General features: G+C 64.1%; 48 protein-coding genes and 1 tRNA gene (1 of these 49 running past the window's edge). 11 read left to right on the plus strand and 38 right to left on the minus strand.

What is annotated here, in order from left to right; all coding sequences use genetic code 11:
* The 32 genes from CF70_RS20435 to CF70_RS20590 form a co-directional block, all read right to left on the minus strand.
* Positions 1 to 212: the 5' end (the start) of an acyl-CoA dehydrogenase family protein gene (locus tag CF70_RS20435; protein WP_035868668.1), read on the minus strand. It extends 991 nt beyond the left edge of the window; 212 of the gene's 1203 nt are visible here — the first part of the coding sequence; it begins with the start codon at positions 210 to 212; the stop codon falls past the left edge of the window.
* Between the two features lie 95 nt (positions 213 to 307).
* Entirely contained in the window at positions 308 to 757 is a 450-nt protein-coding gene (locus tag CF70_RS20440; protein WP_035868671.1) for a DUF1178 family protein, read from the minus strand.
* A gap of 1164 nt (positions 758 to 1921) precedes the next feature.
* Positions 1922 to 2545 (minus strand): NUDIX domain-containing protein, encoded by a 624-nt coding sequence (locus CF70_RS20445; RefSeq protein WP_035868674.1) that lies wholly within the window; start codon positions 2543 to 2545, stop codon positions 1922 to 1924.
* Between the two features lie 51 nt (positions 2546 to 2596).
* A complete protein-coding gene (locus CF70_RS20450; protein ID WP_035868678.1) occupies positions 2597 to 2905 on the minus strand; it encodes a DUF2818 family protein in 309 nt (102 codons plus the stop codon).
* A gap of 22 nt (positions 2906 to 2927) precedes the next feature.
* A complete protein-coding gene (gene nuoN / locus CF70_RS20455; protein WP_035868681.1) occupies positions 2928 to 4403 on the minus strand; it encodes an NADH-quinone oxidoreductase subunit NuoN in 1476 nt (491 codons plus the stop codon).
* An 18-nt stretch (positions 4404 to 4421) separates the two neighbouring features.
* Positions 4422 to 5888, minus strand: a complete 1467-nt coding sequence (locus CF70_RS20460; protein WP_035868683.1) for an NADH-quinone oxidoreductase subunit M — start codon at positions 5886 to 5888, stop codon at positions 4422 to 4424.
* Between the two features lie 13 nt (positions 5889 to 5901).
* Entirely contained in the window at positions 5902 to 8001 is a 2100-nt protein-coding gene (gene nuoL, locus CF70_RS20465) for an NADH-quinone oxidoreductase subunit L (RefSeq protein WP_035868687.1), read from the minus strand.
* Positions 8002 to 8060: 59 nt separating this feature from the next.
* Positions 8061 to 8366, minus strand: a complete 306-nt coding sequence (gene nuoK, locus CF70_RS20470) for an NADH-quinone oxidoreductase subunit NuoK (protein ID WP_006156828.1) — start codon at positions 8364 to 8366, stop codon at positions 8061 to 8063.
* 16 nt (positions 8367 to 8382) lie between these two features.
* A complete protein-coding gene (locus CF70_RS20475; protein WP_035868690.1) occupies positions 8383 to 9033 on the minus strand; it encodes an NADH-quinone oxidoreductase subunit J in 651 nt (216 codons plus the stop codon).
* Between the two features lie 144 nt (positions 9034 to 9177).
* Positions 9178 to 9669, minus strand: a complete 492-nt coding sequence (gene nuoI, locus CF70_RS20480) for an NADH-quinone oxidoreductase subunit NuoI (RefSeq protein WP_017224316.1) — start codon at positions 9667 to 9669, stop codon at positions 9178 to 9180.
* Between the two features lie 65 nt (positions 9670 to 9734).
* A complete protein-coding gene (nuoH, locus tag CF70_RS20485) occupies positions 9735 to 10799 on the minus strand; it encodes an NADH-quinone oxidoreductase subunit NuoH (RefSeq protein WP_006156831.1) in 1065 nt (354 codons plus the stop codon).
* 18 nt (positions 10800 to 10817) lie between these two features.
* Positions 10818 to 13193 (minus strand): NADH-quinone oxidoreductase subunit NuoG, encoded by a 2376-nt coding sequence (gene nuoG / locus CF70_RS20490; RefSeq protein WP_035868696.1) that lies wholly within the window; start codon positions 13191 to 13193, stop codon positions 10818 to 10820.
* Between the two features lie 12 nt (positions 13194 to 13205).
* Positions 13206 to 14501, minus strand: a complete 1296-nt coding sequence (nuoF, locus tag CF70_RS20495) for an NADH-quinone oxidoreductase subunit NuoF (RefSeq protein ID WP_035868698.1) — start codon at positions 14499 to 14501, stop codon at positions 13206 to 13208.
* 1 nt (position 14502) lies between these two features.
* Entirely contained in the window at positions 14503 to 14997 is a 495-nt protein-coding gene (gene nuoE, locus CF70_RS20500; protein ID WP_035868701.1) for an NADH-quinone oxidoreductase subunit NuoE, read from the minus strand.
* A 200-nt stretch (positions 14998 to 15197) separates the two neighbouring features.
* A complete protein-coding gene (locus CF70_RS20505) occupies positions 15198 to 16451 on the minus strand; it encodes an NADH-quinone oxidoreductase subunit D (protein ID WP_035868704.1) in 1254 nt (417 codons plus the stop codon).
* 9 nt (positions 16452 to 16460) lie between these two features.
* A complete protein-coding gene (locus CF70_RS20510) occupies positions 16461 to 17060 on the minus strand; it encodes an NADH-quinone oxidoreductase subunit C (RefSeq protein WP_035868706.1) in 600 nt (199 codons plus the stop codon).
* A 1-nt stretch (position 17061) separates the two neighbouring features.
* Positions 17062 to 17544 (minus strand): NuoB/complex I 20 kDa subunit family protein, encoded by a 483-nt coding sequence (locus CF70_RS20515; protein WP_006156837.1) that lies wholly within the window; start codon positions 17542 to 17544, stop codon positions 17062 to 17064.
* A 6-nt stretch (positions 17545 to 17550) separates the two neighbouring features.
* The gene (locus CF70_RS20520) at positions 17551 to 17910 is read right to left on the minus strand and encodes an NADH-quinone oxidoreductase subunit A (protein ID WP_006156838.1); all 360 of its coding nucleotides are present in this window, start codon (positions 17908 to 17910) and stop codon (positions 17551 to 17553) included.
* A gap of 164 nt (positions 17911 to 18074) precedes the next feature.
* A tRNA-Leu gene (locus tag CF70_RS20525) sits at positions 18075 to 18159 on the minus strand.
* 206 nt (positions 18160 to 18365) lie between these two features.
* Complete coding sequence (gene secG / locus CF70_RS20530; protein WP_035868709.1) at positions 18366 to 18743, minus strand: preprotein translocase subunit SecG; 378 nt, start codon at positions 18741 to 18743, stop codon at positions 18366 to 18368.
* Positions 18744 to 18789: 46 nt separating this feature from the next.
* Positions 18790 to 19527 carry a triose-phosphate isomerase gene (tpiA, locus tag CF70_RS20535; RefSeq protein ID WP_035868712.1) on the minus strand — a complete coding sequence of 246 codons (738 nt, stop codon included), beginning with the start codon at positions 19525 to 19527 and terminating at the stop codon, positions 18790 to 18792.
* A 160-nt stretch (positions 19528 to 19687) separates the two neighbouring features.
* Positions 19688 to 20692, minus strand: a complete 1005-nt coding sequence (locus CF70_RS20540) for an NAD(P)H-quinone oxidoreductase (protein WP_035868715.1) — start codon at positions 20690 to 20692, stop codon at positions 19688 to 19690.
* A gap of 190 nt (positions 20693 to 20882) precedes the next feature.
* Complete coding sequence (gene pnp / locus CF70_RS20545; RefSeq protein WP_035868717.1) at positions 20883 to 23087, minus strand: polyribonucleotide nucleotidyltransferase; 2205 nt, start codon at positions 23085 to 23087, stop codon at positions 20883 to 20885.
* 474 nt (positions 23088 to 23561) lie between these two features.
* A complete protein-coding gene (gene rpsO, locus CF70_RS20550) occupies positions 23562 to 23834 on the minus strand; it encodes a 30S ribosomal protein S15 (protein WP_035868720.1) in 273 nt (90 codons plus the stop codon).
* A 203-nt stretch (positions 23835 to 24037) separates the two neighbouring features.
* Positions 24038 to 25282: a branched-chain amino acid ABC transporter substrate-binding protein gene (locus CF70_RS20555; protein WP_035868724.1), complete on the minus strand. Its 1245-nt coding sequence runs from the start codon at positions 25280 to 25282 to the stop codon at positions 24038 to 24040.
* Positions 25283 to 25804: 522 nt separating this feature from the next.
* Positions 25805 to 27343, minus strand: coding sequence for a 2-isopropylmalate synthase (locus tag CF70_RS20560; protein ID WP_035868726.1), 1539 nt, complete (start codon positions 27341 to 27343; stop codon positions 25805 to 25807).
* A 371-nt stretch (positions 27344 to 27714) separates the two neighbouring features.
* Complete coding sequence (gene lysM / locus CF70_RS20565; RefSeq protein ID WP_035868729.1) at positions 27715 to 28218, minus strand: peptidoglycan-binding protein LysM; 504 nt, start codon at positions 28216 to 28218, stop codon at positions 27715 to 27717.
* Positions 28219 to 28381: 163 nt separating this feature from the next.
* Positions 28382 to 29284 (minus strand): CDP-diacylglycerol--serine O-phosphatidyltransferase, encoded by a 903-nt coding sequence (pssA, locus tag CF70_RS20570; protein ID WP_035868736.1) that lies wholly within the window; start codon positions 29282 to 29284, stop codon positions 28382 to 28384.
* A 42-nt stretch (positions 29285 to 29326) separates the two neighbouring features.
* The gene (locus tag CF70_RS20575; protein WP_035868739.1) at positions 29327 to 29971 is read right to left on the minus strand and encodes a phosphatidylserine decarboxylase; all 645 of its coding nucleotides are present in this window, start codon (positions 29969 to 29971) and stop codon (positions 29327 to 29329) included.
* Positions 29972 to 30127: 156 nt separating this feature from the next.
* A complete protein-coding gene (gene ilvC, locus CF70_RS20580) occupies positions 30128 to 31144 on the minus strand; it encodes a ketol-acid reductoisomerase (protein ID WP_035868742.1) in 1017 nt (338 codons plus the stop codon).
* Positions 31145 to 31241: 97 nt separating this feature from the next.
* Positions 31242 to 31733, minus strand: coding sequence for an acetolactate synthase small subunit (gene ilvN / locus CF70_RS20585; RefSeq protein ID WP_035868746.1), 492 nt, complete (start codon positions 31731 to 31733; stop codon positions 31242 to 31244).
* Positions 31733 to 33493, minus strand: coding sequence for an acetolactate synthase 3 catalytic subunit (locus CF70_RS20590; protein WP_035868748.1), 1761 nt, complete (start codon positions 33491 to 33493; stop codon positions 31733 to 31735). The genes ilvN and CF70_RS20590 overlap by 1 nt, the downstream gene beginning before the upstream one ends.
* A 376-nt stretch (positions 33494 to 33869) precedes the next feature.
* On the opposite strand from CF70_RS20590, the gene CF70_RS20595 reads away from it, so the two are divergent.
* From CF70_RS20595 to CF70_RS20640, 10 genes are all read left to right on the plus strand, one after another.
* Positions 33870 to 34436 (plus strand): RNA polymerase sigma factor, encoded by a 567-nt coding sequence (locus tag CF70_RS20595; RefSeq protein ID WP_035868751.1) that lies wholly within the window; start codon positions 33870 to 33872, stop codon positions 34434 to 34436.
* A complete protein-coding gene (locus CF70_RS20600; protein WP_035868753.1) occupies positions 34433 to 34867 on the plus strand; it encodes a DUF3619 family protein in 435 nt (144 codons plus the stop codon). Before CF70_RS20595 ends, CF70_RS20600 begins: the two co-directional genes overlap by 4 nt.
* A gap of 1 nt (position 34868) precedes the next feature.
* Positions 34869 to 35630: a DUF3106 domain-containing protein gene (locus CF70_RS20605; RefSeq protein ID WP_035868755.1), complete on the plus strand. Its 762-nt coding sequence runs from the start codon at positions 34869 to 34871 to the stop codon at positions 35628 to 35630.
* A gap of 276 nt (positions 35631 to 35906) precedes the next feature.
* Positions 35907 to 36473: an RDD family protein gene (locus tag CF70_RS20610; protein ID WP_035868758.1), complete on the plus strand. Its 567-nt coding sequence runs from the start codon at positions 35907 to 35909 to the stop codon at positions 36471 to 36473.
* A complete protein-coding gene (locus tag CF70_RS20615; RefSeq protein ID WP_035868759.1) occupies positions 36470 to 37447 on the plus strand; it encodes an esterase/lipase family protein in 978 nt (325 codons plus the stop codon). The genes CF70_RS20610 and CF70_RS20615 overlap by 4 nt, the downstream gene beginning before the upstream one ends.
* Before the next feature lie 259 nt (positions 37448 to 37706).
* Positions 37707 to 38711: a UDP-2,3-diacylglucosamine diphosphatase gene (locus CF70_RS20620; protein ID WP_035868762.1), complete on the plus strand. Its 1005-nt coding sequence runs from the start codon at positions 37707 to 37709 to the stop codon at positions 38709 to 38711.
* An 87-nt stretch (positions 38712 to 38798) separates the two neighbouring features.
* Positions 38799 to 39860, plus strand: coding sequence for a glycosyltransferase family 4 protein (locus CF70_RS20625; RefSeq protein WP_051648693.1), 1062 nt, complete (start codon positions 38799 to 38801; stop codon positions 39858 to 39860).
* A complete protein-coding gene (locus tag CF70_RS20630; RefSeq protein WP_081862258.1) occupies positions 39844 to 40344 on the plus strand; it encodes a diacylglycerol kinase in 501 nt (166 codons plus the stop codon). The genes CF70_RS20625 and CF70_RS20630 overlap by 17 nt, the downstream gene beginning before the upstream one ends.
* A gap of 114 nt (positions 40345 to 40458) precedes the next feature.
* Entirely contained in the window at positions 40459 to 41157 is a 699-nt protein-coding gene (locus CF70_RS20635; protein ID WP_035868765.1) for a TetR/AcrR family transcriptional regulator, read from the plus strand.
* A complete protein-coding gene (locus CF70_RS20640) occupies positions 41154 to 41738 on the plus strand; it encodes a TIGR00730 family Rossman fold protein (protein ID WP_035868767.1) in 585 nt (194 codons plus the stop codon). The genes CF70_RS20635 and CF70_RS20640 overlap by 4 nt, the downstream gene beginning before the upstream one ends.
* 279 nt (positions 41739 to 42017) lie before the next feature.
* On the opposite strand, the gene CF70_RS20645 is transcribed toward CF70_RS20640, so the two are convergent.
* From CF70_RS20645 to CF70_RS20665, 5 genes are all read right to left on the minus strand, one after another.
* Positions 42018 to 42635 carry a DUF924 family protein gene (locus CF70_RS20645; protein WP_035868810.1) on the minus strand — a complete coding sequence of 206 codons (618 nt, stop codon included), beginning with the start codon at positions 42633 to 42635 and terminating at the stop codon, positions 42018 to 42020.
* 37 nt (positions 42636 to 42672) lie between these two features.
* Positions 42673 to 43092 (minus strand): group II truncated hemoglobin, encoded by a 420-nt coding sequence (locus CF70_RS20650; protein WP_035868770.1) that lies wholly within the window; start codon positions 43090 to 43092, stop codon positions 42673 to 42675.
* Positions 43093 to 43145: 53 nt separating this feature from the next.
* The gene (locus CF70_RS20655; protein ID WP_035868772.1) at positions 43146 to 45776 is read right to left on the minus strand and encodes an ABC transporter permease; all 2631 of its coding nucleotides are present in this window, start codon (positions 45774 to 45776) and stop codon (positions 43146 to 43148) included.
* A 201-nt stretch (positions 45777 to 45977) separates the two neighbouring features.
* Positions 45978 to 46595, minus strand: coding sequence for a DUF4126 domain-containing protein (locus CF70_RS20660; protein WP_035868774.1), 618 nt, complete (start codon positions 46593 to 46595; stop codon positions 45978 to 45980).
* A 106-nt stretch (positions 46596 to 46701) separates the two neighbouring features.
* Entirely contained in the window at positions 46702 to 47799 is a 1098-nt protein-coding gene (locus CF70_RS20665) for a substrate-binding domain-containing protein (RefSeq protein ID WP_035868777.1), read from the minus strand.
* Between the two features lie 202 nt (positions 47800 to 48001).
* Between CF70_RS20665 and CF70_RS20670 the strand changes: the two genes are divergently transcribed.
* Positions 48002 to 48796, plus strand: coding sequence for a substrate-binding domain-containing protein (locus CF70_RS20670; RefSeq protein ID WP_235185132.1), 795 nt, complete (start codon positions 48002 to 48004; stop codon positions 48794 to 48796).
* Here the strand turns inward: CF70_RS20670 and CF70_RS38095 are convergent.
* A partial coding sequence (locus CF70_RS38095; RefSeq protein WP_235185131.1) for a hypothetical protein occupies positions 48777 to 48974 on the minus strand: 198 nt, incomplete at its 5' end. The genes CF70_RS20670 and CF70_RS38095 overlap by 20 nt on opposite strands.

Genomic DNA, 48974 nt, shown 5'->3' on the forward strand with positions numbered 1-48974 from the left:
GCGTTCCAGCCCGTGCCGCCGTACTGCACCGGCCAGTGCGGCGCGGACCAGCCGCGGCCGGCCAGCAGCTTGTGCCAGCGCACCAGATCGTCGCGATTGGGGCGGCGGTGGTTCAGAATCTTGCTGCTGATTTCCGCCGGCAGGTTGGCCTCCAGCCAGCCGCGCACTTCGGCGCGGAAAGCATCGTCGGACGCCGAATAGTTGAGATCCATGCCCGTCTCCAGTGATGCCGGTGTGAGACCGGCAAATTGTTCTAGCTAGCGCGTCATGCGCCGGCAAGAACACTGCCTCGGGCACAGGACGCTATTCAGTGAGCCGTCTGCTTGAGCGCATCCGGCACCACGAGCTGGAAAGTATCGATGCCTTCGTCGGCAAGCGCCTGCACCTCGTCCGGCGAAGCCGTCCCGCGGATTCCGCGTTCCGGTGTTTCGTCGTAATGCATGCGCCTGGCCTCTTCGGCAAAGCGTTCGCCCACGTCCTCGGTCTGTGCCAGCACCTGCTTTACCGCCTTCAGGTAAAGCGACTGCAGTGTCGCCGGCGCCGCAGGGGCCTTCGCCCCGACCGGCTTGCCCGCCGGCGCTGCGGCCGCTCCCGAGAGATTCAGGCGCGGCGCGCTGGGCAGCCGGGTGATGGCATGGTCTTCGCAGACCGGACATTGGACGAGATTTTGCGAAATCTGCGATTGCGCGTCGTCCTCCGAAGCAAACCAGCCCTCGAAACGATGGTCTTGCGCGCAGCGCAGGTCGAGCACCTTCATGATGTTTCCAGCCCGTCGAAAGCTATAGTATCCGCGAAACGGAATTTTGTGAACGGTCGTGCTAATTTTTTTGCAGCCATTATGCGTGCCCTTGGCGGGGAGCCTTGTGCAGAGGGCGACGAGGTATGGCTGCGATCACACGGCTAGATGGGATTTTACGCTGTTGGGGCGGTGATGGTTTTTGGACCCAAGGGCCATACGACGTTGTTTTGCGGGGTTGGTCGCTGTTTCTTTGATCGGCGATGGTTTTTGGACCCAAAAGCCATACGACATCCCCCTGCGGGGGCTGCCGGTCACTTTTCTTTGACCGGCAAAGAAAACTAACGAAAAGAAAGCCGCCCTGCCGGGAGCAGAGCAATAAGGCTGTTCAGCCTCGGTGGTTGCGTCGTACGGCCCTGAGTGTTGGCTGGCGTGTCCAAACCGACTCGAAGGGCATCGCTATAGCATGACCCAATGGTCACGTGGTGGTGCCCCTGATCGCTTTGCTCGGTGAGCGTTCGGGCATCTGCCGTTCGCGGTGCACAGCGCCGCGATCCTGCCTGCCTTGGTGGTTTCGTGGTTTTGTCTCTGGCGACGGGGGCCCGGCCATTTGATGCCCTGCCGTACCGGCGCGAGCGGTAGCTTGCTATCAACGCCTCTGGTTTCGTGGTGGGCACCGTGGCCCGTCCGCGAGGGCCGCGCTCGCACCCACGGCGCTCGTCCTCTGAGACAAAACCACGAAACCAGCCACACCAGAAACGGCGCAGCACTTCGCCCCGCGAACGGCAGATGTGGGAACGGGCACCGCACACGAGGTCAGGGGCCGCACCACGTAACCATTGGGTCATGCAGAAATGATGCCCTTTGGGCCGGTAGGATCGGCTAGCCAACACTCCGGGCCGTACGACGCAACCACCGAGGCTGAACAGCCTTATTGCTCTGCTCCCGGCAGGGCGGCTTTCTTTTCGTTAGTTTTCTTTGCCGGTCAAAGAAAAGTGACCGGCAGCCCCCGCAGGGGGATGTCGTATGGCTTTTGGGTCCAAAAACCAACGCCGATAAAAGAAACAGCGACCAACCCCGCAAAACAACGTCGTATGGCCCTTGCGTGCAAAAGCCAACACCGCACAAAGAAAACCCAACCAAGGCAACAAGAGCCAACGGTTCTGCCTTTGCGCATAAACCCCTTTATCCCGGCAACACCTGCTCCCCCACCTCCCACACCCCCGACACCACCTTCTCCAACCAAAACGCCCCAATGATCGTCTTGACATCGGTAATCCGCCCCGAGCGCACCCAATCAATCACCTGCCCTGCCGGCACGATAAACGTCTCGAGGAATTCCCCTTCATCGAGCTGTGCCGGCCCGGCGGCGAGATCCCGCGCCAGGAAGAGATCGATAAACTCGGTGGAATACGAAATAACGGGATGGATGCGTGTGAGGTAATCCCAGCGCCGCGCGCTGTAGCCGGTTTCCTCCCGCAACTCGCGCTCGCCGCAGCGCTGCGCGCCTTCCTGGGGATCGAGCTTGCCGGCAGGAAACTCCAGCATCACTTCGCCAACCGGATAGCGGTACTGCCGCTCCAGCAGCACGGTGCCATCGTCGAACAGCGGGATCATCATCACCGCGCCCGGATGCAGCACGTATTCCCGCCCGGCATGCTTGCCGTCGGGCAGCTTGACGATATCTTGCTTGAGAGTGAGGAATTTGCCTGTGTGCAGCGTGGCGGACGCCACGCACACTTCCTTCAGGCCTTGATCGTCGGCAGCGGCAATCTCGCTAGCGTCCAGCGTGTCAATCTTGTCGCTCATGAAAGCTCCGGGTCCGGACGCGGCCGGCCCGGGCGCCTTCGCTACCCGGCCTCAGGCCGCGCGATGTTTGACTAGATACTGCCAGGTGAAGCCCGGGAAGGCGAACACCAGCATCATGCAACCGGTGATGGCGTAGAACTGCCAGCCTTGCGGGAAGGCGTTGCCCAGCCCAGCCTCCACGGCGAAGCCGGCCAGACCGGCGCCCACATACCAGGCGAACAATTCGCCCACCCTGATCCACAGCGGCTTTTTGACAAAGCGCAGCGGGATCAGCACGAACAGTCGCTGGTTGACGAACGGCAGGTTGGCACAAACCAATGCCAGCAAGATGACAAACCAGCCCGCCGTCGAAGAACTCATATCGCTACGCCGCCGTCGCGCATCAGGACGCCAGCGTGGCGCGGATGGCCTGGTAGCACAGGTTCATCAGCGCTGCCGGGAACAGGCCCAGGGCGATGATGACCGCGCCGTTCAGGGTCAGCATCGAACGCAGGCCAAAGCTCGATTCCAGCTTGCGCTCATCGGCCGGTGCATCGAAATACATCAGCTTGACCACACGCAGATAGTAGAACGCGCCGATCAGCGAGAACAGCACCGCCACCACGGCCAGCCAGGTCATGCCGCTATGGACCACAGCCTCAAGCACGGCCAGCTTGGCGTAGAAGCCCATGGTCGGCGGGATGCCTGCCAGCGAGAACATCATCACCAGCATCAGCAGCGCGTACCAGGGATTCTTGCGCGACAGGCCCTTGAGGTCGTCCAGCGTCTCGGCTTCGAAATCCTTGCCGGCGCGCAGCAGGACGATGCCGAAAGTGCCCAGGGTGGTGATCACGTAGGTCACCGCATAGAACATCGACGAACCGTAGGCGCTGGCTGCGCCATCGGCCTTGCCGTCAGCCACGCCGGACAGCATGCCCAGCAGCAGGAAGCCCATGTGCGAGATAGTGGAATACGCCAGCATCCGCTTCAGGTTGGTCTGCACGATGGCGGTCAGGTTGCCGATGGCCAGCGAGGCCACGGCCAGCACAGTCAGCATCACTTGCCAGTCCACCGCCAGCGGCAACAGGCCTTCCACCAGCAGGCGCAGCGCCATCGCGAAGGCTGCCAGCTTCGGCGCACCGGCGATCAGCAGCGTCACCGCGGTCGGCGAGCCCTGGTAGATGTCCGGGATCCACATATGGAACGGCGCGGCGCCCATCTTGAACGCAATGCCCGCCACCAGGAAGACCACGCCGAATGCCAGCATGGTGGTATTGACCCGGCCCGACTCCACGACACGGAACACTTCGCCAAGGTTCAGCGAACCGGTCGCACCATAGAGCATGGACATGCCGTACAGCAGGAAACCCGACGCCAGCGCGCCCAGCACGAAGTACTTGATGGCCGATTCCGACGTCACACGGTTGTCGCGGCGCAGGGCAACCAGCGCGTAGGACGCGAGCGACAGCAGTTCCAGGCCCAGGTACAGGGTCAGGAAGTTGTTGCCGGTGATCATCACAATCTGGCCACCGAGCGTGAACAGCGCGAGCATGTAGAACTCGCCGCTGTACATGTCGCGGTCAGCCAGGTAGCTACGCGTATAGACCAGCGTGACGAACAGCGCGCCAGAGGCGAAGGCCGACAGCACATTGGCCATCGGGTCCACCACCACCAGGTTGGCGAAGGCGTAATGCGTGTCGCCGGCGGCCGCGTTCAGGCCAAACCAGACGGTCAGCACGAGCGTGGTGAGCAGCGACAGCGGATAGGCCACGCTGGAGCGGCCCTTGCCCCGGGCAAGGTCGATCCAGTTGACCGCGGCGATGGCGATCGCCAGGAAAATGATTGGCGCCACAGGTGCCAATGTCGAGGACGGTTGCATGTTTGTTTCTCTCCCCGATTACAGCTTCGACTGCGCCACGTGCGACAGCAGGTTCACCACGGAAGCGTGCATCACATCGGTGAAGGGTTTCGGATACAGGCCCATATAGAGCGTCATGATCGCCAGCAGGCCAAGCATGAGGAACTCGCGCTTGTTCAGGTCGACCAGTTCGGCCACGTGCTTGTGCACCACGTCGCCAAAGATCACGCGCTTGACCATCCACAGCGAGTAGGCGGCGCCCAGGATCAACGCCGTGGCGGCCAGCAGGCCGATCCAGAAGTTGAACTTGACGGCACCCAGGATCACCATGAACTCGCCGACGAAACCCGAGGTGGCCGGCAGGCCGCAGTTGGCCATGGCGAAGAACACCGACAGCGCCGCGAACTTCGGCATGGTGTTGACCACACCGCCGTAATCGGCGATCTGGCGCGAGTGCACGCGGTCATACAGCACGCCGATGCAAAGGAACATGGCGCCCGAGATGAAGCCGTGGGAAATCATCTGGATGATGCCGCCCTCGATGCCGATCTCGTTGAAGATGAAGAAACCCAGCGTGACGAAACCCATGTGAGCGATCGACGAGTACGCCACCAGCTTCTTCATGTCGGCCTGCACCAGCGCGACCAGGCCGATGTAGATCACCGCGATCAGCGAGATCGTGATGATGAAGGCGGCCATGCTATGGCTGGCATCCGGTGCGATCGGCAGCGAGAAACGCAGGAAACCGTAGGCGCCGAGCTTCAGCATGATGGCGGCCAGCACCACCGAGCCGCCGGTTGGCGCTTCCACGTGGGCATCCGGCAGCCAGGTGTGGACCGGCCACATCGGCACCTTGACCGCAAACGCCAGGAAGAAGGCAATGAACAGCGCGGTCTGCTCGTTCATCGACAGCTTGGCCTGGTGCCATTCGAGGATGTCGAAGGTACCGGTCTTGCTGTACAGGTACAGCAGCGCAACCAGCGTCAGCAGCGAGCCGAGCAGCGTGTAGAGGAAGAACTTGAAGGCCGCATACACACGGTTCGGGCCGCCCCAGACGCCGATGATGATGTACATCGGGATCAGCGTGGCCTCGAAGAACACGTAGAACAGCATGCCGTTGAGCGCGCAGAACACGCCGACCATCAGGCCCGACAGGATCAGGAACGAGGCCATGTACTCGGCGACGCGCTCGGTGATCACTTCCCAGGCGGAGATCACCACGATCACCGTGATGAAGGCGGTCAGCACCACGAACCACATCGAGATGCCGTCGACACCCAGGTGGTAGTTGATGTTGAAGCGCTCGATCCATTCCGACTTCTCGACGAACTGCATGGCAGCCGTGGAACGGTCGAAGTGGAATACCAGCGGCAGCGTAACGATGAAGCTGGCGATGGAGCCGAACAGCGACATCCAGCGGACGTAGCCGGGGCTACGGTCGGAACCCGAGGCAAGGACCAGCAAGCCAAAAAAGATCGGCAGCCAGATAGCGAAAGACAGAACCATTTTCTTGTTTTCCTTACTTGGCGCTCACCGTGGCGAACGAGGTGCCGAACACCGTCATCGTCAGCAGGATCAGCATGCCCAGGATCATGGCGAATGCGTAGTGATAGATGTAGCCGGATTGCAGGTAACGGCTCACCGACGCGAACCACGCCACCACGCGAGCAGAGCCGTTGACCACCAGGCCGTCGATCAGCCCCTGGTCGCCGCCCTTCCACAGACCGGTACCGAGCAGACGGGCACCGCGGGCAAACACGGCCTCGTTGATTGCGTCCATGTAGTACTTGTTGTCGAGCAGCGTGTACAGGCCCGAGCAGCGTTGCTTGATGGCCGCAGGGATGTCCGGGCGCTTCATGTAGAAGAACCAGGACAGCACCACACCCGAGATCGCCAGCCACAGCACCGGCGTGGTCAGCGAATGCAGGCCCATCGCCACCCAGCCGTGGAAGGCTTGCGCCAGTTCTTCCATGGCATGGTGGTTCTCGCCGACGTAGATCACGTCCTTGAAGGCCACGCCATGCTTGAAGAAGTCGCCGAACAGCATCGGCCCGATCGCGATGGCGCCGATCACCACCGACGGGATCGCCAGCAGCACCAGCGGCAGCGTCACGACCCAAGGCGACTCATGCGGCTTCTCGCCAGGAGCCAGGCCATGGTGATGGTCGGCGGTGGTTTCCTCGTCGTCGTGGTTGCCTGCGTGATGCGTATGGTGGTCTTCCTTGCCGAAACGCTCTTCGCCGTGGAACACCAGGAAGTACATGCGGAAGGAGTAGAACGCCGTGACGAACACGCCGGCCAGCACTGCGAAGTATGCAAAGCCCGAGCCTGCGATATGAGATTCGGCCACGGCCTCGATGATCGAGTCCTTGGAGTAGAAGCCCGCGAAGAACGGCGTGCCGATCAGGGCCAGCGAGCCCACCAGCGATGTGATCCAGGTGATCGGCATGTACTTGCGCAGGCCGCCCATGTTGCGGATGTCCTGGTCATGGTGCATGCCGATGATGACCGAGCCGGCCGCGAGGAACAGCAGCGCCTTGAAGAAAGCGTGGGTCATCAGGTGGAACACCGCGACCGAGTATGCCGAAGCGCCCAGGGCAACCGTCATGTAGCCGAGCTGGGACAGCGTGGAGTAAGCCACCACCCGCTTGATGTCATTCTGGATGATGCCCAGGAAGCCCATGAACAGCGCGGTAATGGCGCCGATCACCAGCACGAAGGACAGCGCGGTGTCCGACAGCTCGAACAGCGGCGACATGCGCGCCACCATGAAGATGCCGGCCGTCACCATGGTCGCGGCGTGGATCAGCGCGGAGATCGGGGTCGGGCCTTCCATCGAGTCCGGCAGCCACACGTGCAGCGGGAACTGGGCGGACTTGCCCATGGCACCGATGAACAGGCAGATGCAGGCAACCGTGATCATCATCCAGTCGGTGCCCGGGAAGATCACCGTGGCGAGCTGGTCGCGCGCCGCGAACACTTCGGTGTAGTTCATGCTGCCGCTGTACGCCAGCAGCAGGCCGATGCCGAGGATAAAGCCGAAGTCACCCACGCGGTTGACCAGGAACGCCTTGAGGTTGGCGAAAATGGCGGTCGGGCGGGTGTACCAGAAGCCGATCAGCAGGTACGACACGAGGCCCACAGCTTCCCAGCCGAAGAACAGCTGCAGGAAGTTGTTGCTCATCACCAGCATCAGCATCGAGAAGGTGAACAGCGAGATGTAGGCGAAGAAGCGGTTGTAGCCGGGGTCTTCGCTCATGTAGCCGACGGTGTAGATATGCACCATCAGCGAGACGAAGGTCACCACCACCATCATCATCGCGGTCAGCGAGTCGACCAGGAAGCCCACTTCCATCTTGAGGCTGCCGATCGTCATCCACTCGTACACGGTGGCATTGAAGCTCGCGCCGTCAAGGACGTCCATCAGCACGATGATCGACAGCAGGCAGGAGATCGCCACACCGAGGATCGTCACGGTGTGGGCCAGCGTGCGGCCGGCGCGCGTCTCCGAGGAGAACGTGCTGAAGAACTTGGTGCCGAACAGGCCGGCGATCGCTGCACCGGCGAGCGGTGCGAGCGGAATCGCCAGTAGCAGGTTGGGGTCGAGCGTGGTTGCCATAGGACGCTTAGTGGTGTGCGGTCGGAGAACGGTCTTGGTTCATAACGTAGAGACTCGGATCAGCCCTTGAGGGTGTCCATGTCGTCCACGTTGATCGTGTCCAGGTTGCGGAACAGCACGACCAGAATTGCAAGGCCGATTGCCGATTCGGCCGCAGCCACCGTGAGGATAAAGAAAACGAAAACCTGTCCTGCCAGGTCGCCCAGATAGTGCGAGAAGGCGACGAAGTTCATATTGACCGCAAGCAGCATCAGTTCGATCGCCATCAGCAGCACGATGACGTTCTTGCGGTTCAGGAAAATACCAACGATGCTGATGGCGAACAGGATCGCACCGAGCACGAGGAAATGGGCGAGAGAGAGCACAGCGTTTCTCCGGGCTTTAGTTCTTGTTGGCGGCAGCCGCGGCATCCGGGCTGGCTTGGGAGCCGGCACGGGCTTCGCTGGGCATCGAGACCAGGCGCACGCGGTCCTGGCGGCGGGTACGCAGTTGCTCGCCCACATCTTGCGACTTGTTGTCCTTGCGACGGCGCAGCGTCAGCGCAACGGCGGCGATGATCGCCACCAGCAGGATGATGCCGGCCACTTCGAAGGCGTAGATGTAGTCGGTGTAGATCAGCTTGCCGAGCTCGGCGGTGTTGGAGTAGTCCGGGCCGTGCACGACGTTGTTCAGCGGTGTGGTCGTGCCGATGAAGTTGCGCACCAGCACGGTGGCCATCTCGGCGATGATCAGCGCGCCAACCACCGAAGCCATCGGTACATAGGTCCAAAAGTCCCGTCGCAGGTGCTCGATATCGATATCGATCATCATCACCACGAACAGGAACAGCACCATCACGGCGCCCACGTACACCAGCACCAGCAGGATGGCGAGGAATTCGGCCTTCAGCAGCATCCAGATCGCGGCTGCCGTAAAAAACGACAGCACGAGGAACAGTGCGGAGTGCACCGGGTTCTTCGCGGTGATGACTTTCAGTGCGGAGAGCACCAGCACCAGCGCAAAGACATAGAAGATGGTGGTCGTGAGTTCCATGGTCCTCGTCGAGCCTTCCGGCACAAGCCACCCCTGGTGGCCTGCCCTTGCGGCATCCTTTTCGTTGGCCCCACACGGGGCCCGATTCACTATTCGTTGGCAACGTCCGCCAGAATCGGCGGACGCGCCCTGTATCGCGCCGTATTAACGGTACTTGGCGTCCGCGGCCTTCGCCGCGGCAATCTGCGGCTCGTAGCGGTCGCCCACGGCCAGCAGCATGTCCTTGGTGAAGTACAGGTCACCGCGCTTCTCGCCGTGGTATTCGAGAATATGCGTCTCGACGATGGCGTCGACCGGGCAGGCTTCCTCGCAGAAACCGCAGAAAATGCACTTGGTCAGGTCGATGTCATAGCGCGTGGTGCGGCGGGTACCGTCGACGCGTGCATCGGACTCGATGGTGATGGCCAGTGCCGGGCAAACCGCTTCGCACAGCTTGCAGGCGATGCAGCGCTCTTCGCCGTTCGGATAGCGGCGCAGCGCGTGCAGGCCCCGGAAACGCGGCGACATCGGCGTTTTCTCTTCCGGGAACTGCACTGTGATCTTGCGCGCGAAGAGATAACGCCCAGTCAGGGCCATGCCCTTGAAGAGTTCCTTCAGGAGCAGGCTGTTGAAGAAGTCCTTGATGGCGAGCAGCATGACGATTGCTTCCTAATGATTCCACGGGGCGCCGCCAAATGCGGCTGCGCCCCTGCTTTGGCCGTTCAATGCCAGATATTCCAGGGCGAGCGGATCCAGATCGCCACGATGACCAGCCAGCCCACCGTCAGCGGGATGAAGATCTTCCAGCCCAGGCGCATGATCTGGTCATAGCGGTAGCGCGGGAACGAAGCGCGGATCCAGATAAACACCGACAGCAGCAAAAATACCTTGATCAGCAGCCAGAAGAAACCCGGCACCGCGTTCGTGATGAAGCTCTCGAACGGGGGCGCCCAGCCGCCCAGGAACATCAGCGCGGTCATCGTGGAGATGACGATCATGTTGATGTACTCGGCCAGGAAGAACAGCGCGAAGCCCATGCCCGAGTATTCGATCATGTGGCCGGCCACGATTTCCGATTCGCCTTCGACCACGTCAAACGGGTGGCGGTTGGTTTCGGCCACGCCGGAGATGAAGTACACGCCGAACATGGGCAGCAGCGGCAGCCAGTTCCACGACAGTACGTTGATCCCCATGTTGGCGAAGTAGCCGGTGTTCTGCGAGTTGACGATGGCCGACAGGTTCAGGCTGCCCGACACCATCAGCACAGTCACCAGGGCAAAGCCCATGGCGATTTCATACGACACCATCTGCGCCGCGGCGCGCATGGCGCCGATGAAGGCGTACTTGGAGTTGGAGGCCCAGCCTGCCAGGATCACGCCGTACACGCCAACCGAGCTGATCGCCATCACGTACAGCAGGCCGGCGTTGACGTTGGCCATCACCACCTCGGCCTGGAACGGGATCACCGCCCAGATCGCCACGGCGGGCATCAGCACCATCAGCGGGGCAACCAGGTACATGCCCCGGCTGACCTGCGTGGGCATCATCACTTCCTTGAGCAGCAGCTTGAGCACGTCGGCGATCGGCTGCAGCAGGCCCAGCGGGCCGACCCGGTTCGGGCCGATACGCACGTGCATCCAGCCGATCAGCTTGCGCTCCCAGAGGATCAGGTAGGCCACGCACAACAGCAGCGGCACCACAATGACCACGGCGCGAATCAGGATCCACAGCGGCGTCCAGGCGCCGCCGAAGAGATTCTGTCCTTGCGAGGTAATCCAGTCGATCATGTTTCTTTCTCGCTCTTCTTATGCCGTGGCCGCCGGCTCGGCCGCGCCCTTCGCGGCGGCGGCCAGGTCGATGGCTTTCTCTACGGTGACGGTACCGAACATGGCGCCCAGGCTGGCCGCGGCAACGGTGCCGGCGGACACGCGCACGGTGCCGGCAGGCAACGCGGCTTCCAGGGCGGCCGGCAGCACCACGCTGCCCTGCCCTTGCGTCACGCGCACCGGGTCGCCCGCCTGCACGCCCAGCGAGGCGAACAGGTCGGCCGACAGGCCGGCTTGCATGGCGCGGCGCGCGGCTGCGGTCAGTTGCAGCGAATCGGCACGGCGCACGATCGGGTCCGCGTGGTAGATCGGCACATCGGCGATGCGCTCGATGCCACCCGCGGCGGCGCTCACGCGGATGGCCGCGTCGGTGCCGTTGTTCAGTTGCGCAGCGACCGGCTTGGCCAGCACTTCGTCACGCACGCTTTCGGCGGTCTCGTAGTCGAAACCAGGCACGTCGAGCAGGTTGCCCAGCACGCGCAGCACCTTCCAGGCCGGACGCGAATCGCCCAGCGCACGGACGACGCCGTTGAAGCTTTGCGGCAGGCCTTCGCAGTTCACGAACGTACCCGCGGTCTCGGTGAACGGGGTCACCGGCAGGATCACGTCAGCATATTGCAGCGCGGCTTCCGAGCGGAACGGCGACAGCACCACCACGGTACCGGCCTGGGCCAGCGCGGCCAGGGCCTGACGCGGGTTGGCAGCGTCGAACTCGGGTTCCGTGTTCAGCAGCACGTAGGCGCGGCGCGGCGTGTCGAACATGGCCTGCGCATTGGCGCCGCCCTTCTGCGGCAGCGCGCCTGCGATATGGCCGCCGACCGTGTTCGCGGCTTCGGTCAGGAAGCCCAGCGTGGCGCCGGTTTCCGCTGCGATCCACTGTGCCAGCGCGTGCAGCGCGGCGAATTGCGGGTGACGCACGGCCTCGTTGCCGAGGAACACGGCGCGGCGCTCGCCCGACAGCAGCGCATCGGCTACCAGCCTGGACTTGTCGTCGCCGTCGAAACCATCGGTGCCCGCCGGAGCGGCCACGCCCTTGGCGGCGGCGACAGCACGGGCCACGCCGGCCAGGGCTGCGGTCCAGCCGGACGGTGCAGCGTCGATGCGTGCGGCCAGCGGCATCAGCAGGTCATCGGCGCTGGCGCCGAGCACTGCGACGCGGGCACCCTTCTTGCCGGCCTGGCGCAGACGCGCGGCCAGCAGCGGGTGATCCTTGCGCAGCGACGAACCGATCACCAGCACGCGTTGCAGCGCGGAGACGTCGGCAATCGGCAGGCCCAGCCACGGCGCGCCCTTGATGGCGGCCGAGAAATCGGTCTGGCGCTGGCGGAAGTCAACGTTGTCGCTGCCCAGTCCACGCACCAGCTTACCCAGCAGGTGGAGTTCTTCCAGCGTGCTGTGCGGGCTGGCCAGCGCGGCGATCTGGTCGGCGCCATGGTCGCGCTTGATGCTGGCGAGGCCATTGGCCACGTATTCCAGCGCGGTGTGCCAGTCCGTTTCCATCCACTCGCCGCCTTGCTTGAGCAGGGGCTTGGTGAGACGGTCGGCGCTGTTCAGGCCTTCGTACGAGAAGCGGTCCTTGTCGGACAGCCAGCATTCGTTGACGGCTTCGTTGTCCAGCGGCAGCACGCGCATCACGCGCTGGTTCTTGGTCTGCACCACCAGGTTCGCGCCCAGGCCATCGTGCGGCGACACCGACTTGCGGCGAGCCAGTTCCCAGGTACGGGCCGAGTAGCGGAACGGCTTGCTGGTCAGCGCGCCGACCGGGCACAGGTCGATCATGTTGCCGGACAGCTCCGAATCCACGGTCTGGCCGACGAAGGTCGTGATCTCGGAGTGCTCGCCGCGGCCCAGCATGCCCAGCTCCATCACGCCGGCCACTTCCTGGCCAAAGCGCACGCAGCGGGTGCAGTGGATGCAGCGGCTCATCTCTTCCATGGAGATCAGCGGGCCAACGTTCTTGTGGAATACGACGCGCTTTTCTTCCTTGTAGCGCGATTCCGATGCGCCGTAGCCCACGGCCAGATCCTGCAGCTGGCACTCGCCGCCCTGATCGCAGATCGGGCAATCCAGCGGGTGGTTGATCAGCAGGAATTCCATCACCGACTTCTGCGCCTTGACCGCCTTCTCCGAATTGGTGAAGACCTTCATGCCAGGGGTGACGGGCGTGGCGCAGGCCGGCAGCGCCTTGGGCGCTTTCTCAACCTCAACCAGGCACATGCGGCAGTTAGCCGCGATGGACAATTTACGGTGGTAGCAGAAGTGCGGGATGTAAGTGCCCAGCTGGCGGGCGGCTTCCATCACCAGGCTGCCTTCAGCAACCTCAACCTTCTTGCCGTCGATCTCGAGTTCAACCATGTTCTGCCACGCTTAAGAGTAGGCCGGAACCATGCACTGCTTGTGTTCGACGTGATATTCGAACTCTTTCCAGTAGTGCTTGAGCATGCCGCGGACCGGCATCGCTGCCGCATCACCGAGCGCGCAGATGGTGCGGCCCATGATGTTTTCAGCGACGTTATTGAGCAGGTCCAGGTCTTCCTGGCGCCCTTCTCCGTGTTCGATACGATTCACCATGCGATAGAGCCAGCCGGTGCCTTCACGGCACGGCGTGCACTGGCCGCACGATTCTTCAAAGTAGAAATACGACAGACGCAGCAGCGAGCGAACCATGCAGCGCGTCTCGTCCATCACGATCACCGCGCCCGAGCCCAGCATCGAGCCGGCCTTGGCGATCGAGTCGTAATCCATGTCGGACGCCATCATCATGTCGCCCGGCACCACCGGGGCGGACGAGCCGCCCGGGATCACTGCCTTGATGCGCTTGCCGCCGCGCATGCCGCCGGCGAGTTCCAGCAGGGTCGCGAACGGCGTGCCCAGCGGGATCTCGTAGTTGCCGGGGCGCTCGATGTCGCCGGAAATCGAGAAGATCTTGGAGCCGCCGTTGTTCGGCTTGCCCATCTTCAGGTAGTTTTCCGGCCCGATCGACAGCAGGAACGGCACCGCGGCGAACGTCTCGGTGTTGTTGATGGTGGTCGGCTTGCCGTACAGGCCGAAACTGGCCGGGAAAGGCGGCTTGAAGCGCGGCTGGCCTTTCTTGCCTTCCAGCGATTCGAGCAGCGCGGTTTCCTCGCCACAGATGTAGGCGCCGTAGCCGTGGTGGGCGTGCAACTGGAAGTTGAAGCCCGAATCCAGGATGTTGTCACCCAGGAAGCCAGCCGCGCGCGCCTCTTCGAGCGCCTGCTCGAAGATCTTGTATTCGTTCCAGATTTCGCCGTGGATGTAGTTGTAGCCCACGGTGATGCCCATCGCGTACGCACCGATGGCCATGCCTTCGATCAGCGCATGCGGGTTGTAGCGGATGATGTCGCGGTCCTTGAAGGTACCGGGCTCGCCCTCGTCGGTGTTGCAGACCAGGTATTTCTGGCCGGGGAACTGACGCGGCATGAAGCTCCACTTCAGGCCGGTGGGGAAGCCTGCACCGCCACGGCCGCGCAGGCCCGAGGCCTTGACGTCCGCGATCACCTGCTCAGGCGTGATCTTCTCGGTCAGGATGCGCTTGAGCTGCTGATAGCCGCCGCGCTTGACGTAGTCTTCGAGGTGCCAGTTGCTGCCATCGAGGCCGGCCAGGATCAGCGGCTTGATGTGGCGGTCGTGCAGAGAGGTCATGTTACTTGTCCCCCTTGGCAGTGCCCTTGAGCTCGTCCACCAGCGCGTCCAGCTTGGCGTCGCTCATGTGGCTGCACATGCGGGTATTGTTGACGATCATCACCGGTGCGTCGCCGCAGGCGCCCATGCACTCGCCTTCCTTGAGCGTGAAGGTGCCGCACGGGGTGGTTTCGTTATAGCCGATACCCAGCTTTTGCTTGAGGTAGTCGCCGGCCCGTTCGCCGCCGGAAAGTGCGCACGGCAGGTTGGTGCAGACGGTCAGCTTGTATTTGCCGACCGGCTTGGTGTCGTACATGTTGTAGAAGGTTGCGACCTCCTCGACCCATACCGGCGGCATGTCGAGGTAGCTGGCAACGAACTGCATGACTTCCGGGGAGACCCAGCCCACTTCGCCCTGCGCCACGGCCAACGCCGCCATCACGGCCGACTGCTTCTGGTCAGCCGGATACTTGGCGATCGCGCGATCGATTTCCTTGAGAGCTTCTGCTGATAGCATGGTCGTTGCTGTAATACGCCGAGTCATTTGCGGAACTGCGCCGCCACATGGCGCGCATCCGCAGGTTTGCAGCCGTCGCTGCCGTTGCGGCCCGCATGTCGCAGCATGCTGGGCCCACCGCGGGTTTCCCGTGGCCGGACGCCGTGATTCGGGTCCTTGCCAGGGGCGCCCGGATCGTCGTCCGGGGCCGGCGGTACCAATTAGCGGTCGATCTCGCCGAAGACGATGTCCTGGGTACCGATGATCGTTACCGCGTCCGCAATCATGTGGCCCTTGGCCATTTCATCCAGGGCGGCAAGATGGGCAAAGCCCGGTGCCCTGATCTTCAGGCGGTACGGCTTGTTCGCGCCGTCGGAGATCGCATAGATGCCGAACTCGCCCTTGGGATGCTCCACCGCCGCGTAGGTCTCGCCTTCCGGCACGTGAATGCCTTCGGTAAAGAGCTTGAAGTGGTGGATCAGCTCTTCCATGTTGGACTTCATGTCCACGCGCGAAGGCGGCGCCACCTTGTGGTTGTCGGTCATCACCGGGCCGGGGTTGCGGCGCAGCCAGTCGATGCACTGCTTGATGATGCTGTTGGACTGCCGCATCTCTTCGATACGCACCAGGTAGCGCGAATAGCAATCGCCACCCACGCCCACCGGGACCTGGAAGTCCATGCGGTCATACACTTCGTAGGGCTGCTTCTTGCGCAGGTCCCACTCGATGCCGGAGCCGCGCAGCATCGGGCCGGTAAAGCCCATTTGCAGCGCGCGTTCCGGGCTCACCACGCCGATGCCGACCAGGCGCTGTTTCCAGATCCGGTTGTCCGTCAGCAGCGTCTCGTATTCGTCGACGTATTTCGGGAAACGGTTGGTGAAGTCCTCGATGAAGTCCAGCAGCGAACCCGAACGCGCCTCGTTCATGGCCTTGATGGCGCGCTCGTTGTGGATCTTCGATGCCTTGTATTGCGGCATTGTGTCCGGCAGGTCGCGGTACACGCCGCCCGGACGGTAGTAGGCCGCGTGCATGCGCGCGCCCGATACCGCCTCGTACATGTCGAACATGTCCTCGCGTTCGCGGAAGGCGTACAGGAACACCGCCATCGCGCCCACGTCGAGCGCGTGCGAGCCGATCCACATCAGGTGGTTCAGCAGACGCGTGATCTCGTCGAACATCACGCGGATGTATTGGGCGCGAACCGGCACGTCGAGACCCAGCATCTTCTCGATGGCCATCACGTAGGCATGCTCGTTGACCATCATCGACACGTAGTCGAGGCGGTCCATGTACGGCACGCTCTGGATCCAGGTCTTCTGCTCGGCCAGCTTTTCGGTGGCACGGTGCAGCAGGCCGATATGGGGATCGGCGCGCTGGATCACTTCGCCGTCAAGCTCCAGCACAAGGCGCAGCACGCCGTGTGCCGCAGGATGCTGCGGGCCGAAGTTCAGGGTGTAGTTCTTGATATCTGCCATTGCGCGTTCTCAGTGCTGCAAGCCGCCGTAATTCTCTTCGCGGATGACGCGCGGCGTTACCTCGCGCGGCTCGATCGTGACGGGCTGGTAGATCACCCGCTTCTGTTCGGGGTCGTAGCGCATCTCGACATAGCCCGATACCGGGAAGTCCTTGCGGAACGGATGGCCGACGAAACCGTAGTCGGTCAACAGGCGGCGCAGGTCGTTATGGCCCTCGAACACAATGCCATAGAAGTCGAACGCTTCGCGCTCGAACCAGTTGGCCGAGTTCCAGACGTCGTTCAGCGACGGCACCACGGGCACGTCGTCATCCGGCGCGAACACACGCACGCGCAGGCGCCAGTTGTGCGTCACCGACAGCAGGTGCGTCACGGCGGCGAAACGGGGACCATCCCAGGCGCCGTCGCCATAGGAGGAATAATCGACGCCGCAAACGTCAATCAGCTGCTCGAAGCGCAGCGACGGATCGTCGCGCAGCATCAGCGCGGTTTCGACGGAGTCTTCGGCCTTGACGATAAGGGTAATCTCGCCTACCGCCTCCATCAGTTTCTGGATACGCTTGCCCAGTACCTTTTCGAGCGCGGCCTTCAGAGTATCGAGGTTCGACATGTCAGCCCTTGCGCGCGATGGTGTTGGTGCGACGGATCTTGTTCTGCAGCTGGATGATGCCGTAGATCAGCGCTTCCGCCGTGGGGGGGCAGCCAGGCACATAGATATCCACCGGCACGATCCGGTCGCAACCACGCACCACTGAATACGAGTAGTGATAGTAGCCGCCGCCATTCGCGCACGAACCCATCGAGATCACCCAACGCGGCTCTGCCATCTGGTCGTAGACCTTGCGCAGCGCGGGGGCCATCTTGTTGCACAGCGTGCCGGCCACGATCATCACGTCCGACTGACGCGGCGACGGGCGGAAAATCACGCCGAAGCGGTCCATGTCGTAGCGCGCGGCGCCAGCATGCATCATTTCCACAGCGCAGCACGCCAGGCCAAAGGTCATCGGCCAGAGCGACCCGGTGCGGGTCCAGTTGATCAGCTTGTCAGCGGTAGTCGTGACGAAGCCTTCATTGAGAACGCCTTCGATTGCCATATCACATCACTCCCAATCGAGCGCGCCCTTTTTCCAGATGTAGACGAAGCCCACGATGAATTCCAGCAGAAACACGCCCATGGCGAAGAAACCCGGCCAGCCGATATCCCGCAGGGCTACACCCCAGGGAAACAGGAAGGCGGTTTCGAGATCGAACAGGATAAAAAGAATAGCGATGAGGTAGTAGCGCACGTCGAACTTCATGCGCGCGTCCTCGAACGCTTCGAAGCCGCACTCGTACGGAGAGAGCTTCGCGGGATCAGGTTTGTTGGGACCGAGAATTCGGCCAATCGACATCAGTGCAATGCCGAGCACGACACCGAAGATGATGAAGATGAGGACGGGGAAGTAGGCTTCGAGATTCAAGGTACGGCCAGCCTTATCTGGAATGTTGTCAACAGCACCAGCGGTAAGCGGCGTCCTGTTGCCCACCCCAAGCGCCATTCCGTAGAAATTACGACGCCGCCTTGCGGACTGGCCGGGCTGCCCATCCGGGATACACTCCGGACGGACAACCCGATCAAGTTGTTTGGTGCCGACGGCGAGACTCGAACTCGCACAGCTTTCGCCACTACCCCCTCAAGATAGCGTGTCTACCAATTTCACCACGTCGGCTGGGGGAGAAACAATATTGCCTCGCGCCGGGCTTTTCAGGGCCCAGGGTTTTTACACCCTTCGGAACTCTGGCTGGGACTGCTTTGTCCTGGCTGGAGCCCCGTCGCTGGGGGATCGTTTCAAGCCTTGTATTCTAACCTAGAATTCCTGATTTGTTCAATGCACAACTGCAAAAATCTTCAAGAATCAGACACAAGGCAGGTTGATTATTTCGGTACTGCGGGCGCGGACGAATTCGAAGCCGCGGCACCCGATGCGGCAGCCGCGGCTGCAGGCGCAGAAGCCCCCGCCACTGCCGGTGCCACCTGCGGCGCGGAGCCCATCACACCCAGCGATGCCGCCGGCCGATAGTTACCCAGCAGCGTCAGGCTCAACGTGCAGATGAAGAACAGCGTCGCCAGCACGGCGGTGGTACGCGACAGGAAGTTGGCCGAGCCGGTGGCGCCGAACAGGCTGCCCGAGGCACCCGAACCGAACGCCGCACCGACATCGGCGCCCTTGCCATGCTGCAGCAGCACCAGGCCAATCACGCCAAGCGCGGATAGTATCTGCGCCACTACCAACAAAGTTTTGAAAATTGCCATTTGGTTCGATTCGCTTGCCTGATCAGACCCTATGAGCGGCCGGCATTCAGGCGTTGCCGATCGCGAGGAAATCGTCCGACTTCAGCGAGGCGCCTCCAATCAGCCCCCCGTCGATGTCGGGCATGGAAAATAGTTCTGCCGCGTTGTCCGGCTTGACGCTACCGCCGTACAGCATGGCCATGCGAGCCGCAACCCCTGCATCGCGCGCTGCCACCTGGCCGCGCAGGAAGGCATGCACAGCCTGGGCCTGCTCGCTGCTGGCGGTCTTGCCGGTGCCGATTGCCCACACCGGCTCATAGGCCAGCACGATACGCCCAAGCTGCTCCAGCGACAGCGCTTCGAGCACGGCGCCAAGCTGACGGCCAACTACCGCCTCGGTCTCGCCGGCCTCGCGCTGCGCCAGGGTCTCGCCCACGCACACCACCGGCACGATACCGAATTCGAGCGTGCGCAGCGCCTTGGCTGCCACCGTGGCATCGTTTTCGCCATGGTAGCTGCGGCGCTCCGAATGCCCTACGAGGGCGTACGAAACACCGAACTCGGCCAGCATGGATGCCGCCACTTCGCCCGTGAAGGCACCGCGCGCCTCGGCGGATACGTCTTGAGCGCCCCAGGCCACATTGGAGCCGGCCAGCAACGACTGGCACTGCGCCAGGTAAGGGAACGGCGCGCACACCGCAAGGCGGGCACGTGCCGGTACAGCCTTGATACCTTCCAGCAGGGCCGCATTGGCGGCCAGGCTGCCGTGCATCTTCCAGTTGCCGATGACGAGCTTTTGTCTCACAGGGCGCCCCTCTCAATCAAACCGGCTATTGTAGCGCGGGCCAGGGCCCTACGCCACCGAAGGGGCCCGAAATCGGCCCGGAGGCTCCCGCGCCCAGGCGATCCCGGGGCCCGCCCTGCCCTGCCATCCGGCCGGGGTGCGCAGCCCCGGCTCGGCCCGCTTACCAGGTCAGGACGATCTTGCCGATGTGCTCGCTCGATTCCATCAGGCGATGCGCGTCCGCCGCCTGGGCGGCCGGAAAGGTCTGGTGGATCACCGGCTTGATCTTGCCCGCGGCCAGCAGCGGCCAGACGTGCTGGTGCAGCGCTTGCGCGATCTCGCCCTTGAACGAAACCGGGCGCGGACGCAGCGTCGAACCGGTAATGGTGATGCGTCGGCGCAGGACGTCGCCCAGCGGGATCTCCGCCTTTGCGCCGCCCAGCAGCGCAATGATCACGATGCGGCCGTCGTCGGCCACGCAGGAAAGCTCGCGCGCCAGGTAGGGGCCGGCCACCATGTCGAGGATGACGTCCGCGCCGCGGCCACCGGTCAAGGCCTTGACCTCGGCGACGAAGTCTTCGGTCTTGTAGTTGATGGCGCGGTCGGCGCCCAGTTCCTCGCAGGCACGGCACTTGTCAGCGCTGCCAGCCGTCACGAAGACCTTGTGGCCCAATGCCTTGGCAATCTGGATGGCGGTCGTGCCGATGCCGCTGGAGCCACCCTGGATCAGCAGGGTCTCATCCTTGCCCAGCGGGCCGCGGCCCAGGTAGCCGCGATCGAATACATTGCTCCATACAGTGAAGAAGGTCTCGGGCAATGCCGCCGCCTCGATATCCGACAGGCCGGCCGGCACCGGCAGGCATTGCGCCGCCGGGGCCACGCACAGCTCGGCGTAGCCACCGCCCTGCACCAGCGCGCAGACGCGATCGCCCAGCTTCAGGCCGAAGCGGTTGTCGGCGTGCGACAGGTCGCCGCCGGCAACCACCCCCGCCACTTCCAGGCCCGGCAGGTCGGACGCGCCAGGCGGCACGGGATAGTTGCCGGTGCGCTGGAATACGTCGGGGCGGTTGATGCCGGCCGCGCTCACGCGGATCAGGATCTCTCCCGCCTTGGGCACGGGATCGGGACGTTGCGCCAGTTGCAGGACTTCGGGGGCGCCGTATTCGCGGATTTCGATGGCTTGCATTGCTGCTCCTTGCTTTTCGCATGCGTCGGGCTCTCGCGCGCATGACGGGGGATCGATCTGCTCTGCCGCCGCGCAGCACTACAAGCGGGCCGAACGGGCCGCCGGTGGCGGACGGGACTGGCGGCAGTGTAAACAAAAAAACGGCTGGACATCGCCAGCCGTTTTCTCTGCTACGGATACTACGAAACGCTTACTGCTGTTGCTGGTCCGACGAAGGCGTCGTCGGCGCAGCCGGCGCAGCCGGTGCGGCCGGCGCAGCAGGTGCTTCGCTGGTGTTGGCGATCGGGCTGATGCTGCCACCCTCTTCGGCCAGCGCGGCCTTCAGGGACAGACGCAGGCGGCCCTTCTCGTCGGCCTGGATCAGCTTCACGCGAACGTGCTGGCCTTCCTTGAGCCAATCCTTGATGTCCTTGACGCGCTCGTTGACGATCTCGGAGATGTGCAGCAGGCCGTCCTTGCCCGGCAGGATGTTGACGATGGCGCCAAAGTCCAGCAGCTTCAGCACGGTGCCGGCGTAGATCTTGCCTACTTCGGCTTCCGCGGTGATACCTTCGATGCGGCGCTTGGCTTCGGCCATGCCATCGGTCGAGGTCGAGGCGATGGTGATGGTGCCGTCTTCCTGGATGTCGATGGTGGTGCCGGTTTCCTTGGTCAGCGCCTGGATGGTCGAGCCGCCCTTGCCGATCACTTCGCGGATCTTGTCCGGATGGATCTTCATGGTGATCATGCGCGGTGCGTGCTCCGACAGCTCGGTGCGCGCATGGCCCATCGCATCCTGCATCTTGCCCAGGATATGCAGGCGGCCTTCCTTGGCTTGCGCCAGCGCGACCTGCATGATTTCCTTGGTGATGCCCTGGACCTTGATGTCCATCTGCAGCGCCGTGATGCCGTTGTCGGTACCCGCGACCTTGAAGTCCATGTCGCCGAGGTGGTCCTCGTCACCGAGGATGTCGGTCAGCACGGCGAACTTGTTGCCTTCCAGGATCAGGCCCATGGCCACGCCGGCCACGTGCGCCTTGATCGGAACGCCGGCGTCCATCAGTGCCAGGCAGCCGCCGCACACCGATGCCATCGACGACGAGCCGTTGGATTCGGTGATCTCCGACACCAGGCGAATGGTGTAGGCAAATTCGTCATCCTTCGGCAGGACCGGGATCAGCGCGCGCTTGGCGAGGCGGCCGTGGCCGATTTCGCGGCGCTTGGGGCTGCCCACGCGACCGGTTTCGCCGGTGGCGAACGGAGGCATGTTGTAGTGGAGCATGAAGCGGTCGCGGTATTCGCCGGCGAGCGCGTCGATGATCTGCTCATCGCCCTTGGTGCCCAGCGTGGCAACCACCAGCGCCTGGGTTTCACCACGGGTGAAGATGGCCGAGCCGTGGGCGCGCGGCAGCACCGACGAACGGATCTCGATCGGGCGCACCGTGCGGGTATCGCGGCCATCGATGCGCGGCTCGCCCGACAGCACCTGGCTGCGCACGATCTTGGCTTCGATGTCGAACAGCACGTTGCCCACTTCGACCTTGTCGGCTTCCACGCCGGCTTCGGCCAGCTTGGCCGTCACGGAGGCGTAGACTTCCTTGAGCTTCTGGCTGCGAGCCGACTTCTGGCGCAGCTGGTAGGCGTCCTGCAGCAGCGGCAGGGCGATCTCGCCAACCTTGGCGATCAGCGCTTCGTTCTTCGGTGCGGCGGTCCAGTCCCACTCCGGCTTGCCGCCGTCGCGCACCAGCTCATGGATGGCGTTGATGGCGGTCTGCATTTGCTCGTGGCCATAGACCACGGCGCCCAGCATCACTTCTTCCGACAGCTGGCGGGCTTCCGACTCCACCATCAGCACGGCGCGCTCGGTACCGGCAACCACGAGGTCCAGTTCCGATGCGGCGATCTGCGAGCGGGTCGGGTTCAGCAGGTACTGGCCGTCCTTGTAGCCAACGCGCGCTGCGCCAACCGGGCCGCTGAACGGAATGCCCGACACTGCCAGGGCAGCCGACGCGCCGATCAGGGCGGGGATATCCGCCGGCACTTCCGGGTTCAACGACAGCACGTGGATGACCACTTGCACTTCGTTGTAGAAACCTTCCGGGAACAGCGGGCGCAGCGGACGGTCGATCAGGCGCGAGGTCAGCGTCTCGTTTTCCGACGGACGGCCTTCACGCTTGAAGAAGCCACCGGGGATCTTGCCGGCGGCGTAGGTCTTTTCGATGTAGTCGACGGTCAGCGGGAAGAAGTCCTGGCCGGCCTTGGGCGACTTGGCAGCGACAACGGTGGCGAGCACCACGGTGTCTTCAATGTCGACGATCACGGCACCGCCAGCCTGGCGGGCAATCTCGCCAGTTTCCAGGCGCACCTTGTGCTGGCCCCACTGGAATTCCTTGACGATCTTATTGAACATGGTCATGAGCGTTCCTTTAATTCGCGCTTGCACGCTTGTGCAACGCCCGCGTTAGCAGCCGCGGGCGAACTGCCGGATCATCGTCGGTCGCAGTTGCAGGGAAGTGCTATGCCATTCCAGTGCGGCACCTGCTCAGTTGGTGCTCAGGTGGATACCGCCCTGGAATGACACAAAACCCCGTTTCCTTGCCCGACTCCGGTATTTGAATGACTGCAGACGAATCACTGCAGAAAAAGCTAAAGAACGAAGTAACTTACTCCGTTGCACGTCTTGGCGCAACGGGCGCCCGCCCCGGGGGGGGGGGGGCCCCCNCATGGCGCCATCAAGTGAAAAACAAATCACTTTAAGCGATTCAAGGCATCGACCTTCCGGCCGCAAAAACAAAATGCCTGCATCAGCGGGGCTGACGCAGGCATTCGTGGCTCACGCGAAGGCGTGCAGTGCATCCATTCGTGCTGCCATCCGGACGGTCCTGGCTGCTTACTTACGCAGGCCGAGCTTCTCGATCAGCGAACGATAACGGTCGGCATCGTTGGCCTTGAGGTAGTCCAGCAGGCGGCGACGACGGCTCACCATGCGCAGCAGACCGCGGCGGCTGTGGTGATCCTTCATGTTGGCCTTGAAGTGGGGGGTCAGTTCGTTGATGCGGTTGGTCAGCAGGGCGACCTGGACTTCCGGGCTACCGGTGTCGTTGGCGGCGCGTGCGAACTGCTTGATGACTTCGGTCTTGCTGTTGATTTCGGCTACTGCCATGGTGATTTCCTTTTCACTTGCGAACGCTACAGCGCGGAATGTGCCGTATGCGTCGTGCCTTTGATGTTGCTGTCAGGCAATTTCCGTCCTGGCCGGACCGATTGAGCAACCGGTTGACCTTGACAGCCGGCGATTATAGCGGAAATTGGGATGGAGATGGAATTTGCCCGGTTGCGGACTGGTTGCCCCCCACCGAATCTCCGCTAAAACCTCTCCATCTTGCAACTGGTGGACAGTGTAGTCTGGGCGGACTTCAGCTTCCTGACAGTCCGGAACCCATACCCCGATCCTTCGTTATCAAACCGCACATCCCCGCCCTGCCGCTCCATCACGGAAACATAAAGCGGCTGCAGCACCTGATGGTCATCGGCCCGGATAGTCGCCTCATGAAAATCGTTGACATAGCGCATACCCTCGAGCGCCCGCGCCACCTTGACGGCATCCGTCGACCCTGCCTTCTCGATCGCCCGGGCCAGCATCTCCACCATCATCTGCATGCGCAGGTGCACGTAGTCGTCCTTGGGCTCCGGGTAGCGCGCCCGGAACGCCTGGTAGAACGCATCCGAAGCCGCGCCGCCCACGTTCGGATGCCACTCGGCCACCGCCAGCACCCGCCCGACCCCGGCGTCGCCCATGGCCGCCGGCGCGCCCAGGCCATTGCCATAGAACGTGTAGAACTTGGCCTTCAGTCCGCCTTCGCGCGCTGCCTTGACCATCAGCGTGAGATCGTTGCCCCAGTTGCCCGTAATCACGGCGTCCGCGCCGCTGGCCTTGATCTTGGCGATATACGGGGCGAAATCCTTGATCTTGCCAATTGGATGAAACTCGTCGCCCACGATGCGCAACTCCGGGCGCTTGGCGGCCAGCATCTCGCGTGCCGAACGAGCCACCTGATGGCCAAAACTGTAATCCTGGTCGATCAGGTACACGCGCCGCACGCTGGTATCGGCGCGGATGACCTCGGTTAGCGCCTGCATACGCATGTCGGCACTCGCATCGAAGCGGAAGTGCCAGAAACTGCAGCTTTCGTTGGTCAGCGCGGGATCGACCGCGGAATAGTTGAGAAAGAGCACGCGCGCCTCGGGCTGGCGCGCGTTGTGCCGATTGATGGCGCCAACCAGCGCGCCGGCCACCGCCGAACTGTTGCCTTGCAGGACAAAGGGGATGTTCCTGTCCACCAGGCCGCGCAACTGGATCAGGCTCTCGTCGACATTGCCCTTGCTATCGAAGGTAACGAGTTCAAAGGGACGCGGGCCCTCGGCAGTCTTGACGCCGCCACGCGCGTTGACGCGATCGATGGCAATCCGCAGGTTGCGCACAACGGCATCGCCTGCGTTGGCAAAGGGACCGGACAACCCCTCGATCATGCCGAGACGGATCGGCTCCTGCGCGCCGGCTCCTGCCGCCACCGCGAGCAAGCAAGCTGCCAGCCATCTTTTACACCACATCGAGAGACCTCCCGCTAAAGCGCTGCATGGTAAGCCAGGGACCAGGCGGAGGCAAATGGGCGCGCCTTCGCGGTAAGACGCGGAGTTGAGCGAGAATAGCCCAAGTGGCGGCGAAAATAGAGGAAGTTGAAGGGAAGAACGCAGGACCAGCGGTCGCCGGCTCCTGTATTCGGCCCCAAGCCGGCGCATGCCGGCGCGCGGACGCTAGCACCGGAGCTGGCACCAGCGCTTTTGCCAGCGCTTCTTCCAGTTGAAGGCAAGTCCCGCGAGCCCAAGCAGGCAACTGGCCGTCAATGTTCAATTTCAATTTCTATTTCGATGGCGGCGGCGTGCTGCGCCAGACCCAGATCACGCCCGCCCCCCCTCGCCAACGGGCCTGACCGGCGCCGGTGAGGTGTGACCGGCGCCGTTCGTCGAGCGTGCGCAGAACGCAAAACGCCCGCCGTCGTCCTCGTGGGAACGCGGCGGGCCGATTCAAGCCCCGCTGCCGCTTAGGCCGCGGGCTTACCGGTCAGATCGGGATCAGATCTGCGGGTTGATCTTCTGCACGGCCTTATCGTGCAGCTTGTTCAAGGCAGCCAGGTAGGCCTTGGCCGAAGCGGCCACGATATCGGGATCGGTGCCCACGCCGTTGACGATGCGCCCGCCCTTGGACAAGCGGACCGTTACCTCGCCCTGGGCCTGCGTGCCGGCGGTAATGGCATTGACGGAATACAGCACCAGTTCGGCGCCGCTGTTGACCTTGCCTTCAATCGCGTGCAGCGTGGCATCGACCGGACCGTTGCCCTCGCCTTCCCCGGTCAGCTCGTGGCCGTCCATATTGAACACCACGCGCGCATGCGGGCGCTCGCCGGTTTCGGAGTGCTGCGACAGGGAGATAAAGCGGAAGTGCTCGTTGACGTCGTGTGCCTCGTCGGAAACGATGGCCATGATGTCTTCGTCGAAGATCTCGGACTTCTGGTCGGCCAGTTCCTTGAAGCGGGTGAACGCGGCGTTGACTTCGCTCTCGCTTTCCAGTTCGATGCCGAGTTCCTGCAGGCGCTGCTTGAAGGCATTGCGGCCCGAGAGCTTGCCCAGCACGATCTTGTTGGCGGTCCAGCCCACATCTTCGGCGCGCATGATCTCGTAGGTATCGCGCGCCTTCAGCACGCCATCCTGGTGGATACCCGAAGCATGGGCGAACGCGTTGGCGCCGACCACGGCCTTGTTGGGCTGCACCACGAAGCCGGTGATCTGCGATACCAGCTTGGAGGCCGGCACGATCTGCGTGGTGTCCACACCGACGTCGAGGTCGAAGTAGTCGCGGCGCGTCTTCACCGCCATCACCACTTCTTCCAGGCTGGTATTGCCGGCGCGCTCGCCCAGGCCGTTGATGGTGCACTCGACCTGGCGCGCGCCGCCGAGCTTGACTGCTGCCAGCGAGTTGGCCACCGCCATGCCGAGGTCGTTATGGCAATGCACGGACCAGATGGCCTTGTCGGAATTGGGGATGCGCTCGCGCACCGAGCGGATCAGCCCCGCATAGCCTTCCGGCACGGCATAACCCACGGTATCCGGCAGGTTGATGGTGGTAGCGCCTTCACGAATCACGCCTTCAAGCACGCGGCACAGGAAATCCATGTCCGAACGGCTGCCGTCTTCGGGCGAAAACTCGATATCGTCGGTGAACTGGCGCGCAAAGCGTACCGCCAGGATGGCCTGCTCATAGACCTGGTCCGGCGTCATGCGCAGCTTCTTTTCCATATGCAGCGCCGAAGTGGCGATGAAGGTATGGATGCGGAAGGCGTTGGCCGGTTTCAGCGCCTCCGCCGCGCGCGCGATATCGCGGTCGTTGGCGCGGGCCAGCGAACAGATGGTCGAATCCTTGACGACCTGCGCGATGGAGCGGATCGCTTCAAAGTCGCCGTTGGAGCTGGCCGCAAAGCCGGCTTCGATCACGTCGACCTTCAGGCGCTCCAGCTGCCGCGCGATGCGGATCTTTTCCTCGCGGGTCATGGAGGCGCCTGGCGACTGTTCGCCGTCGCGCAAGGTGGTGTCGAAAATAATGAGTTTGTCGGACATGAGTGGGGCTCCTGGGCTTATCTTTGTATCGGGCGAATCAAGTTGCTGTCTCGGCATTCGCCGTGTTGTTTTGCTGTGCTGCTGTATTGGTGCTGAATGCAAAACGCCCCGGCGTGCAGTGATGCAGGCCGGGGCGTTTTATGAATCCTGTGTGACTTGGCGCGAGGGTCTTGGCTTCCCTCAGCGCAAACGCGTCCCGACCTGATGACCTAGTAGGCCACCTAGAATGGTGCGGGCGAGTAGAGTTTGGCGCGAAATCATGTCAGCGACTATAGCCGAGATGCCGGGCGTGTGCAATATGGTCGCGTGAATCGGGGTGATAGCCGGGAAGAAAGGCCCCAGGGGCGCCCTGCCCCCCGGGATGCCAGGCGTCAGGCCTTGGGCGGGATGCGCAGCTTCTGGCCCGGATAGATCTTGTCCGGATGCGACAACATGGGCTGGTTGGCCTCGAAAATGGTGGTGTATAGCGCACCATTGCCATAGGCCGCCTGGGAAATCGCCCACAAAGTGTCGCCCTTGACCACCGTATGCCATGTCGACTCGATCGAGTCGACATTGACCGACATCTTGTCCTCGACCTTCTCCACGCCCTGGACATTGCCGCAGCACAGGACGATCTTCTCGCGGGTCGCCTGATCCGGCGCCACGCCGAACACCGTCACCAGCGCCTGTGCACCGTCAACCTGCACCATCAACCCGGTGGCATCCAGGTTCATCTGCTTGATGTAGCCCTCGATGGCATCGCCAGCCGCGCGGTTGGCCGCATCGACGTCCGCCGACGGTGCATCGGCCGGAGCCTCGGCCGGCGCGGCCTTGGCTGCGCCGCCGCCGAACAGTTTCTCTCCTGCTTCCTTGATGAAGTCGAGCATGCCCATGAGAACCTCCAGTTGGTCAGTGATAAGTGGACAACAGTGGATACAACAAACCACGGCAAACCGCGCCGCTAGCCTGCGCCCCGGCCTTTGCGGGCCAGACAGCGCAGAGTTCTGGAAAACAAAAAGTAAAAAGGCGCCGTAGCGCCTCTTTACCGACCTGCCGTCAGGAACGTTCGTTCCCGCCGTCCCGCGCCGTCCGGATGCCTGCCGGCTTGCCATGCAACGCATGCCAGCCCCATAGCAGGTAACCGGAAATGGCGTATGCCACGAACAGCCCGAACAACGCCACCGGCGGATCCGTCGAGACCACAACAAACAGCACCAGCACCAGCACCATCATGCCGAAAGGCACGCGGTAGCGAACATCGAGCGCCTTGCCGCTGTAGAACGGCGCGTTGGAGACCATCGAAAGCCCGGCATACAGCGTGATGCCGAATGCCACCCACGGCATCCACAGTTCCTTTACCGGCAACTTGTTGTCGATTACCAGCCAGACAAAGCCGGCCACCAGCGCCGCCGCCGCCGGGCTGGGCAGCCCCTGGAAGAAGCGCTTGTCGACCACGCCGATGTTGGCGTTGAAACGTGCCAGCCGCAGTGCCGCGCACGTGCAGTAGACAAACGCGGCGATCCAGCCCCACTTGCCCAGGTCGTGCAGGATCCACTCGTACATCACCAGCGCCGGTGCAACCCCGAATGAGGTCATGTCCGACAACGAGTCATATTGCTCGCCGAATGCGCTCTGCGTGTTGGTGATGCGCGCCACGCGGCCATCCATGCCATCCAGCACCATGGCGGCGAAGATGGCGATGGCCGCGCTGTCGAAGCGCATGTTCATGGCCTGCACGATAGCGAAAAACCCGGCGAACAGCGCCGCCGTGGTAAATGCGTTGGGCAGCAGGTAGATACCGCGCCGGCGCGGGCGCACGTACTCGATATCGTGATCGTCGCCAGCTTCGTCGTCGAAGTCGCCGGGTTCGTTGCCGCGCAGCTGATTGTGGCGGAAAGGACGCAAGTTCGTCACGTTGCCATTGCTAACGCGCTTGTTGCGTCGATTGAAAGCACCCATGCCTGTTCTCCAGTGGGTCCGGTGTATTCCGGCCTGGCCGGATTAATCCAGTTCGGCCAGGATGGTCGACGAGGCCGACACTTTTTCGCCAATGGTGACGCGCGGGCGCGCGTCCACCGGCAGGTAGACGTCGACGCGCGAGCCAAAGCGGATGAATCCATAGCGCTGGCCCCGCGACAGCGTTTCGCCAACCCGGGTATAGCAGAGGATGCGGCGGGCCACCAGGCCGGCCACCTGTACCAGCGTCACCACCTTGCCGTCAGCGGCACGGCGGATGACCACGGCGTTGCGTTCGTTCTCCAGCGAGGCCTTGTCGAGGTCGGCGTTGACGAACTTGCCGGGGAAATACTCGACCTTCTCTACCTTGCCATCCACGGAGACGCGGTTGGAGTGTACGTTGAACACGTTCATGAAGACACTGATCTTCAGCGCCTCGCGTCCCGCGTAGGGGTCCATGGTCTTCTCGACCACCACGATGCGGCCGTCGGCGGGGGCCAGGACAGCGTTCGGCTGGGCCGGGATTGGCCGCGGCGGATCGCGGAAAAACTGCAGCACGAACAGCGTAATGATCCACAGCGGCAAGGCCCACCAGAAGCCAGCGCTGACCTGCACCAGCAGCGAGATGACAAAGGCGCCGGCCAGAAATGGCCAGCCTTCACGGGCGATCAGCGGATGAGGATAGTTCATGCAGTGCTTGGATAGAGGAATAAAGTCTGACAAGGATAACAAAAAGCCGTTCAGTCCCCGCCCGAATAACCCCTCGAAGCGGGGATATTGCGCGGAATACTGAACGGCTGCGGCCCGCGCCGTCAGCGGCGGCGGGCCGTCGGGCTGCAATACAGCTTAGTTCTTCGACTGGTCGACCAGCTTGTTCTTTGCGATCCAGGGCATCATGGCGCGCAGCTTGGCACCCACTTCCTCGATCTGGTGCTCGGCCGTCAGGCGGCGGCGCGAGATCAGGGTCGGGGCGCCGACCTTGTTTTCCAGCAGGAAGCTCTTGGCGTATTCGCCGGTCTGGATGTCGGTCAGGCATTGCTTCATGGCCTTCTTGGTCTCCTCGGTCACGACGCGCGGGCCGGTGACGTATTCGCCGTATTCGGCGTTGTTGGAGATCGAGTAGTTCATGTTGGCGATGCCGCCTTCATAGATCAGGTCGACGATCAGCTTGAGTTCGTGCAGGCACTCGAAGTAGGCCATTTCCGGCGCGTAGCCGGCTTCCACCAGCGTTTCGAAGCCAGCCTTGATCAGCTCGACGGTACCGCCGCACAGCACGGCCTGCTCGCCGAACAGGTCGGTTTCGGTTTCTTCGCGGAAGTTGGTTTCGATGATGCCGGCGCGGCCGCCGCCGTTGGCGGTAGCGTACGACAGGGCGATGTCACGGGCGGCGCCGGACTTGTCCTGGTGCACGGCGATCAGGTGGGGCACGCCGCCGCCTTGGGCGTAGGTGGAGCGCACGGTGTGGCCCGGGGCCTTCGGGGCGATCATGATCACGTCGAGGTCGGCGCGCGGGATCACGGCACCATAGTGCACGTTGAAGCCGTGGGCGAAGGCCAGTGCCGCGCCTTGCTTGATGTTGTCATGCACTTCGTTCTTGTACACGTCGGCGATCTGCTCGTCCGGCAGCAGGATCATGACCACGTCGGCGTCCTTGACGGCGTCGGCCACTTCCTTGACCTGCAGGCCGGCGTTGACGGCCTTGTTCCACGATGCGCCGCTCTTGCGCAGGCCGACCGTCACCTTGACGCCGGAGTCGTTCAGGTTCTGCGCGTGGGCGTGGCCTTGCGAGCCGTAGCCGATGATGGTGACGTTCTTGCCCTTGATCAGGGAGAGGTCGGCGTCCTTGTCGTAAAACACTTTCATGATAATTCCTTCGATCTTTCGTTTTCGTGTGTCGGGTTGGCGGCTACCGCCCGGCTAGTGCCGGCACCGGCGCCGCCGCTGGATACTGCAATCGGGTTCAGACCTTCAGGATGCGCTCGCCGCGGCCAATGCCCGAGCCGCCGGTACGGACGGTCTCGAGGATGGCGGCGCGGTCGATGGCGTCGAGGAAGGCATCCAGCTTGCCGCCGTTGCCGGTCAGCTCGATGGTGTAGGTCTTCTCGGTGACGTCGATGATGCGGCCGCGGAAGATGTCGGCGGTGCGCTTCATTTCCTCGCGCTCCTTGCCCACCGCGCGCACCTTGACGAGCATCAGCTCGCGCTCGATGTGCGCGCCTTCGGTCAGGTCCACCACCTTGACCACTTCCACCAGGCGGTTCAGGTGCTTGGTGATCTGCTCGATCACGTCGTCCGAGCCGCTGGTGACGATGGTCATGCGCGACAGCGAAGCGTCTTCGGTGGGTGCCACCGTCAACGTCTCGATGTTGTAGCCGCGCGCCGAGAACAGGCCAACCACGCGCGACAGCGCGCCGGGTTCATTTTCCAGCAGGACCGAAATGATATGTCGCATTACAGGTCCTCCGCGCCAAGCAGCATTTCGGAGATACCCTTGCCGGCCTGCACCATCGGCCACACGTTTTCAGTCGGGTCGGTCTGGAAATCAAGGAACACGGTACGGTCTTTCAGGCGGAACGCTTCGCGCAGGGCGGGCTCGACATCTGCCGTCTTTTCGATGCGCATGCCGATATGGCCATAGGCCTCGGCCAGCTTGACGAAGTCGGGCAGCGCATCCATGTAGGAGTGCGAGTAGCGGTTGTCGTACTCGATTTCCTGCCACTGGCGCACCATGCCGAGATAGCGGTTGTTGAGCGCGCAGATCTTCACCGGGGTGTCGTACTGCAGGCAGGTCGACAGTTCCTGGATGTTCATCTGGATCGAGCCTTCGCCGGTGATGGTCACCACTTCCTTCTCGGGGAAGGCTTTCTTGATGCCCATCGCGTACGGCAGGCCCACGCCCATCGTGCCCAGGCCGCCGGAATTGATCCAGCGGCGCGGCTCGTTGAACTTGTAGAACTGCGCGGCCCACATCTGGTGCTGGCCCACGTCCGAGCAGACAAAGGCGTCGCCGTGGGTCAGTTCCCAGATCTTTTCCACCACGTACTGCGGCTTGATGATCTCGGATTCGCGGTCGTACTTGAGGCAGTCCACCGAACGCCACTGCTCGATCTGCTCCCACCACTTGGCCAGGGCCTCGCGCTTGGGCTTCACGTCGCTGGCCTGCAGCTGCGCGATCAGTTCCTGCAGCACGTCCTTGACGTGGCCCACGATGGGAATGTCGACCTTGACCCGCTTCGAGATGGAAGACGGATCGATGTCGATATGGATGATCTTGCGCGGCTGCGAGGTGAAGTGAGCCGGATTGCCGATCACGCGGTCGTCGAAACGGGCGCCGATGGCAATCAGCACGTCGCAGTTCTGCATGGCCATATTGGCTTCATACGTGCCGTGCATGCCGAGCATGCCGACGAACTGCTTGCTGGTGCCAGGGAACGAGCCGAGACCCATCAGCGTGTTGGTGACCGGATGGCCGGTCAGCGCGGCAAGCTGGCGCAGCTCCTCGCTGGCGTTGGCCAGCACCACCCCGCCGCCTGCGTAGATGAACGGACGTTCGGCGCCCTGCAACAGCGCGAGCGCCTTGCGGATCTGGCCCGAATGGCCCTTGTTCACCGGACTGTACGAGCGCATGTCGATCGACTTGGGGTACTCGTACTTGCAGGAATTGCGGGAAACGTCCTTGGGAATATCGACGACAACCGGGCCAGGACGGCCGGTCGCGGCGATATAGAACGCCTTCTTGATGGTCGAAGCGAGATCGCGGACGTCCTTGACCAGGAAGTTGTGCTTGACGATGGGGCGGGTGATGCCGACCGTGTCGCATTCCTGGAAAGCATCCTGCCCGATGGCGTGCGTCGGCACGTTGCCGGTGATGATCACCATCGGGATCGAGTCCAGGTAGGCCGTGGCAATGCCCGTCACCGCATTGGTGACGCCGGGACCGGAGGTCACCAGGGCGCAGCCCACCTTGCCGGTCGCACGCGCATAGCCGTCTGCGGCATGAACCGCGGCCTGCTCGTGGCGCACCAGGATGTGCTCGATCTTCTTTTGCTTGTAAAACTCGTCGTAGATATACAGCACTGCGCCGCCGGGGTAGCCCCAGACGTACTCGACGCCTTCTTCGGCAAGTGCGTGAACGAGAATTTCCGCCCCGATCATTTCGGGTGCGGCAGATGAATTGCTGTCTGCGTGGAATTCCGCGCTGGGCATGTTCATTTCAGTCCTTTGCAATTTTCGGCAAAAAATTGTTCGGATGCTCTCTGCCGGGCTTGTGGCACGGGTTCAAGCGGTGCGCGTCTGCATGGAAGACCGCCTCATAAGCGGCCGGATGAGACAACCACTGATGTCGTGTGAACCAGCGATGATACTGTATTGGATCAGGCTGGTCTACGGGCTTTTTTCATCCCGGGGGCTTCGCGCAAAATTCGGGAACGCGCCACCCACTACCCTACCCCGCGCCTGAATGACCACAAGAGAGAACAAGGATGGTCACAGGGGGGGTTATTTGCTAGCATCCCACCATTTTGGACGTGCAAGAAGCCGTTTTCTGCACATCCGTCGGCCAAGGCCCCACCGTCTGTACCCCGCCTGCATGGCTACCGATCAGGAACTATCCGACTTTCTCGCCAGCGTCGAGCGGCGCGCCTTCAAGCAGGCCGTGTTTGCGGTGCGCGACGACGAAGCCGCCCTGGACATTGTCCAGGACGCGATGATCAAGCTCGCCGAAAAATATGGCGACAAGAACGCCGCGGAACTCGCGCCGCTGTTCCAGCGCATACTGCAAAACACCATCCACGACTGGTTCCGCCGCCAGAAAGTGCGCAATACCTGGGTCACGCTGTTTTCCAACCTGCGCGACGACCGCGAAGGCGAGGATAATGACCTGCTCGACACTTTCGAGGCCGAGATCGGCACCGAATCCGCCGAGAGCAGCGCCGACAAGGTCGAGCGCGCCCAGACCATGCACATCATCGAACAGGAGATCCAGCGCTTGCCGGCACGTCAACGCGAAGCCTTCCTGATGCGTTACTGGGAGGATATGGACGTCGCGGAAACGGCTGCTGTCATGGGATGCTCCGAAGGCAGCGTCAAGACGCACTGTTCCCGTGCCACGCACACACTGGCGCAGGCATTGCGAGCGCGGGGGGTCCGACTATGAGCACGAGAAACGAAAAAGAAATCAACGAACGCCGCCTGGCACACGAGATTCGCACGGCACTGGATGCCTCGGCGAATGCGTTGCCCGACAATGTGACCGACCGGCTCGCCGCCGCGCGGCGGATAGCGCTGTCCCGCAAGAAGGCGCAGGCCGCCGTTGCCGCGCCGCAACTGGCCACGGCCGGGCTGCACACGGTCTCCTTCGACGAGGATGACTCGCCGCTGCATCGCGCAGGCGCATGGCTGCGCCGCCTCGGACTGGTGTGGACGCTGGTGGCCCTGGCCGCCGGACTGATCGGCATTTACCACTGGCAGCAGCAGCAGCGCGTCGATGAGCTCGCGGATGTGGATGCCGCCATGCTGCTCGACGATCTCCCGCCCACGGCCTATGCCGACCAAGGCTTCCACGTGTTCCTGAAGCGCGGCCAGTAACATGACCAGCGCCCACCTCAACCCCGACGCACCGCGCCGGCGGCTGGCAGCCTTGCTGCTGGCCGGGATGGCTGCCGCCGTCACTTTGTACCTGGGGCCGCTTACGTGCCACGCACAGGGTGGCCGCGCGCCCGCTGCCGCCGCCGTCGCAAACGCCCATCCGGCCTGGGAGGAACTCAACCCCGTGCAGCAGCGCGTTCTGGAGCCGCTGGCCGGGGAGTGGAACACCTTCCCCGAGTTGAACAGGCGGAAATGGCTGCAGATCGCAGAGCGCTATCCAAAGTTTTCGCCCGCCGAACAGGCACGCCTGCAGACGCGCATGACCGAATGGGTCAAGATGACACCGCAGCAACGCCGCCTGGCCCGCGAAAACTACCAGATCACGCGTTCGGTGCCGGCCCAGAAGAAGGCCGAAGCCTGGGACAAGTACCAGCAGTTGCCGGAAGAGCAGAAGAAGAACCTGGCGGCGGCCGAGAAGGTGCCACGCCGTCCGGGCGCGGTCAGCGCACTGCCTTCGGGCAAGCGGCTGCCCGCCGAGACCACGCGGCAATTGCACCTGGAAAAGAAGGCGCCGGCCAGCGCCACCTCCAACGCCAGGCGCACGCCGGCACCCAAAGCCGCCCCACTGGCGCCTGAGCCCCAGGCCACCTCGACGGCCGTCGCCGCGGCCCCGGCGACGGACACCCCGCGCGAGGCCGCCACCGAAGCCGCCGCCAGCAGTGCCGCCAGTGCCACCAGCCCTGACGAGCCGGTGCGCCGCTGAGAACCTGCGGTAGCGCTGCCCGTACCGCCATACCCTGACGATCCCGGCTTTTGGCATAATGCCGCTTGTGCTGCCTCAGCCGCGCTTGTTTCCTGGCTGGCGGCCCTGCTTCGCCGCCCGGCTCGCCGTGGACGCCGCTGCCGCGAATGACTTGGGAGTCATGGGATCCCGCCGGATCCCATCATCCGGCAGCCTTATTTACCAGGCGGCGCGCTGCCCGCTCAGGCATCACCGCCGAGCCGGCGCCGGACCCCGCCGTTTTCCCGTCTGATCGCCATGCCTGCCGTCACCACGCCAAAATCCAACGCCAAGCCGGCTGCATCCGCCGCGCCAGCCGGCCCTGTGGGGCCGGGCCAGGCGCCGACGATCCGCCGCCGCATCGCCTGCATGCTGTACGAGGGCGTGTTGCTGTTCGGCGTGCTGAGCGCCTCTACCGGGCTCTACCTGCTGGCGCGCCCTGGGCTGCAGCAACTGGACCTGGACGGCCGCTTCACCATGCAATGCTGGAGCTTCCTGGTGCTGGGCTGCTATTTCGTCTGGTTCTGGCAGCGCAACGGCCAGACCCTGGCCATGCAGACCTGGCGCATGCGCGTGGAGACGGCCTCGGGAACGCCCCCGCGCTGGCCGCAGGCGGCGCTGCGCTACCTGCTGGCATGGCTGTGGCTGCCACCTTCGGCGGCGGCCGGCCACTTCCTCGGCCTCGTCAAGGGCCCCTTCATTGGCGTGCTGTGCGCCGGACTGCTGCTCTGGATCCTGCTGGCCTGGCTGGACCCCAGGCGGCAGTTCCTGCACGACCGCCTCGCCCGCACCCGCCTGACCGACCTGCGCCCGCCCAAGCCATGAACCTGTCGGCCGCCGCCTTGCGCCGCACCGCGGTGGCATTGCAGGCCGCCGCAGCACTGGGCTGCGCCACCGCACTCCATGACTGGCATGACTGGTCCCTTGCCCCAGCCCTGCTGGCCGGCATCGGCGTGGTGCTAGCGGTGCTAGGGCTGGCCGTCGCCGGCGCCTTTGCCATTTCCCAGCGCGGCATCGGCGAGCCCGCCAAGGCCCGCCCGCCGCTCCCGCGCGCCTTGCTGGACACCCGGCCGGCGCCGTTGACGCTGCCGCGGGCGCTGGCCTGCTACTTGCGCGAATACGCCGCTGTGTTCCGCATGTTCAACTGGCTGCAGCCGTTCTGTTCGCACCGGCGCCTCCGCCCGGCCAATGCGCCGAGTTCGCGTCCGCCGCTGCTGCTGGTGCACGGCTACGGCTGCAACCATGCGGTCTGGCTCGATATGCAGCCCGCCCTGGCGGCGGCCGGCTATCACTGCGAGGCGATCGACCTGGACCCGGTCTTCGGCGACATCGATCACTATGCCCTCGAAGTGCGCGCCGCCATGGCACGCATTGCCGCCACCACCGGCCAGCCTCCGCTGCTGCTCTGCCACAGCATGGGCGGCCTGGCCGCGCGTGCCGCGCTGGCCGGCAGGGGTGCGCCGCCCCCGTGCCGCGGCATCGTCACGCTGGGCACCCCGCACCACGGCTGCGCGCTGGCCCGCTACGGCGGCGGTTTCAACGCGCGCCAGATGCGCTGCGGCAGCGCCTGGCTGCGCGCGCTGGCGGCGCGGGAAACGCCCCGCCAGCGCGCCGCGCTGGTGTCGATCTTCAGCTGGCACGACTCCATCGCGGGCCCGGCCGGCACATCCTGGCTGGAAGGCGCCCATCACGTTCCCCTGGCCGCCATCGGCCATGTCAGCCTGTTGCGGCACCCGCAGGCCACGCAGGCCGTGCTGTGCGCGCTTGCGCAGTTGTCGGCGGTGGCGCCGGCGGCCTGAGCCGCCGGCGGACGTTGCCGGGTTTCGATTTCGGCACTGTTGGCCTTTGCAGCCAAGGGCTGTCGCCGTTTCTTGTACGGCGCTGGTTGTTTGAAGCCCAAACCCTGCATCGTACAAAGTGGCAACCGCCAGGACCCGGCACGCAGCGCCCCTCATCGCGCATGGCATCCTCGCAACGGTCATATGACGTTCATGTTTCCGTCACTGCTCCGTCACGCGCGGCTGGCCCAATGCAGCCATCGTCGCTACCGGGGCCGCCATGGTTCAAGCTCTTCGTTCTGCCTGCGGACGTCTGGCCAAGGCCACGTATTTGCTGGGCAGACGCACCACCGAGTCTCAATCCCTGCCCGCCGCGCTGGCCGCATTCATGCCACCGGGCAGTACCTTGCAGCAACGGCCTCCCGCGCGTACCGCCACCTCTCCCGCCCCCGCCAATCCCGCCCCGCCGGACACCACAGTCCAAACCCCGCACCCTTCGCACCCGATCCGCCATTACCGTGCCATCTGGCTGTCCGACATCCATCTCGGCACGCCCGGCTGCCAGGCCGGCTACCTGCTCGACTTCCTCAAGCACAATGAATCGGACCAGCTCTACCTGGTCGGCGACATCATCGACGGCTGGCAATTGCGCCGCGGCTGGTACTGGCCGCAAAGCCACAACGACGTGGTGCAGAAGCTGCTGCGCAAGGCGCGCAAGGGCACCGAGGTGATCTACGTGCCGGGCAACCACGATGAGGTGGCGCGCCAGTTCGACGGCCTCGCCTTCGGCGACATCACGGTGCGCGAAGACGCCATCCACGTCACCGCTGCCGGCCGCAGGCTGTGGGTGGTGCACGGCGACCTGTTCGATGGCGTGGTGCAGCACGCGCGCTGGCTGGCCTACCTGGGCGACTCGCTCTACACGCTGATCCTGGCCATCAATCGCCACTTCAACCGCATCCGTGCCCGTCTCGGCTTCCCGTACTGGTCGCTGTCGCAATACCTGAAGCACCAGGTCAAGAACGCGGTGAATTACATCAACTCGTTCGAGCAGGCGATGGTGGACGAAGCGCGCCGGCGCGGCTGCGACGGCGTGGTGTGTGGCCATATCCACAAGGCCGAGATCCGCGAGGTGGACGGCCAGCTCTACTGCAACGACGGCGACTGGGTGGAGAGCCTGTCCGCCCTGGTGGAAACCCAGGACGGCGAGCTGCAGATCGTCTACTGGACCACCCTGCTCGATGCACCGGCCACGGCAAGCCGCCGCGCCACCGCCACGGCCTGACAAGGCTCGATGCACTCGCCAATCAACTTGATCGCCCTGGCGCCGCCGGGGCCCGTCACCCACGCGGCCCGGCCGCAAGGAGCACGCATGAAGATCCTGATCGTCACCGATGCCTGGGAGCCGCAGGTCAATGGCGTGGTACGCACACTCAAGTCCACCCGCCGCGAGCTGATCGCGATGGGACACACGGTGGAACTGATCACCCCGCAGGAATTCCGCACCATTCCTTGCCCGACCTATCCCGAGATCGCGCTGTCCCTTTTCGCCGGCGCCAAGGTCAGGGAGCGTATCCGGTCCTTCGCGCCGGATGCCCTGCACATTGCCACCGAGGGACCACTGGGGCTGGCGGCGCGCCGCCATGCGATCCGTGACCAGCTGCCCTTCACCACGGCGTACCACACGCGCTTCCCCGAGTACGTGCAGGCGCGCTTCGGCATCCCGCTGGCGTGGACTTATCGCTTCCTGCGCTGGTTCCACGGCCCGGCGCGCGCGGTGATGGCACCGACACCCGTGGTGCTGCAGGACCTGCGCAGATTCGGCATCACGCACGGCGTACTGTGGACCCGCGGCGTCGACCTGGATGTGTTCACCGCGCAGCACGTCAACGTGCTCAACACGGCGCACCCGATCTTTCTCTATGTGGGCCGCGTCGCCGTGGAAAAAAACGTCGAGGCCTTTCTCGCGCTGGACCTGCCGGGCTCCAAGTGGGTGGTCGGCGACGGACCGGCACTGGCGTCGCTACGTGCGCGCTATCCTGGTGCCAGCTACCTCGGGGTGCTGAGCCAGCAGGAACTGGCCAAGGTGTATGCTTCAGCCGACGTCTTCGTATTCCCCAGCCGCACCGATACGTTCGGGCTGGTCTTGCTCGAAGCGCTGGCCAGCGGCCTGCCGGTGGCCGCCTACCCGGTGACCGGGCCGATCGATGTGCTTGGCGACAGCGGCGCCGGGGTGATGCACGAAGACTTGCGCGAAGCTTGCCTGGAGGCGCTGCGCATCGACCGTGCCACCGCCCGCGCCCATGCCGAGCGGTTCTCGTGGCGTGCCGCCTCCGAGCAGTTCCTGACTCACCTGCAGCCGCTGCCGGCCGTGCGCGCGGCGCTGAACGGCAATGCCGCACGTACCCCATCCGAACATGCCGACTCCGCATAGCCCGCCGTCCGACCCGCACCGCCCGCCAGCGCCCCAGACCTCGGCGCCGGCCCAGGACTCGCCGAACAACGACTACACGATTGAGCAGAACCCCCACAAAGGCAATCGCGGCCTGGCAAGGGCCTGGCATGCCGGCATCAATTCGCTGTCCGGCCTGCGTTACGCGGTACTGGAAGAGAGCGCATTCCGCCAGGAACTGACGCTGGTGGCCATCCTGACACCCTGCGCCCTGCTGCTGCCAGTCGGCGTTGTCGAGCGCATCCTGCTGCTGGGCACCTTGCTGCTGGTGCTCATTGTGGAGTTGCTCAACTCCAGCGTGGAAGCCGCGGTCGATCGCATCTCGCTGGAGCGCCACAGCCTGTCCAAGCGCGCCAAGGACTTCGGCAGCGCCGCGGTGATGCTGGCGCTGGTGCTGTGCGGCGGAACCTGGCTCGCCATTGCCGGACCGATCGTGTTGGACTGGCTGCGGGCGCTGGCAGCCTGAGGGTGGGCGATTCCGACGTCAGACAGGGCGTCCGTGGCCGATACGGCATTGCGGCAAACGGCGATTGCTTATAATCGCCTTCAACTTACCGAATTGCCGGTCGCCCGGTCGCCCATGGAACCCAAACAGCAAACCGGCCCCCGCCGCACCCGGGACCGCATCCTAGACGTCTCCCTCCGCCTGTTCAACGAACTGGGCGAGCCCAACGTCACGACCACGACCATCGCGGAAGCCATGGAGATCAGCCCTGGCAATCTCTACTATCACTTCCGCAACAAGGACGACATCATCAACTCCATCTTCGTGCTGTTCGAGCAGGAGATGGAGCGCCGCCTCAAGATGCCCAACGACCGCAAGGCCACGCTGGACGAGAGCTGGGGCTACCTGCAGTACATGGCGGAGTTCATGTGGACTTACCGCTTCCTCTACCGCGACATCAACGACCTGCTGGCGCGCAACCGCATGCTTGAGACCAACTTCAAGCGCATCGTCGAGCAGAAAAAGCGCTTTGCGATAGAGATCTGCCGGCAGTTCCAGGAAGACGGCGAGATGGAAGCCACGCCCGAGCAGGTCGATGCCATCTGTACCAATATGGTCGTGGTAGCCACTTACTGGCTGTCCTTCCAGTTCGTGCAGCATCCGCGCCAGTACAACGATCCCGAACAGATTCGCGGCTACCTGCACGGCTCGAGTTATCACATCTTCTCGATCCTCGCTCCTTACCTGCGCGGCAAGGCCCGCCAGGCGTTCGACGTGCTGGCCCAGGAATACGCCGCCGCCAAGGCGGCACAAACTGCAAAGGAAAAAAAGTGAAGTCCGTTTGTATCTATTGCGGCTCCAGCCCCGGCAACCGCCCCGAATACGCCGCCGCGGCGCGCAACATGGGCAAGCTCCTGGCCGAGCGCGGCCTGGCGCTGGTCTATGGCGGGGGCAAGGTCGGGCTGATGGGCATCGTGGCCGATGCCGTGCTGGCGCACGGCGGCACCGCCATCGGCATCATTCCCGATGCGCTGATGCAAAAGGAAGTCGGCCATCGGGGCCTGACCGAGCTGCACGTGGTGCGCAACATGCACGAGCGCAAGCAGATGATGGCCGACCGCGCCGATGCCTTTATCGCCATGCCTGGCGGCGTCGGCACCTTCGAGGAACTGTTCGAGACCTTCACCTGGCTGCAACTGGGCTATCACGCCAAGCCGGTGGGCTTGCTCAATGTGGCCGGCTTCTACGACGGCATGCAGGGCTTCCTGCAGCATGCCGTGGATGAAGGCTTCCTGAAGCAGGTCCACAACGACCTGCTGATGACGGACACCACGCCCGAAGGCATCCTCGACAAGCTCGCCAATGCGCCGCGCGTATTGGTGGACAAGTGGCAGGAAAAGCGCGCGGAAACCTGATCGCGCTCCCGGCAGCTGCGCACCTGGCCGAATGTAGTCAAGCTCGATATTCACGGGGAACTTGCTGCCGTGCACCGCCAGCGCATTGTAGCTGTATGGATCTGCAAACGGCGTCAACGGATCGGCAGGGAAGCGGTTGTACGGCACAACTCGACCACTCGGAAACCGGTAGCTGCCAACCTTCAACTGCAGCATCGTCTCCGGTTTCTCTCGCGCGAGTTCGCCCAGATCAGGCGTGTTTTGCCCTGAAACCAGCACGATGGCGTTGTCCAGTCTCTATCAGAACGATGAGCCCGGCTCCCTCAGGAAAGCGCTCTCTTCCTCCGTATCCCGCCGCCCCAGCAAAGCATTGCGATGCGGAAAGCGCCCAAAGCGCTCGATCACCGCACGGTGCCTGATCGCCCACTCGACCACGTCCACCCTGCCCTCGCTCTCCGCGCGCAGCGTTGTCATCAGCTGCACGGCGATGTCCTGGTCGGCAAGCGCTTCGGAGTGCTCGAACGGCATATAGCAGAACATGCGGTGGAATGGCGTTGGCAGCAGGCGATCGGCGCCGCTCTCCACCATCTGGCGGGCCGTCGCCAGCGCCTGCGCGTCAGAGGCGAAGCTGCGCGGATCGCGGCGAAAGACGTTGCGCGGTACCTGGTCCAGCACCACGATGCGCGCGCATGCACCCTCGGGAGTCTGCACCCAGCCGGCATGGGCGCCGGCGCGCGTCGCTTCCCACAGCGGCAGGAAGGCTGCGCGCATTGAGGCGTCGAAGTCATCGGACTTGGTGAACCACTGTGCGCGCGAACTGTTCCACTCTGGCGAGCCGGGCGCGCCAAACCAGAAATCGAGCACACGCCCGGCGTCGGCGGGCAAGTCAGTGACAGCGTCGAGATTCGTATTGGTCATGGCGGAGTGGCGGATAGCCTGATCGACGGCGTGGCCGTCAACGCGGTACATTGCGCATCCAGTCGGCGGTACCGAAGAAGGCCTGCATCAGGCGCAGTTGCAAGTCTTCGGGCAGGCCCACGTCCTGCATGGCCAGCGCCATGCAGCGCATCCACTGGTCGCGCTCGCTGGTGCCGATCTCGAACGGCATATGGCGCGCGCGCAAGCGCGGGTGGCCAAAGCGCTCGATAAAGTGATTGGGGCCGCCCAGCCAGCCGCACAGGAACCAGAACAGCTTGTCCCGCGAGCCATCCAGGGAGGCGGGATGCATGGAACGGAGCCCCTTGAACTCGGCTTCGAGATCCATCAGGTCGTAGAAACGATCGACGAGTTCACGCACGCGCGCCTCGCCGCCGATCAGTTCATAGGCGCTCACTTCGGTGGCGGCGGATTCTTCAGGTTTGGATTCGGTACTCATAAGACACTCGGAAATTCTTGAGGCACGGGCTGCACGAGCGGCGCGAAAACCGCTCAGGCTTCACGCAGGGTGGCCAGCGCAGGTTGCCGCAGCACCTCGCGCAAACCCAGCCAGCCGCCCGCGAAAGCGCACAGCATGCCAGAAAGCACGCCGGCGGGCACGATCCAGCCATTGAAGCGGAACGGGAAATCGAATACGAACTGCGACAACCCCCAGCCCACGGCAATCGCGCCCAGGCTGGCCAGCAGGCCCGCCAGGCCACCCACCACCAGAAACTCGGCGTACTGGGTCTGCCGCACCATCGCCGCGGACGCGCCCAGCGCCTTGAGCAGCCCGGCATCGCGCTTGCGCTCGTCGCGCGCGCCGGACAGCGCCGCATAGAGCACGGTGACACCGGCCGCCAGCGTGAACACGAACAGGAACTCCACTGCCGCAATGACCTGGTCGAGCACGTCCTGGATCTGGCGCAGGATCAGGTCGGTGTTGACCACCGTTATGTTCGGGAATGCCGCCACCAGCTGGTTGCCCAGCGCGGCCTGCCGGGCCGGCAGGTGGAAGGCGGTGATGTAGGTCTGCGGCATGCCCTGCATGGCGGCGGGCGGCAGGATGACGAAGAAGTTCACCCGCATCGAGCCCCAGTCCAGCTTACGCAGCGACGTCACCGGCGCCTCCACCGACTGCCCGGCCACATCGAAGCGCAAGGTATCGCCCAGCCGGATCCCCAGCGTCTTGGCGATGCCCTCCTCCACCGAGGCCCCGGCCTTGCCGCCGCCGAGCCAGTTGCCCGCCACCACGCGGTTGCCCGCCGGCAGCGCGTCGGTATAGGACAGGTTGAACTCGCGCTCGACCAGGTTGCGGGCACGGCCATCCGGGAAGCGCTCAGCGCGCACCGGCTGGCCGGCGATATGCGTCAGACGTCCGCGCACCATCGGGTACAGCAGGTCGTCGATGCCGGCGTGCTGCAGCATGCCGGTCAGGGGCGCGCGCTGGTCCGGCTGGATATTGATGATGAAACGGTTGGGCGCGTCCGCCGGCGTGGCATTGCGCCATGAGGAGATCAGGTCGTTGCGCGTCATGCCAAGCAGCAGCAGCGCCATCAGGCCCACCGCCAGCGCGACCGTCTGCAGCACCGTGACGCCGCGCCGGCGTTCCAGCACCGCCAGCGCGAAGCGCCAGCCCACGCTGCCGCGCGCCAGGCGGCCGCCGCGCATCAGCCGCGCCAGCGAGGTCAGCAAGCCAAGGGCCAGCAGCGCGAACACGGCGCCTGCGGCCACGAAGCCGCCGGCGGTGGTCAGCCCCAGCTTGAGATCGCGGGCTGCCACCAGCAGCAGCGCCACGAAGGCGCCAAGGCCCAGCCCGTAGGCAATCCAGGTCGACACAGGCGGCGCGCCGATGTCGCGGCGCAGCACGCGCAGCGGCGGCACCCCGGTCAGCGCCAGCAGCGGGGGCAGCGCAAAGCCGGCCAGCAGGACAATGCCCGCCAGCAAGCCCACCACGGCCGGCAGGACCGAGGGCTGCGGCAACGTCACGGTGAGCAGGTTGCCCAGCGAGAGCAGCAGCCCGTAGTGCGCCAGGTAGCCCAGCGCCACGCCGGCGGCCGCGCCGCCGATGCCCAGCAGCAGGAACTCCAGCCCGAAGGCCTGCAGGATCTCGCGGCGCGACAGGCCCATGCACTTGTAGACCGCGCAAGCGTCGGTATGGCGCTGCATATAGCGGCGCGCCGACATGGCGATCGCCACCGCCGCGATCATCGACGACAGCACCGCCACCAGCGACAGGAAGCGTTCGGCCCGGTCCAGCGTGGCGCGCATTTGCGGCTGGCCGGATTCGAGCGACTCGACACGGGTGTTGCGCAGCGCGCGCTTGTCGATCTCGGCGACTGCCCACTGCTGATAGGCCTGCGCGGCGGCGTCGGGGCCGGCTACCAGCAGGCGGTATGTGACCCGGCTGCCCCAGCCGACCAGCCCGGTGGCTTCCAGGTCCGACAGCGGCAGCATCACGCGCGGCGCGAAGTTCATGAAGCCGGCACCGCGGTCCAGTTCCTGTGTGATGATGCGTTCGATGCGAAAACCGCGGCTGCCCAGCTGGATGGTGTCGCCCAAGGCCACGCCGAGAGAATCGAGCAAGGCCTCGTCCACCCAGACCGTGCCTGCCGCAGGAATGCCGGTGGCTGGCGCATCCGGCCCGCCACGCTCAGCCGCCACCTTGACCTGCCCGCGCAGCGGGTAGCCGGTGCCGACGGCCTTGAGCGCGGCCAGTTGCGAAGCGGCCTCCGCCGGCACCGCGCTGGCCTTGCCCTGCGCGGCTGCCTTGGCCGGCGCGCGCGCGCTCGCCATGCTGGGAAAGGTGACGGTCTGCGTCGTGACCAGGCCCGCCTGGGCGGCATGCGCAGCGAAGACGGCATCGAACGGCTGGTCGGACACGATCAGCACATCGGAGGCGATCATCTGGCGCGCATCGCGCTCCAGCCCGAGCCGCATGCGGTCGGCCAGGAAGCCCACGCTGCTGAGCGCCGCGACCGCCAGCACCAGCGCGAACAGCAGCAGGTTCAGTTCGCCGGCGCGCCAGTCGCGCCGCGCCATGCGCAGTGCCTGGCGCCAGGGCGAGAAGCGCGCCGGGCTGGCGCCGGACGGCATGGCGGCGGCGATGGCGGGAACAGTCCGGGAAGCGGGTTCTGAAGACATGGATCAGTTATCTCTTGTTATCTCTTGTCCGTGCACGTGCATCATGGCGGCCTGCCGGGCAGGCCGCGCGGGTATCGATGATATCGGGAGATATCGGCAAAACAGCAAGCGGCAAAACAGCAGGTCCGGGCGCCTCGCCATGCTGACGGCGGATGGCTGGCGGACACTCGCCAACCGGATCAGGGCCAGATTATGGCGGCGCTAGCGCCTGGGCTGGCGCCCGGCCGGCGCAGCGGCCGGCGCACGCCTGGCCAGGGCATCGCGCAAGCGGCGCACGCCGCGCCACAGCTTTGGCAGCAACCACGCCGCCACCAGCAACAACAGCGCCAGCACCACCAGGAAGACCACCGGCAGGAAAAACGCCAGCAGCAATCCGCTGCTGGCGGCCACATCTTCGCTAAGTGAGGCAGCCCAGTTCGAAAACGGTTCCGGGGATACATTGATCAGCGCGCGCGTGCCGGCCTTGGCCGCGTGGGCGGTACCGGCCAGGGTGCCGCCCACCAGTCCGGCGGCGACCATCCACTGCGGATCGAGCTGTCCGAACGCCGCGGCGGCCAGGATCGCACCGGCGGGAATGCGGATGAAGGTCTGGATGCTGTCCCAGAAGGAATCGAAGCCGGGTACCTTGTCGGCCACGAATTCGGCCAGGGCCAGCACCGCGGCCAGCGCGATCACCCACCACGACTCAAGCGCCTGCAGGCCAGGTGGCAGGTGCAGCCAGCCGGCGCGGCCCAGCGCGCCGGCCGTGAAGACGGCCAGGTAGAGGCGATATCCGCTGGTCCAGGACAAGCCCGCAGCCAGCGCGGCCGTTTCTAGCATGGCACTCCTTGCAGGGTCAGGGCCGCCGGCATGTAGCCGCCCATGCATGCAGTTTAATACGCGGGCGCGCAAGCGGCCGGAAACCGGCCCTGGCCGGGCACCGGCGTCAGCTGCCCTCCTTGCCGTCGGGGCCGTACCAGGGGAGTGCCTGCTGGGGCGTCAGGATGCCATCGGGCTCGGCCATGGTGTAGCCCGGCAAGGCCTCGATACGGCGCGCGAAGGCAGGCTCCGCCATCCGGGCCAGCAGCGCGTGCGCCCAAGGCGCGATCTGGTCATTCTTGCGCAGCGCCAGGTAGTACGCCTCGCGCGTCAGCGGCACGAAGGCCAGCCCATGGGCCTCGGCATTCATGCGCAGGCCGAACCCCACCTCGGCGCGGCCGGCATGCACCGCTTCAGCCACTTTCTCGTTGCTGAATTCGGGGATTTCGTAACCGACGACCTGGTCCGGAAAGAGGCCGTGGGTGGCCAGCAACTGGTCGAACAGCATGCGCGTGCCCGAGCTGCGCTGCCGGTTGACGAAGCGCGCCCGGGTACGGGCCAGGTCACGCAGGTCGCGGATCTCGCGCGCCAGGCCGGGCGTCACGATCAGGCCCTGCTCGCGCCAGGCGAGCCGGATCAGGCGTACGGAGGCCGGGCGCAGCCACTTGCGCAGCGTCACATGCGCCACCGAGCCGGCGGTCTGGATCGGCGAAACGTAGAAGCCAGCCACTTCGGACTGCCGCTCCTGCAGGCAGATCAGGCCCTCCACGCTGCCGCAGAACACCGTATCGAGCTGCAGCCCGCCCGGCTCCTCGTGCAGCGCGTCCGCCAGGACCTCCATGGCGGGGTCGTGGCTGCCGGAAAAACGGATGCGGGTCTGCGGCTGGGCGGCATCGTCAAGATCCGCCAGGAAGTCGACCATCGCCTTCTGCACGATCGGATCGATGGATTCGCGCAGGCGCCCTTCCGCGCGCAGCAATCGCTCGCCGAACAGCGTCAGCGAGGCACCCCGGCCACGCTCCATGTCCAGCATGCTGCGCCCGAGCATCTCCTCCCACGAGCGCATCACGCCCCAGGCATGCCGGTAGGACAACCCGATCTCGCGTGCCGCGCGATGCAGGGAGCCAGTCTCGCGCACGGCCTTGAGCAGCTGGAACACCTTGCCGTTGGAGCGGGGATTGTCATCCACGGCCACTACCGGAAACAGATCAAAGCGGAATGTCATATGAAATGCTTTTCATATTTACTTGAGAGAGGTGGCTCATCGACAATCGAATGCCTTGATTTCCACGGTATTCGCCACATTCTCACCGATCCTGTGAGTTGGTGGCAATTCTGTTTCTAAAAACATAAGACAAGGAGCGACAGTGCCGGGCTTACCCATCTCCTGCCTTTTGCCTCATATTTCCCGGCGCGCCGCCGGCTCCCTGGGCCTGGTTTGCCTGGTCACGCTGAGCGGCGCCAGTGGCACCCTCGCCGGCGAACTCAAGCTGGCTACCACCACCAGCACCGAAAACTCGGGCCTGCTCAAATTCCTGCTGCCGAAGTTCGAGCAAAAGAGCGGCGTCACGGTAAAGGTGATCGCGGTGGGGTCGGGCAAGGCGATGAAGATGGGCGAGATGGGCGACGTCGATGTGCTGCTGGTGCACGCGCGCAAGATGGAAGACGAATTCATGGCCGCGGGCTACGGCGTCAATCGCCGCGACGTGATGTACAACGACTTCATCGTGGTTGGGCCTGCCGGCGACCCGGCCAGGCTGAAGGGCGGGAAAGACGTCATCGCCGGCTTCAAGAAGGTTCCTGCGGCCGGCAGCAAGTTCATCTCGCGCGGCGACAATTCCGGCACTGACGTGATGGAGAAGGATTACTGGAAGCAGGCCGGCATCGAGCCCAAGGGGCAGCCGTGGTATGTGAGTGCGGGGCTCGGGATGGGGGAGGTGTTGACCATGGCGGCGCAGATGCCGGGATATACCCTGTCGGACCGGGCCACCTATGGCGCGTATCGCGCCAAGACCGGGCTGGCCATCTTGCTGGAGGGCGATCCGAAAATGTTCAACCCATATGGGGTGATTGCTGTTAATCCGGCTAAGCATCCGGGGACCAACTATGCGGATGCGATGAAGCTGGTGGAGTGGATTACGTCCAAGGAAGGGCAGGATACGATTGCGGCCTATAAGGTGGAAGGCGAGCAGTTGTTCTTTCCTAGTTATAAGGGGAAGTGAGGGGGTGTTTGTGCCCAAGGGCTCGGATGTGCTGGCTCTTTGGTTCGTCTTGATCGGCGTTGGCTTTTGCACCCGATAGCCATACGACATCCCCCTGCGGGGGCTGCCGGGCAGGGTTGGTTGGCTGGCGTTTGTGGGCGTTTTGCTGCGGCGTTGGTTTTTGCACCCAAAGGAATAC

The sequence above is a fragment of the Cupriavidus sp. SK-3 genome (assembly GCF_000611145.1).
In the GTDB taxonomy this organism is placed as follows: Bacteria; Pseudomonadota; Gammaproteobacteria; order Burkholderiales; family Burkholderiaceae; genus Cupriavidus.

What these genes read in the sequence shown, in the direction of transcription:
- CF70_RS20440 (WP_035868671.1), bottom strand. Translation starts at nt 757, where the DNA reads ATGAAGGTGCTCGACCTGCGCTGCGCGCAAGACCATCGTTTCGAGGGC.
- CF70_RS20445 (WP_035868674.1), bottom strand. Translation starts at nt 2,545, where the DNA reads ATGAGCGACAAGATTGACACGCTGGACGCTAGCGAGATTGCCGCTGCC.
- CF70_RS20450 (WP_035868678.1), bottom strand. Translation starts at nt 2,905, where the DNA reads ATGAGTTCTTCGACGGCGGGCTGGTTTGTCATCTTGCTGGCATTGGTT.
- nuoN (WP_035868681.1), bottom strand. Translation starts at nt 4,403, where the DNA reads ATGCAACCGTCCTCGACATTGGCACCTGTGGCGCCAATCATTTTCCTG.
- CF70_RS20460 (WP_035868683.1), bottom strand. Translation starts at nt 5,888, where the DNA reads ATGGTTCTGTCTTTCGCTATCTGGCTGCCGATCTTTTTTGGCTTGCTG.
- nuoL (WP_035868687.1), bottom strand. Translation starts at nt 8,001, where the DNA reads ATGGCAACCACGCTCGACCCCAACCTGCTACTGGCGATTCCGCTCGCA.
- CF70_RS20475 (WP_035868690.1), bottom strand. Translation starts at nt 9,033, where the DNA reads ATGGAACTCACGACCACCATCTTCTATGTCTTTGCGCTGGTGCTGGTG.
- nuoI (WP_017224316.1), bottom strand. Translation starts at nt 9,669, where the DNA reads ATGCTGCTCGCCATCAAGGACTTCTTCAACAGCCTGCTCCTGAAGGAA.
- nuoH (WP_006156831.1), bottom strand. Translation starts at nt 10,799, where the DNA reads ATGATCGACTGGATTACCTCGCAAGGACAGAATCTCTTCGGCGGCGCC.
- nuoG (WP_035868696.1), bottom strand. Translation starts at nt 13,193, where the DNA reads ATGGTTGAACTCGAGATCGACGGCAAGAAGGTTGAGGTTGCTGAAGGC.
- nuoF (WP_035868698.1), bottom strand. Translation starts at nt 14,501, where the DNA reads ATGACCTCTCTGCACGACCGCCACATCAAGCCGCTGATCCTGGCCGGC.
- nuoE (WP_035868701.1), bottom strand. Translation starts at nt 14,997, where the DNA reads ATGCTATCAGCAGAAGCTCTCAAGGAAATCGATCGCGCGATCGCCAAG.
- CF70_RS20505 (WP_035868704.1), bottom strand. Translation starts at nt 16,451, where the DNA reads ATGGCAGATATCAAGAACTACACCCTGAACTTCGGCCCGCAGCATCCT.
- CF70_RS20510 (WP_035868706.1), bottom strand. Translation starts at nt 17,060, where the DNA reads ATGTCGAACCTCGATACTCTGAAGGCCGCGCTCGAAAAGGTACTGGGC.
- CF70_RS20515 (WP_006156837.1), bottom strand. Translation starts at nt 17,544, where the DNA reads ATGGCAATCGAAGGCGTTCTCAATGAAGGCTTCGTCACGACTACCGCT.
- secG (WP_035868709.1), bottom strand. Translation starts at nt 18,743, where the DNA reads ATGGCAATTTTCAAAACTTTGTTGGTAGTGGCGCAGATACTATCCGCG.
- CF70_RS20540 (WP_035868715.1), bottom strand. Translation starts at nt 20,692, where the DNA reads ATGCAAGCCATCGAAATCCGCGAATACGGCGCCCCCGAAGTCCTGCAA.
- pnp (WP_035868717.1), bottom strand. Translation starts at nt 23,087, where the DNA reads ATGACCATGTTCAATAAGATCGTCAAGGAATTCCAGTGGGGCCAGCAC.
- rpsO (WP_035868720.1), bottom strand. Translation starts at nt 23,834, where the DNA reads ATGGCAGTAGCCGAAATCAACAGCAAGACCGAAGTCATCAAGCAGTTC.
- CF70_RS20555 (WP_035868724.1), bottom strand. Translation starts at nt 25,282, where the DNA reads ATGTGGTGTAAAAGATGGCTGGCAGCTTGCTTGCTCGCGGTGGCGGCA.
- CF70_RS20560 (WP_035868726.1), bottom strand. Translation starts at nt 27,343, where the DNA reads ATGTCCGACAAACTCATTATTTTCGACACCACCTTGCGCGACGGCGAA.
- lysM (WP_035868729.1), bottom strand. Translation starts at nt 28,218, where the DNA reads ATGGGCATGCTCGACTTCATCAAGGAAGCAGGAGAGAAACTGTTCGGC.
- pssA (WP_035868736.1), bottom strand. Translation starts at nt 29,284, where the DNA reads ATGGGTGCTTTCAATCGACGCAACAAGCGCGTTAGCAATGGCAACGTG.
- CF70_RS20575 (WP_035868739.1), bottom strand. Translation starts at nt 29,971, where the DNA reads ATGAACTATCCTCATCCGCTGATCGCCCGTGAAGGCTGGCCATTTCTG.
- ilvC (WP_035868742.1), bottom strand. Translation starts at nt 31,144, where the DNA reads ATGAAAGTGTTTTACGACAAGGACGCCGACCTCTCCCTGATCAAGGGC.
- ilvN (WP_035868746.1), bottom strand. Translation starts at nt 31,733, where the DNA reads ATGCGACATATCATTTCGGTCCTGCTGGAAAATGAACCCGGCGCGCTG.
- CF70_RS20590 (WP_035868748.1), bottom strand. Translation starts at nt 33,493, where the DNA reads ATGAACATGCCCAGCGCGGAATTCCACGCAGACAGCAATTCATCTGCC.
- CF70_RS20595 (WP_035868751.1), top strand. Translation starts at nt 33,870, where the DNA reads ATGGCTACCGATCAGGAACTATCCGACTTTCTCGCCAGCGTCGAGCGG.
- CF70_RS20600 (WP_035868753.1), top strand. Translation starts at nt 34,433, where the DNA reads ATGAGCACGAGAAACGAAAAAGAAATCAACGAACGCCGCCTGGCACAC.
- CF70_RS20605 (WP_035868755.1), top strand. Translation starts at nt 34,869, where the DNA reads ATGACCAGCGCCCACCTCAACCCCGACGCACCGCGCCGGCGGCTGGCA.
- CF70_RS20610 (WP_035868758.1), top strand. Translation starts at nt 35,907, where the DNA reads ATGCCTGCCGTCACCACGCCAAAATCCAACGCCAAGCCGGCTGCATCC.
- CF70_RS20615 (WP_035868759.1), top strand. Translation starts at nt 36,470, where the DNA reads ATGAACCTGTCGGCCGCCGCCTTGCGCCGCACCGCGGTGGCATTGCAG.
- CF70_RS20620 (WP_035868762.1), top strand. Translation starts at nt 37,707, where the DNA reads ATGGTTCAAGCTCTTCGTTCTGCCTGCGGACGTCTGGCCAAGGCCACG.
- CF70_RS20625 (WP_051648693.1), top strand. Translation starts at nt 38,799, where the DNA reads ATGAAGATCCTGATCGTCACCGATGCCTGGGAGCCGCAGGTCAATGGC.
- CF70_RS20630 (WP_081862258.1), top strand. Translation starts at nt 39,844, where the DNA reads ATGCCGACTCCGCATAGCCCGCCGTCCGACCCGCACCGCCCGCCAGCG.
- CF70_RS20635 (WP_035868765.1), top strand. Translation starts at nt 40,459, where the DNA reads ATGGAACCCAAACAGCAAACCGGCCCCCGCCGCACCCGGGACCGCATC.
- CF70_RS20645 (WP_035868810.1), bottom strand. Translation starts at nt 42,635, where the DNA reads ATGACCAATACGAATCTCGACGCTGTCACTGACTTGCCCGCCGACGCC.
- CF70_RS20650 (WP_035868770.1), bottom strand. Translation starts at nt 43,092, where the DNA reads ATGAGTACCGAATCCAAACCTGAAGAATCCGCCGCCACCGAAGTGAGC.
- CF70_RS20655 (WP_035868772.1), bottom strand. Translation starts at nt 45,776, where the DNA reads ATGTCTTCAGAACCCGCTTCCCGGACTGTTCCCGCCATCGCCGCCGCC.
- CF70_RS20660 (WP_035868774.1), bottom strand. Translation starts at nt 46,595, where the DNA reads ATGCTAGAAACGGCCGCGCTGGCTGCGGGCTTGTCCTGGACCAGCGGA.
- CF70_RS20665 (WP_035868777.1), bottom strand. Translation starts at nt 47,799, where the DNA reads ATGACATTCCGCTTTGATCTGTTTCCGGTAGTGGCCGTGGATGACAAT.